A 55,668-nucleotide genomic window follows, 5' to 3' on the forward strand; every position below is an offset into this window, starting at 1 on the left:
TGGACACCGGTTCGCGTGAAGAAAACGCGTCAAAACAAGAATCTAGAGCTTCGGTTCTGATTCAATCAGAACCGAAAATGCTCTAGACTTCGTCGTGAAGTCATCGGGGACGGATCCATGCGGCGACTGGTTTCGGCGGCTCTGGCGCTGTGCGGCGCATTCCTGACCCCTGCCCTCGCCCAGCAGCCTCAGCGCAGCGAATGCCTGGCGATGGCCAACGCGGCCCCGCGGGCCATGCCCGTGGCATTCCGGCAGGCGGCGACCGCATCGGAGGTCGAGATCACCTATGCCGGCCACTCCACTTATTTCATCGACACGCCCGGCGGCTTGCGCATTGCGACCGATTACAGCGGCGCTTATCAGGTGGGACGGCTCCCCGACGTCGTGACCATGAACCGGGCCCATAGCACGCACTACTCGCTGTTTCCCGACAAACGCATTCGTCACGTGCTGCACGGCTGGAGCGATGACGGCAAGCCGGCGATCGTGTCGGAGCGCATCAGTGACACCTTCATCCGCAACGTCACCACCGACATCCGCCGCTATTTCGGCGACGATGCCGGCGCCGACATGATCCGCGACGGCAATTCGATCTTCATCTTCGAGGTCGCGGGCCTCTGCATCGGTCATCTCGGCCACCTCCACCACAAGCTCGACGACAGCCACTTCGCCCAGATCGGGCGGCTCGATATCGTGATGGTGCCGATCGACGGCACCTACACCATGTCGCTGGGCGGCATCTCCGAGATCACCAAGCGCCTGCGCGCCTCGGTGGTGCTGCCGATGCACCGCTTCGCCACCCCGCTCGACGACTTCATGCAGCGGATCGGCCAAGAGTTCGAGATCGACCGCCGCACCGGACGGTCTTTCCGGATATCGCGGGATGCACTGCCGTCGAAGCCGACGGTGATCATCCTCGACGGGGTCTGAGGCGCAATTTTCTCCAAGCCTTCTGCTGCCCGGCGGTGCAGATCTCCTCACGAGAGGAGATCGACATGTCTGATTTTGCGGGATTGTTGCACGCCGATGGTCCGAATGCGGAGCATGCCGCGGCCCTGCAGCTTTACGGCCGCTTCGTCGGCGACTGGGATGCCGAGATCACCGCCCATGGGCCCGACGGAACGAAACACATCGCGCCCGGCGAAATCCATTTCGGCTGGGTGCTGGAGGGCCGTGCCGTCCAGGACGTCTGGATCATTCCACGGCCCGCGGGCGCGCCGGCCTTTCCAATCGCCGGCAATTGGTACGGCACGACATTGCGGGTCTACGATCCCACCATGTCCGCGTGGCGGATCTGCTGGTTCGATCCCGCGCGCTGCGTGTTCCGCCAGCAGATCGGCCGTCCACGTGGGCAGGACATCGTGCAGGAGGGAGCGACCGAGACCGGCGAACTGACGCGCTGGAGTTTTGCGGAGATCACTGAAGATTCCTTCCATTGGCTCGGCGAGGTCAAGCCTGTCGCAGCGGCAGATTGGCGGTTGGTGGTCCATGTGAAGGCGAAGCGGCGGAAGAACTAAGATCGACCGTGCCAGCTCCGGGCTCGTTGCAACCTCTCCCGCTTGCGGGGGAGGGAGTGCACCTCCTTCGCCGCTGCTATGGTGCTCTGAACAACGCGCGCTGCTGTGCGTGAGAACGAGGTGCTAAGCTCCCCTCACAATAACATGAGGGAGCGAACGTCGATGGCTGCAAGCAGTGTGCCCGCCAACACGAGCGGGCTGTTCGTCGAGCCGCGCGAGGACTGGCTCGCGCTGCATCAGGAGGAGGTCATTGATCCCTCGCGGCCGATCGTCGATCCCCATCATCATCTGTGGAATCGCGGGCACCGCTATCTGATCGAGGAGATGGCTGATGACATCGCCTCGGGCCACAACGTCATCGCCACCGTCTATGTCGATTGCCGCTCGATGTATCGCGCACATGGGCCGGAAGCATTCCGGCCCGTCGGCGAGGTCGAGTTCGCCAACGGCGTCGCCGCGATGAGCGCGAGCGGAGGCTACGGCAAGGCCGCGATCTGCGCCGGCATCGTCAGCCACGCCAATCTGTTGCTGGGCGAGGCCGCAAAGGGCGTGCTGGAGGCCGAAATCGCGGCCGGCAACGGCCGCTTCCGCGGCATCAGGCATTCCTCGGCCTGGGACGAGGACCCCGTCGTCGCGGGCATGTATGCGAACCGGCCGAAGGGAGTGTTGCAGGACCCGGCCTTCCGCAGGGGATTTGCCTGCCTCGCGCCGCTGAACCTCAGCTTCGATGCCTGGCTATTCCATCCGCAGATCGGCGAGCTCGCCGCGCTGGCGCGCGCCTTCCCCGACACCAGGATCGTGCTCGACCATTGCGGCGGCCCCGCCGGGATAGGTCGCTTCGCAGGACGGCGCGAGGAGGTGTTTCGACAATGGCGCGCCTCGATCCAGGACATCGCCAAATGCGAGAACGTGGTGGTGAAGCTCGGCGGGCTCGCGATGTGCCTGCTCGGCTACGACTTCCATTTGCGCGAGAGGCCGCCATCGTCGGAGGAGCTCGCCGCAGCGTGGCGCCCCTATGTCGAGACCTGCATCGAGGCGTTCGGGCCCAGGCGCGCGATGTTCGAGAGCAATTTTCCGCCGGACAAGGGCCAGTGCAGCTACCAGGTGATCTTCAACGCTTTCAAGCGGATCGCCGCGCCGCTGAGCGAGGCCGAAAAGACGGCCCTGTTCTCGCAGACCGCAACGGATGTCTACCGGCTCGAGCTGCCGTCATGACGAGAAAAGGGGCCGGGATGTGATCCCGCCCCCTCTTCGTCGTGGCCGCTGGGAAGCGTCCTTCAAACCTTATGAGAGCTCTAGCCGGCGCCCATCAGCGAGGCCGGACGGCGCTCACCGGTAAAGGCGAAGGTCTTCTTGAGCTTGTTCACGACCCGGATCAGGAAGCCGATCATCACGGGATTGGTCTTGCGGCAGAAGGCGATCTTCTTGACGTAGCCTTCGACATGCCATTTGGCATGCGCGCCGTCGCGGAAGAAGATGACGTCGCCGGGGCCGTAGCGCTTCGGCGGCATGCCCTCGCTTTCGAGCACGATCGATCCTTCCATGATCATGATCGTCTCGTCGATATCGTAGTACCAGTTGAAGCGCCCTTCGGTGCAGTGCCAGATGATGGTCGAGGCGGTGCCGTCGGCGCTGGTGGACAGGATGTGCGAGCGCGATACCGGGTTGCCCTCGATGATCCAGGACGGCTCGATCGGCCGCAACTCGAGGTCCACATTGCAACTACCGATTTCAATCAATGAGCGCGACATCTTTTTCCCCAGGGGATATAATAAGTATGGCCGGGTCTCGGCCCGGATTGTTTCGAAGATGGCGGGAACGCTAGTCACCTGTTCTTAATTCTTTCTTACGCGGGCCTCGAAAATCAGCCGGAAGTTGCAGGCCCAACGCGGTTAACGTCGCGATTTCCCTGCAAAATCGCGCACATGAACCCATCCTTTCTGGGGTGCGACAAAGTGCGCGGAAGCACCACAACGGAGCCATGCCGATGCCCCTCACGCCCGAGGTTGTGACAGCCGATCGCGCGGTCCTCGCCCGGCTCGCCAGTCTCGATGTCTCCCTCGTGCCGGACGAGGAGCCCTGGTTCACCATCGACGGCGTCGAGAATCCCCGGCAGATCGGCAGCGACGGCAACGGCGGCGCGTTCGTCCTGCTACCGTCGCAGGATGTGCTCTACGTCTCATCTGAGGGCCGCGCAGGCATCGTCGCGGACAGTTTCGAGGCATTCATCCAGCTGGTCGTTACCCGCCCCTATTGGCTCGACATCCTCAAATTTTCAGGCGGCGGCGACCTCCAGGAGATGCGGCGCGCGGCGGAGGCGCTGGAGGCGACGCTCGAGAACGAGGACGACATCAACGAGGCGCGCGAGGAGATCCGCAAGCGCCTCGACCTGGGCGAGGCGGACGATCCAGTCGCCGCGCTCTACGAGGCGATTGCGGCTTCCGACGCCATCGTACGGGCCACCGACGGCAGCCCGTTCACGACGCTGTTCAACCGCTTCAGCATCGACAGCAATCCAATCCTGCGCAACGCGGCGGCGTGAACGCGCTCGACGATCGCACATGGATTTTATGTGCCTGCACCGTCACGGCCGGGCTTGTCCCGGCCCGGGTACGACGGGCAGCGGCGTTACTTCACCCACTCGCCCTTGCGGAACACGGGGACCTTGCTGCCGTCGGGCAAGATGCCGTCGATATCGGTCTCGGCCGAGCCGATCATCCAGTCGATATGGATCAGGCTCTGGTTGCCGCCTTGTGCGGCGATCTGCTGCGGGGTGAGCTGCGCGCCGTTGACGAAGCATTTCGAATAGCACTGGCCTAGCGCGATGTGAGACGCCGCGTTCTCGTCGAACAGCGTGTTGTAGAACAACAGCCCGCTTTGCGAGATCGGCGAGGAATGCGGCACCAGCGCCACTTCGCCGAGCCGACGCGCGCCCTCGTCGGTGTCGAGCACCTTGTTCAGCACCTCCGCGCCGCGCGAGGCCTTGGCGTCCACGATCTTGCCGTCCTCGAAGCGCACCGCGATGTTGTCGATCAGCGTGCCCTGGTAGGACAGCGGCTTCGAGCTCACGACATGGCCGTAGACGCGGCGGCAATGCGGCGTGGTGAAGACCTCTTCGGTCGGGATGTTGGCGTTGCAGCTGATGCCGTTCTTGGAGAGCGAGGCGCCGCCTTCCCATTCATGGCCATCTGCGAGACCGATGGTGAGGTCGGTGCCCGGACCGCTGTACTGCAGAGCGCGAAAGCGCTGGCCGTTGAGCCAGTTGGTGCGCTCGCGCAGCACCGCATTGTGGCTCGCCCAATTGCCCATTGCGTCCTCGCGGTCGACGCGCGAAGCCGCGAAGATCGCGTCCGCGAGCTTGCCGACCGCAATGTCCTCGGGATCGTTGGGGAACACCTGCTTCGCCCAGGACGGGCTGGGATAGGCAATGATGTTCCAGTTGGTGTCGAAATTGACGATCTTCTCCAGCGCCGGCTGGTAAGCCATCGAGTTGGCCTTGCTGGCGCGCGCCACCTTGGAAGGATCCTCGCCCGACAACAGCATCGGATTGTCGCCGACGATGGCGAGCCGCGCGGTGTTGTCCGAGAACGCCTTGGCCATGCCCTCGTAGAGCCAGTTGGCGGCGCGATCGAAGCTGTTGTCGTGGCCGTGGCGATAGCGCGCCAGCGTCATCTCCTCGTCCGACAGGATCGGCGTCACGATACCGGCACCGGCCTTGTAGGCATGCACGGCGATCCGCCGCACCAGCGGCAGAGCGATCGCAGGCGCCGTCAGAAGCAGATCCTGTCCCGGCCGCAAGCCCAGGCCCACCTTCACCGCCACCTCGGCCAGCCGGTCGAGCTTTACGGGATCGATGGGAGCGGTGGAATTGCGGTGATCGGTCATGCGGGGTCCTCTGCCGAAGTCTCTCGTTCAATCTAAGTCTAGCATCACGAGGCGCAAGTGCGCGAGCACCTTGCGACACCGAGAAGATACGCAGTTTTGCGCATTTTGGTTTTCAACGCGTTGCCGATTTCAGCACCCGGTCGACCATGGCGGGCGCGAGCCCGAGGTAATTTTTCGGTGAGGTCAGCGCCTCGATTGTGGCACGATCGATGCGGCTCGTGATCCGCGCGTCCGCGGACAGCGCATCGGCCAGGCTCGTGCCCTTCTCGTTGGCCTGACGGCAGGCGTCATAGACCACGTCGTGGGCCTCCTGCCGCCCGAGCTGCGGCGCGAGCCCCATCATGACCGCTTCGGCCACGATCAGGCCGCGGCTGATGGCGAGGTTGTCGCTCATCCTCGCCTCGTCCACGATGAGGCCCGCGAGTGCGAACTTCGCCTGGTGCAGCGCGCCGGCAGTCAGCACGAAGCTTTCGGGAATCGCCATCCATTCGGCGTGCCAGGGACCCGTGGCGCGCTCGAAATCCTGCACCATCGCATCCAGCATCAGGCCGGCGTGCTGGCGCACCGCCTTGGACGCCGCCAGCATCAGCTCCGACGAGATCGGGTTGCGCTTCTGCGGCATGGTCGAGGAGGCGCCGCGCCCCTTGACGAACGGCTCGTAGACCTCGGCGAACTCGGTCGAGGCCATGATCATGATGTCGAGCGCGATCTTGCCGAGCGAGCCGGTGACGAGTGCGAGAAAGTTCACGGCTTCGGCGAACCCGTCGCGTGCGACGTGCCAGGTCGATGCGGGAACGCCGAGCTTCAGCTCGGCGCACAGGGCCTCCTGCACCTCGAAACCCTTGTCGCCGAGCGAGGCCAGCGTACCGGCAGCGCCGGCGAACTGGCCGACCAGCACCCGCGGCTTCAACTGCGCCAGCCGCTCGGCGTGACGATCGAACATGGCGAGCCAGATCGCGGTCTTGTAGCCGAAGGTGACCGGCAACGCCTGCTGGAGGTGGGTGCGGCCCGCCATCGGCGTGTCACGATGGCGTTTCGAGAGATCAACGAGGATCCGGCGCAGCTCGGCGATGTCGCGTTCGACGATCTCCAGCGCGGCGCGCAATTGCAGCACCACGGCGGTATCCATGATGTCCTGCGTGGTCGCGCCCCAATGCACGTAGCGGCCGGCCTCGCCGCACTGCTTCACCATCTGATGCACCAAGGGCAGGATGGGGTAGCCGACGATGTCTGTCTCCCGCCTGAGCAGATCGAAATCGAGCGCGGAAACGTCCGTCCGTGCCGCGATCGCCTCGGCCGCCTCCTGCGGGATCACACCACACTTCGCCTCTGCCTTCGCCAGCGCCACCTCGACCTCGGCATAGCGCGCGACCAGCGCGACGTCGGAGAACACCTCCCGCATCCCGGGCGTGCCGAAGGCGTCGCGGAACAGCATGGAATCGAGCACGGTGGTGGAGGCTGGGAAGGCGGGCATGGGGCGTTTCTTTATGGTTGATGTTCTGTGTGGGCGATAGCTTACGCAGGCCGTGCAGCTCGGCAATGGACATTCGCAGTTTCGCCACACATTCGTCCCGCCGACATTGCGGCTTGCGTCTCTTCATGGAGCGTCATCCTGAGGTGCCGGAGCGAAGCGAAGGCCTCGAAGGATGCGCAGCCCGGGCGCATCGTGCGCCGTTCATCCTTCGAGGCTCTCCACGCAGCGCTTTGCGCCGCGTGTCTCGCACCTCAGGATGACGGATGATTGCATCGCAATGACGGAGCGGCGTCTGCGTAGCGGGGCACCCCGTCGCGGATGTCGCTTCGCTCATCCGGGCTACATTCCATCCGCGGGCCTGAAACCGGCGCTCGTCATGGTTGCATTCTCTCCGCAAACAGCATGGCTGCCCTCACGCAATCGCAGTGAACCAAGCATCCCTCTCGGCAGACCCATTGTTTTCGACCCAAATTTCATTTTGTCGCATTGCCTGCCTGTTTCGTCATGAGGCCCGAGTTTTCGACGTGCAGTTTCTGTTCCGGGACCATCTTCTCGATACCGATCGGCGCGAGCTGAGCCGCGAGCAGGTTCCAATTGCCGTGGAGCCGCAGGTTTTCGATCTCGTCGTCCACCTCATGCAGAACCGCGACCGGGTGGTCAGCAAGGACGAGTTGATCGACAAGATCTGGCACGGACGCAGCGTCTCCGAATCCACCCTGACCAGCCGGATCAACGCGGCGCGCAAGGCGGTCGGCGACAGCGGCGCCAGCCAGGCGCTGATCCGAACCATCGCCCGCAAGGGGTTTCGCTTCGTCGGCGATGTCGAGGCCAAGGATGGCGCGACGGGTGAAGCGACCGCGCCGACAGCCGGCCGCACCGCATGGGTGCAGAGCGCGGCGCTCACGCTTCCCGAGCGGCCTGCGATCGCCGTGCTGCCATTCACCAATATGAGCGGCGAGGCCGGGCAGGACTATTTCTCCGACGGCATCAGCGAGGACATCATCACCGCGCTGTCGAAGCTGCGCTGGTTCTTCGTCATCGCGCGCAACTCATCCTTCGTCTACAAGGGCCGCGCCGTGCACATCAGCGAGGTCGCGCGCGAGCTCGGCGTACGCTACGTGGTGGAAGGCAGCGTGCGGCGGAGCGGCGAGCGGGTGCGCATCTCGGCCCAGCTCAACGATGTCTCGACCGGCAGCCATCTCTGGGCCGAGCGCTACGACCGCGAGCTCGCTGACATCTTCGCCGTGCAGGACGAGATCACCGAGGCGATCGTCGCCGCGATCGAGCCGCAGCTCTATGCCGCCGAAAGCTTTCGCGCCCAGCAGAAGCCGCCGGGGAGTCTCGACGCCTGGGACCTCGTGATGCGCGCATTATCGCATCACTGGCGCATCACGCGCGAGGACAACGCCGTCGCGCAAGCGCTGCTGGAAAAGGCCGTCGCGATCGATCCCGCCTACGGCAAGGCGCTGGGCCTGCTCGCAACCAGCCACATCTTCGGCGCGCATATGGGCTGGGCCGACATGGCTGCGACCGTGCCGGTTGCCGAGCGCGCGGCGCTTGCTGCCGTGGAGGCCGATCGCGAGGACGCCTTCGCCCATCACGGCCTCGCCTACGCCTATCTGTTCCGCCGCCGCTTCGACGACGCGCTGGCCGAATTCGAGCTGGTCTTGCGACTCAATCCGAACTTCGCGATGGCGCATGCCTTTTACGGCGTGACACTGTGCTACGCCGGACGGTGGCAGGATGGCGATGCCGCCGCGCGCCGTGCGCTGCGGCTGAGCCCGCGCGACCCGCTCGCGGCGATCTATTGCGGGGTTGCGGCCTATGCCCGCTTCGTCGGCCGCGACTACGAGGGAGCCGTGCAGATGGCGCGGGAGTCGATGCGGCAGCGCGGCGATTTCGTCGGCGCGCACCGCGTGCTGACGGCGGCGGCCGGGATGTCGGGAGATCCGGCGCTCGCAGCGTCCGCCCTGGAAGGTCTGCGCCGCGCCCAGCCCGAGGTCTCGCTCGCCTGGATCACGCGCGAGCTGCCGATGCTGCGCGACGAGGATCGTTCGCATTATCTGGAAGGATTGCGGCGCGCGGGAATGAGGTGACGGCGGCGCCACAATGAGCGCGCGCCTTCCCTCATGACGGCCACGATCGCGGGGCCAAGCGCTAATCGTCGTCGGGCCCGAACAGCCTGATCTGCGGGAAGCCGCCGCGCGGCCGGCTGGCGTAATCGCGCGCCTCGGTATCTTCGCGGATGTTGCGCGCGACGTCGTCCCAGTCGGTGCGGTCACGCATACCGCGCTGCTCGCGGGAATCGTAGTGGCGGCGCTCCGTCCAGCGCTCGCGACGCTCCATCCGTCGCCGCTCCGACGCAGCGCGCTTCACGTCGGAATCTTTCGCCTTGGCATAGGCGTTGTCAGGTGAAGAGACCGGATCGGTCGAAGCCTGCTGCTCGGCAGGTTTTGCGGCTTTTGGTAACGATGCGACTGCCGGCCTGGATTGTTCCTTCGTCTGTTCCTTGGACTGTTCCTTGGACTGTTCCTTGGGCGGCTCGACCGCGGCAGCTTGTGAAGGCGGGGGCGCTGTCGGTTCGGCATTCGCCTGGGCGGGCTGCGTATCAGGCTTTGCTTCGGCCTGCGCCGGCGTCGCAGCGATCGCGCCGAAGATTTGCGTGCCGGTGAGATAATTGACGCGTTCCGAGGGCGCGTTGGTCGCTGCCGGCGCGCCAGCGGATGCGGCGCGCTGCGCCACCTTGCTGGTGTCGGGGCCCTGTTTGGACGCGACCGGATTCATGATGTTGCCGGCGACGATGCCACCGCCGAGACCAATGGCGATGGCTGCGATGATGGTTCCGGCACCGACGAAATAGGCTGTCGAGGCGCGCATTGATCCACTCCCTCTTTGGAGCGAGCAACGCACGTTGATTGCCAGATGTTCCTGATGCAGGAGCGGTTCCCGGAGGAAACCGCCGCGTCAGATCTGCTGCGCGACCTTCTCGAGCCCGATCAGGCGGGCGAGCTTGCGCACTTCTTCCTTCTGATCGTCACGCAGTTGGAACAGCAGCGGCATTGCGGCCGACTTCAACTGCTGGACCTCGTCGCAATTCGGATCGATCTGCGCGCTGGGCGGCGCGTTCGGATTGGAGAGCTTGTTGGCCGAAATCTTGCGGACGACGTTGCGCAGGGCGGTCTCGACCGAAGGCCAGTAATATTCCTGCGACGAGGAGAGCTTCAGGCGATCCCTGATGCCGGAGATCTGTGCGTCGGACAGCAAGGTATAATGTTTCTGCGGCTGCGGCTTGGCCACAACCTTCGGCTTGGCCGGAACTTCGACGGCGGGAACCTCAGCCGCGGCGGGCGCGTCGGACACCGCCGGCGCGGCCTTCAACGGCTCCTTGGGCATCGGGAAATCGGTCGGGGTGGCGGCGGCGAAGGCCTGACGCAGCGGCTCGGCCAGCACGGGCGCCTGCGAAAGCCGGTCGGCCGGCACCTGGACCGGCTCGATCGCGGCCGAAGCCAGGGCAAGGGTCGGGACCAGACGGTCGGCCTTGGCGGCGCGATTGGTTGCAAGGGGCTTCGCCGGAGGCGCCTGCGACATCATCTCTTCGCTGACGCTGGGCACGCTGTCGCGGCCAAGGATGGCAGTGGTGGCAGCGCCGAGGACGAGGAAGCAGGTCAACACAACGATGGTGATGGCTTTGGACAAACGTCTCTCCGGGAACCGCCGCTTCACGAGTTTGTCAACGTTGCCCGTGAAAAAGGAACGAATTAAGGCTTGAGTGTGCCTTCGTTGCGACAATCAGCATGCCTGCAACGACACGCGGCGCAAAAAGCCAACGAAATCAGGCGGCTGCGGCCAGATCGTAGGCGTCCTGGATGTCCGAGACGATCTCCGAGGCCTCCCACACCGCGCGCGGCTCGACCGATTGCAGGGTCACTGTCCAGTTGCCGCCCCGGCGGGTACGGGGAACGCTGACAATGTCAAAGCGCACGTTGCGGCACAGCGGGTGACGGGCCAGCGCATGGGCGACGCGGATGCGGATTTCGTCCAAGGTCGCGGCTGTCTTGCTGTTGAGATAATCGAAGTCCATCGCCTGTCCCTCTCGGTCCTGATTGGCGGCCGTGAGGGGATTCTTGGCGGGCGTTGGTTAATCCACCGTTAAGTGGGGCATTTCGAGCAGGCGCTCGATTAACTGTGATCGGGGCAACCGGTCCCGGCCCTTTCCGCAATCCTACGGAGAGAGGCGCACGCTCGCCTCTCGATATTCGGCCACCGTCCGCGCCACGAGATCGTCGACGGCGAGCACCTCGGTGACCCCGGAGGTGGAGTGTCCGCCGCTCCAGATATCGCGCCAGCGCTTCGGCCGATTCTCGCGCGCGGCGACGTCGATATCTTCAGCAATGTTGATCGCGCCGCGCGCTGGCAAATCGTCGGGGTCGAGCCCGGCGGCCACGATCGAGGGCCTGAGCATGCTGGTCTGCAGGCCGGTGAACGCAGTGGTGAGAAGAATATCGTCGGCAGTGCTCTCGACCAGCATCCGCTTGTAACGCTCATCCGCCGTGCTCTCACGCGTCGCAATGAACTTGGTGCCCATATAGGCGAGATCGCAGCCGAGCACTTCGGCCGCGTTCAGCGCACGGCCGTCGCTGATGCCGCCCGCGAGGACGATGATGCCGTCGTAGAACGCGCGCACCGCACGGACGAAGGCGAACGGGTTGAGCCAGCCGGTCTGCCCGCCCGCACCCGCGGTGAGCAGCACCAGCCCGTCGGCCCCTGCTTCCGCCGCGCGCTCGGCGTGGCGGATCGAAGCGACGTCCGCCAGCACCAGCGCGCCTGCATCGTGCAGCGGCTTCAACACCGGCGCCGGTGAGCCCACCGACGTGATGACGATCTCCGGCTTGTGTCGCAGCAGCATTGCGAGATCCTGCTCGAGCCGTGCGTTCGAGCGGTGCACGATCAGGTTCGGACAGAGCGGCGCGGCCTTGCGGCCGGTCTGGTCCTCGTGCTGACGCAGCCGCGTCTCGATCGCGATGAGCCATTCGTCGAGCTGGTCCGTGCTGCGGCAATTCGCGGTGGGGAAGCTGCCGATCACCCCGCTCCGGCAGGCGGCGACCATGAGCTCGACGCCCGACACCAGGAACATCGGCGCTGCGATCAGCGGCAGAGCGAGACGATCGCCGAAGCGTTGCAGTCGATCGGATGTCATGCAAATCTCCTCGTCACGCATGCCTCCCTCGCGCGGGCTTTGTCGTTTCCTCCCGCAGTCTCTGTGCTAGCGTCGTCGGCAACATTGGCACGTCAGAAGCCGGTGACAAAGCAACGAGGAAACATATGTCCGATCCGCTCCACGCATCGTCCCCGACTTGCGCGCAGACGCTGCGGGCACTGTCGCGCTATCCCGGCCGCACCGCTTTCGCTTGGCCCGAGGGATCGCTGAGCTATCAAGGCACGATCGACCTGATCGGACGCATCCAGGGCGTGTTCATGCGGCTCGGATTGCAGACGGGCGCGCGCGTCGCCTTCCTCACCGCGAACCGCGCCGACACCTGGTGCGCCGGCGTCGCCGCGCAATTGTCGCGGCTCTGCATCACCTGGCTGCATCCGTTGGGATCGCTGGAGGACCAGCTGTTCCAACTCGAGGACTCCGAGGCCGAGATGCTGGTGGTCGATGCGGCCGCCTTCCGCGACCGCGGCGGCGAGCTCTCCGCGAGGGCGAGCCGGCTGAAGGCGGTCTTCACGATGGGGCCGGCCGGCTATGGTGTCGATCTGCTCGCGGCCGTCGACAGCGCAGGACACGCCAGCCCGGTGTGCCTCGCCGGCGCCGACGATCTGTCCACACTGAACTACACCGGCGGCACGACAGGCAAATCCAAGGGTGCGCTGCGCTATCACCGCGAGAATGCCGGAGCCGCCGCCGCGATCCTGGCCGATTTCGAGATCCCCGACGCGGCACGCTATCTCACCGTCGCGCCGATCAGCCACGTTGCCGGCACGAAGGTGCTGCCGACCCTGATGCGCGGCGGCACCGTGCACATGCTGAGGGGTTTCGATCCCGAGGCCGTGCTGGCCACGATCGCGCGCGAGCGCATCAACTTCACGCTGTTCGTGCCGACCATGATCTATGTGCTGCTCGATCATCCGGCGCTTGACAAGACCGACCTGTCCTCGCTCGAGCTGGTGCTCTACGGGGCGTCGGCGATGTCGCCGAGCCGGCTGGTCGAAGGCATCGAGCGCATCGGACCAGTGTTCTCGCAGCTCTACGGCCAGACCGAATGCTATCCGGTCTCGGTGCTGCGCAAGGCGGATCACGATCCCAAGCAGCCGGAGCTGTTCTTGTCCTGCGGCTTCCCGATCGCAGCCTGCGAGGTCAGGATCCTCGACGACAACGACCAGGAAGTGAAGACGGGCGAGGCCGGCGAGATCTGCGTGCGCGCCCCGCATGTGATGGCGGAGTACTGGAAGCGGCCCGACATCACCGCCGAGACGCTGAAGAACGGCTGGGTGCACACCGGCGACATCGCGCGCCAGGACGAGCGCGGCTACATGTTCATCCTCGACCGCAAGAAGGACATGATCGTCTCGGGCGGCTTCAACATCTTCCCGCGCGAGGTCGAGGACGTGCTGTCGCAGCACGCCGATGTCGCGATGGTCGCGGTCGTCGGCATTCCCGACGAGAAATGGGGCGAAGCCGTCACCGCCATCGTCGTGCCGCGCGAGGGCGCAAGGCCCGATCCGGACGAGCTGATCAATCTGGTCAAGACCCGGAAAGGCTCGGCCCATGCGCCCAAGCAGATCCAGTTCGTCAAGCAGCTGCCCATGACCGGCGTCGGCAAGGTCGACAAGAAGGTGCTGCGCGCGGGCTTCTGGAGCGGTCGGGACCGCATGGTGGGGTAGATACCCGGGATTCTACGGGGCCGTTGTGGCCCCGGCACCACAACGCGCGACGGAGTGCACGCCGCCGAGCCCCGCGCGATTGCCGGCGAATCGGGGAATCACCTAGACCGCTGATGGGGCTGGGAAGCGGAGAGTAAGATGAGAGTCGCTTCCCTGGAAAGTGCAGTCGCCGCGGTCACGTTGATCACGGCTATCATCGTGGTGCTGTGGGAGATCAAGATCTTCTACGCAATGTGAACTGGCAGGATGCGTGCGTCGAGCAAGAGCTCGCGACCGGGCATCCCTTCCGCGGCGGCGGAAGCCTGCCGTTCAAGCGCGCGATACGCGACGTCGCTCTTACACGATCGATGTCATCGCCCGGCGGAGACCGGGCGATCCAGTATTCCAGAGGCGGCAGAGATTGAATCGAGAGGCCGCGGCGTACTGGATGCCCCGCTTACGCGGAGCATGACAATGAGAACGACGCACGGACTTTTTGCCCTTCACCGCTTCTCGATCACGAGGCTCTGCACCGCGCGGCCGAAATAGCCCTGCCGGTCCGCCAGCCGCGACATCGCAAGGCCTGCGCCATCGGGACCGATCCAGGAGTCGCCGTCGAGCAAAATCCACTCGCCGACAGGCTGGCGCGCGAAGCTCACGGTGAGATCAGCATTGATGTAGGTCCAGGCGCGGAAATCGAGCGTCGAGGCGGTACCGTTGGAGAAATCGGCCGCGACCACGGCGCGCATGGCCTGCGAGATCGCTTCGCCTTCGATGAGCGGATGATCGACGCGAAACCAGATCGCGCCGGCACCGGCCTGACCGAAGCGGCCGCGCGCGGCGCGCATCGAGACCGAACGCACGAATGGGCTGGTGGCGGCGTGACCGTCCTCGATCAGGGAGTCCTCCGGCGACGGCAACGTGACCGGCAGCTCCTTGACCTCGTCCGGCAGCGCCTGCACCTGGCGCCTCACCTTGAGCACTGTGGCGCCGACGACCTGCACGCCGTCGGCGAGCAGCTTGATCTCGCAGAGCTGGATCTTGCGGCCCTCGCGCAGCACTTCGCTCGCAATCGTGAGCGGCGCCACCGGCACCGGGCGCATCAGATCGATGGTGACGCGCGCGATGTCCATCGGAGCAGGCGTCGGAATGCGCTCGGCCGCCCACGTCACCAGCGATGCCGGCGCCGAGCCGTGCTGCATGCGCCTGTCCCAGGGACCGGCGGCATCCGGGCTGGTGACGACGCTATTGCCCTCGACGCGGTAGATGGGGGGCATAGCGACTGCCCTCACAACGGGGGATCGATCGCCTCGTCATATTCCTTCTTGAAGCGCGCGATCAGTTCTGCGGCGGGGACGACCTTGTCGATGCTGCCGATGCCCTGGCCCGAGCCCCAGATCTCCTTCCAGGCCTTCGGCTTGGCGCGTTCGCCGGAGGCGTCGGTGCCGAAGTTCATCTTGGACGGATCGGAGGTCGGAAGATTCTCCGGATCCATGCCGGCGGCGAGGATCGAGGGCTTCAGATAGTTGCCGTGCACGCCGGTGAAGAGGTTGGAATAGACGATGTCGTCGGCCGTCGAGCCCGCGATCATCTCCTTGTACTTCTCGACCGCGTTGGCCTCCTTGGTCGCGATGAAAGCCGAGCCGATATAGGCGAAGTCGGCCCCTAGGATGCGCGCCGCACGGATCGCCTTGCCGTTGCCGATGGCGCCCGACAGCGCGATCGGGCCGTCGAACCACTTCCGCGTCTCCGCGACGAAGGCGAGCGGGGAGATGGTGCCGGCATGGCCGCCGGCGCCGGCCGCGACCAGGATCAGGCCGTCGGCGCCCTTCTCGATCGCCTTGTGCGCGAATTTCTGGTTGATGACGTCGTGGAAGACGATGCCGCCCCAGCCGTGCACGGCCTGGTTCAGCTCCTCGCGTGCGCCGAGCGAGGAGATCACCATCGGCACCTTGTACTTGGCGCAGAGCTGCATGTCGTGATCGAGCCGGTTGTTCGACTTGTGCACGATCTGGTTGACGGCGAACGGCGCCGACGGCCGCTCGGGATGCGCGCGGTCATAGGCCGCGAGCTCCTCGGTGATGCGTGCCAGCCATTCGTCGAGCAGCTCCGGCGGCCGCGCGTTCAGCGCCGGAAACGAGCCGACCACACCCGCCTTGCACTGCGCGATCACGAGATCGGGCACCGAGATGATGAAGAGCGGCGAGCCGATCACGGGGATCGACAGGCGCCCTTTGAACAAGGCAGGCATGGACATTGCGAAACGATCCTCTGTTGGCGGGTAAATCGGGAGCTGGCAATCATACCAACAAGGCAATCTTTCCACTGTCAAGTATTGCGTTTGCACGCCGTGGGGAGGCGGCTGCCGCAATTCCAAGGAACGGAATTCTTCTGCTGTCATTCCGGGGCGACGCGCAGCGTCGAACCCGGAATCCATCGTGCGTCAGCGCGCGCGGCGAAATGGATTCCGGGCTCGCGCTTCGCGCGCCCCGGAATGACAGCGAACGCCTACCCGATCAAATCCGGATTGATCAGCCGCTCGAACGAGAACATCTCGTCCCACTTCTCCTGCGTCAGCAGCTTGCGCTCGACCACCACGATCTGGTGCAGCGACTTGCCGCTCTTGTAGCCCTCGCGCGCGATCTCGGCGCATTGCTTGTAGCCGAGCAGCGGCTTCAGCACCGTGACGATGCCGAGCGAGTTCAGCACCATGTTGCGGGTGTGCTCCTCGTTGGCGGTGATGCCGACGACGCAATTCTCGCGCAGGCTGTTGACCGCGCGCTCCATGGTGCGGATCGAGAAGAACAGCGCGAACGAGATCACCGGCTCCATCACGTTGAGCTGGAGCTGGCCGGCGCTGGCGGCGAGCGTCACCGTGGTGTCGAGCCCGATGACGAGGAAGCTGGTCTGGTTGACGACCTCGGGGATCACGGGGTTGACCTTGCCCGGCATGATCGAGGAGCCCGGCTGAAGCTGCGGCAGGTTGATCTCGTTGAAGCCGGCGCGCGGGCCGGAGGCGAGCAGGCGGATGTCGTTGCAGATCTTCGTCAGCTTGCTCGCCGTGCGCTTCAGGACACCCGAGAGCTGCACATAGGCCCCGGTGTCCGAGGTCGCCTCGACGAGATCGCCGGCGAGGATGAAATCGACGCCGGTGAGTGCGCTCAAATGCCGGACCGCGAGCTTGGGATAGCCGACCGCCGCGGTCACGGAGGTACCGATCGCGGTGGCGCCGAGATTGATCTCGCGCAGCAGCGCCCGCGCTTCCGAGATGCGGTCCACCTCCTCACCGATCGTGGTGCCCCATCCCCGGAATTCGGCCCCCAGCGACATCGGCACGGCATCCTGGAGATGCGTGCGGCCCATTTTCAGCACGCGGTCGAACTCACGCCCCTTGGTGAAGAAAGCCTCCTGGAGCTGGCGCAGTGCGGTCATGTAGCTCTCGAGCCGCAGGATCAGCGCGAGGCGAAACGCGGTCGGATAGGTGTCGTTGGTCGACTGGCCGTAATTGACGTGATCGTTGGGGCTGACGTGCTGGTACTCGCCCTTGCCGAAGCCGAGCGATTCCAGCGCGAGGTTGGCGATCACCTCGTTGGCGTTCATGTTGGTGGAGGTGCCGGCGCCGCCCTGGATGAAGTCGGTGACGAACTGGTCCATCATGTCGCCGGCGATGACGCGATCGCATCCCAGGATGATCGCGTCGGCGACCTTGGCGTCGATCGCCCCGAGGTCGCGATTGGCCATGGCGGCGGCCTTCTTGACGTAACCGAGCGCCTTCACGAAGTAAGGCTCCTGGTTCATCGGAATGCCGGTGATGTGGAAGTTCTCCTTACCCCGGATGGTCTGGACGCCGTAATAGATGTCGTCGGCGATCTCACGCTGTCCGAGGAAGTCCTGCTCCGTGCGGCTCATGGGCGCTCCTTAGTTGCTCGCGCGCGGCGAGATCGCGTCAGTTCTGGCACAGCGCGCTTGTCACGAAAGTGTCGGTGCGGCAGTCGTCCGGTTTGCGTTGCCGGCCCGGGATCAGGACCTTGGCCGAGCATTTCTCGGCGGAGTCTGCGTTCAGGCTCTTGCCTTCCTTATAGCCCTTGCTCTGGCAGAGCTGGTCGGCGGCGTGCTTGCAGTCGGGGGCGCCGTTCGACGAGGCCGGACAGGCCACCCGCCCCGACACCATGGTCGAGGGCTTGGCCAGCCGCGACAGGTCGTTCATGGTCTCGCTGGGACTTTTGATCGGCGGCAGGATCGAGGGCAGCTTGTCGAACAGCTTGCCCATTTCATTGATCAGCCCGGGATTTTCCTCGCGCGCCGGCGGCGCCGAAGGATCGGGTGTCGACGGCGGCGGAGCGGCCTGCGGCCCCTGATCCTGCAGGCCAAGCGTCGGAGGCGCGGATTGCGGCAAGGCCGTCCCGCCCGCGGCGAGCAGGAGCAGCAGCGCCGCTGACATCAGCGTCCCCAGCCGCGCCGCCGGATTGCCGGATCGAACCATCATGATGGCAACCGTAGCCGAAGCCGGCCCGGCGGCAAAGCCGCCTTGGAGTCTACTGATTAAGCATGATCTTCTCGGAAAACCGCTTCGCACTCTTCCGGATCATGCTCAAGAGCATTTTCGGTTCTGATTGAATCAGAACCGAAGCTCTATATTCTTGTTTTGACGCGTTTTCTTCACGCGAACCGGTGTCCCCTTCGCTCGAAAACGCTCTAGCTAGATCAATTTGATCGCGATGACGAAGCCCAGCACCAGTGCCGCGGCACCGACCGCCACCACGAGACCGAGATGCTTCTCGATCTTGACGCGGATCCAGTCGCCATAGCGGTTAAGCAAGATCGCGACGATGAAGAAGCGCCCGCCGCGCGCAACGACCGAGAACAGGACGAACAAAAGCAGATTGTAGCCGGCAAAGCCCGAGGTGATGGTGACGAGCTTGTATGGGATCGGCGTCAGCCCCTTGAGCAGGATGATCACCGCGCCCCATTCGGCGTATTTGGCACGAAATCCGTCGACCTGATCGCCGAGCCCGTAGAGCTGGATCAGCCAATGACCCAGCGAGTCATAGAGCAGCGCGCCGATGGCGTAGCCGAGAACCCCGCCGAGCACCGAGGTGACGGTACAGACGGCTGCATAGAGCCAGGCACGCTGCGGGCGCGCCAGGGACATCGGGATCAGCATGACATCCGGCGGGACCGGAAAGAAGGAGCTTTCGGCGAAAGACACGATGCCCATGATCCAGAGCGCATAGGGCTTGTGGGCGGCGTCGATGCACCAGTCGTAGATACGTTTCAGCATGGCGCCGCGATGAAGCACCATGGGACGGATTTGTCCATGCCGAGATTGAGGCGAATTATGACACTTCTAGTGGCGCTTGCGCGCGGCACGGCCCTCGAGCGCGACAATTGGCCGCCTGGCGGCCACGCGCGGTGACGCGACCTTGGGCAGCTTCATCGACGATTTCGGCAGCTTCTCGGCGATACCGAGCATGTCTTCCCGCCGGGTCATCTCGCGCCAGACGTCCTCGGGGCGCACGCCGGCAGAGGCCCAGAGTACGGTGAGATTGTACAACAGGTCGGCGCTTTCGCGGATCACGGCGTCGGTGTCGCCATTGACGGCATCGATCACGACCTCGATGGCCTCTTCGGCGAGCTTCTTTGCCATTTTGGAGGGCCCGCGCTGAAACAGCCGGGCCGTACGCGATGTTGCCGGATCAAGATCTCTGGCCGCGAGCACAGCCAGATATAGCCGCTCAAGCGAATCACTCATGATACTCAAAACTACTCTAAACAAATGGCGAGCGTGTTAACGCACGGCAATAAAAGCAGAAAACAGGCCGACGCGGCAAGCGCGACGGCCTGTCCCGGTTAATCCGAGCTGCCGCAGTTAGTAGCAGTTCTGGTAATATCCCTGGCCGCACGCCTCGGACGGAGCGGTGCCGCCATAGCGCTGATACTGGTAGTTCGGGCCCGGGCCGTAATAGGGGCCGTAGGCCGGGCCGCTGTAATAGGCGGGACCGCCGTAATAGCCGTAGCCCGGACCGTAGTCATAGGCGTAGGAATCGCGGGTCGCGGCGATGGCAAGACCAGTGCCGATGGCCGCGAAAGCCGCAGCTGCGGCCGCGCCGCCTCCACCGCCGTGCCAGTGGCGACCGCCCGCATAGGAAGCGGTAGGGGCAACCGCGGTCAACGCCAACACCGCGGCAGTGGCAAGAACGGCCTTGCGGCCGGCAAACTTCGAAAGGCTGTCAAACATCTCCTGGACCCTCCTTGGGACCTCGAATGGCGCCTGCAGACAGGCTCATGTCTTTCAAGCACGCAGCCCCATGTTGGGTTCCCCAACCCCAACACAAGCTGAACAGGGTTGCGTGATCGTGACGCAACCGCCGCTCATGCTCCGTTCATGTTGGCAGGGAGAGACTGATCGCCCGCCGGCGCTGCGAGCGTCACCAAACCACAACAATGCGGGACCGGCGCAACTGATGTCGAAATTCAAGACGACGGCCCTTCGTTGCCTGCTGGCTCTCTCGATTACGCTCGTTGCACGCGGTGTCAGCGCGGCCGAGACCGTTGCGCCGTCCTCCGTTGCGATTCACTTCACCTTCGACCGCCCGCTCGACGCCAGCATGGCGCCGTTCCTTGCGGCGAAGGACGGAAGGTTCAGCGCCGAGCATCTCAACGTGTCCTTCAGCAGCGCGAGCGGATCGCCGGAGGCGCTCGCACGCGTCGCCAAGGGCGACAGCGAGCTTGCACTCGTCGACATCAACGAGCTGATCCGGTTTCGCGACAAGGAGGATGCGGCGCCGGTCAAGGCGGTGTTCGTGCTGTTCAACCGCGCGCCCTACGCAATCGTCGCGCGCAGGAGCCGCGGCATCAATGTCTTGCCGGATCTCGATGGCAAGACCGTGGGCGTTGCCGACGGCGATCTGTCGATGCGGCTATGGCCGGCGCTGGCGCAGCAGAACGGCATCAAGACATCGCACGTCAAATTCCACAAGATGAGCGCAGCCGTCCGCGAGCCGATCCTGTCCGCGGGACAGGTCGATGCCGTCGCGGGCTTCAGCTATCTCTCCCCGGTGAACCTGCGTGATCGCGGCGTGCCCGGAGCGGACCTCGTCGTGCTGCGTTATGCCGACTATGGCTGCGAGGCCTATGGCTTCGCGGTGGTGGCCAATGCCGCCTTCGCCGCAGCAAAGCCGGATGCCGTGAAGGGTTTCGTCCGCGCCTTGGTTGCCGGCGTCGCTGCCACCATCAAGGAACCGGCGCGGGCGGCGGACGAGGCCGCGAGCCGCATCGACGGCGGCGACCGCGACCTCGAGCTGGAACGCCTGCGCACCGTCCTCGCCGACAACATCCTGACCGACGAGGTCAAGCGCAACGGCCTCGGCGGTATCGAGCCACTGCGCCTGGAGCGCTCGATCGACCAGGTCGCGCAGGACTTCAAATTCCGCAAGCGGCCCACGGCGGGCGACATCTTCGACGACCGCTTCCTGCCGCCGGTCGCGGCGCGGCTGATCAATTGAGCAAAACCCGTAGCTTCCACTGTATCTCGCAGGCAATCCCTGCTTAGAATACGGGCCCCGCTATTTGCTGAGTTACCCGTCCGCATGTCCATTTTCAGCCTCTACACCCGCGTTCTCGAGTTGCTTGGCAAGGAGGCGCGGCTGGGCTGGCTTCTGGCGTTTGCCAATCTCCTGCTCGCCGCCTCGCAATTCGCAGAGCCCGTCCTGTTCGGCCGCATCGTCGACGTGCTCTCCGGCAAGTCGGTCGCCGGTTCGACCTCGGCATGGCCGTTCCTGCTTGCCTGGGTCGCGTTCGGGCTGTTCACAATCGTATGCAGCGCGCTCGTTGCCCTGCAGGCGGACCGGCTCTCGCACCGCCAGCGCCAGGCGGTGCTGACCGACTATTTCGAGCACATCCTGCAACTGCCGCTGACCTTCCACTCCGGCACCCATTCCGGCCGGTTGATGAAGGTGATGCTCAACGGCACCGACGCCCTGTGGCGGCTGTGGCTCGGCTTCTTCCGCGAGCACTTTGCCGCGATCCTCTCGGTCGTGGTGCTGCTGCCGCTGTCGCTCTACCTGAACTGGCGGCTGGCGATCCTCCTGTTCGTGCTCTGCATCGTCTTCACCGCGCTGACCACCTTCGTGGTGCGCAAGACCTTCGGCATGCAGATGGAGGTCGAGGAGCACTACAGCGAGCTGTCCGCGCGCGCTTCGGATGCGCTCGGCAACGTGGCACTGGTGCAGAGCTTCGTCCGCGTCGAATCCGAGGTGAAGGGACTGCGCTCCGTCGCCGACGAGCTGCTGGCGGCGCAGATGCCGGTGCTGTCCTGGTGGGCACTCGTCACCGTGATCACGCGCGCCTCCACCACCATCACGGTGCTGGCGATCTTCTCGCTCGGCATCGCCCTGCACGACCAGGGGCTAACTTCCGTCGGCGAGATCGTGATGTTCGTGAGCTTCGCGACGATGCTGATCCAGAAGCTCGAGCAGGTCGTGGGCTTCATCAACAACGTGTTCATGGAGGCGCCGCGGCTGCGCGAGTTCTTCAATGTGCTCGACGCCGTGCCCGCGGTGCACGACCGGCCCGACGCGATCGATGCCGGCAGGCTGTCCGGCCTCGTCGAGTTCAACGACGTCACCTTCTCCTATGACGGCAAGCGGCCGGCGATCGAGGACCTCACCTTCACCGCGCTGCCCGGCCAGACCATCGCGCTGGTCGGCCCGACCGGTGCCGGCAAATCGACCGCGATCGCGCTGCTGCATCGCGCCTTCGATCCGCAATCCGGCTTCATCAAGATCGACGGCATGGACGTGCGCGGCGTGACGCTGACCTCGCTGCGGCGGAACATCGGCGTCGTGTTCCAGGAAGCGCTGCTGTTCAACCGTTCGATCGCGGAGAATTTGCGCGTCGGCAAGCCGGATGCGACCGAGGCAGAGATGCGCAAGGCGGCGGAGCGCGCGCAGGCGCTCGAATTCATCGAGCGCAGCGGCGGATTCGAGACCAATGCCGGCGAGCGCGGCCGCATGCTGTCCGGCGGCGAGCGGCAGCGCCTGTCGATCGCCCGCGCGCTGCTGAAGGACCCGCCGATCCTGATCCTGGACGAGGCCACCAGCGCGCTCGACGCCGTCACCGAGGCCAAGGTGAATGCCGCTCTCGACGAAGTGATGAAGGGCCGCACCACCTTCGTGATCGCCCATCGCCTCTCCACCATCCGCAATGCCACGCGGATCCTGGTGTTCGAGAACGGCCGCGTGATCGAAGGCGGAACCTTCGATGAACTCGTGGCCAAAGGCGGCCATTTTGCCGAGCTCGCGAGGGCTCAGTTCATGGTGCAGGACAGCGCACGGGCCAGCGTGACGGCCTCCGAGGCTGCCGCGACGGCTGCCAAATCCCCCTAGCAAGTCCCCATAGCACCGTCGAAATTCGGCCTATTTCATCGCGGAATACCGCACCGAGCCCCTATTCTCGACGCACCAGCCGGTATAGGTTTGCGGCGCCGCAAGCGGCGGCGCTTAAATTTCAGAACCGACAATCAGATCACGAGAGCCGCCCGTGTCAGGCGGGTCTCCAAGGACCGGAATCGGATAGTGCACGCCCTACGCCCGCTGCTTCGCAAATCCTTGTTCAACCTGTTCGCTGCGACGCTCGCCTGTGCCGCGCTGCTTGCGCCGCGCGCGGCGAGCGCCGAGGCGCTGCTGCTGATCGAGGCCGATAGCGGCAAGGTGTTGCAGGCCGATAATGCGACGGTTCCCTGGTATCCGGCCTCCGTCACCAAGATCATGACGGCCTATGTGACGCTGAAGGCGGTCAAGGACGGCAGGCTCACGCTCGACACGCTGCTCACGGTTTCGCCGACGGCCGCCTCGCAATCGCCCTCGAAGATGGGGTTCCGTCCGGGAACGCAGCTCACCGTCGACAACGCGCTGAAGATGATGATGGTCAAGTCGGCGAACGACATGGCCGTGGTGCTGGCCGAAGGCGTCGGCGGCTCGATCGACGGCTTCTCCGCGATGATGAACGACACCGCGCGGAAGCTCGGCATGACGCAGACCAGCTACGTCAATCCGAACGGCCTGCCCGCCGACGGCCAGATCACCTCGGCGCGCGATCTCGGCATCCTCGCGCGCTCGTTCCTGCGCGACCTGCCGGAATACGAATATTTCGTGCACATCCCGGCAATCCGCTTCGGCAAGCGCGTCACCGGTAATTTCAACAAGCTGATCGGCCGTTATCCCGGCGCCGACGGTTTCAAGACCGGCTTCATCTGCGCCTCCGGCTACAATCTCGTCGCATCGGCGACGCGCAACGGCCGCCGGCTGATCGCGGTGGTGCTGGGCTCCAATTCCGGCACGGCGCGCGCAGTGAAGGCGGCGCAGCTGCTGGAGCGCGGCTTCAGCCAGGACAATCTGACATGGCTGCGCCCCTCGCTCGGCACGGTCGAGAACCTCGTGCCGGTCGACGCCTCGCCGCCGAACCTGCGTGACGAGATGTGCGGGCCCCACCGCAAGCGGCCGGCGAGCGACGACGACGATGCGCTGATCGCGGCCAATGGCAGCCCATCAGGATCGGCCTCCGCGACCGGCGGCGAAGCCCAGATGACGTTCTTCACCGCCGGCCTGCAGCCACCGCTGATGAAGGCCTCCGAGCTGATGGCCTCGGCGCCGGCGGCGGCCGAGCCCGTACTGGTCTATACCGGCCCGACCCGCACCGGCACCGCCCTGATCGCGGCGGTCGCGGCCGATGCCGACCAGCAGGCGGCTTCCAAGCCGCGTGGCAAGAAGTCGCGCGTGGCCAAGAAGCCGGATGCGGCCGACAAGCCGAAGGACGCGGGCAAGGATGCCAGCAAGGACACCAAGACGGCGGCCGTGAAGCCTGCTGCCAAGCCGGCCGAGGCCAAGAACGACGGCAAGAACGACAGCAAGACTGCGACGAAGCCGGCGGCGCCCAAGCATGCTGCCGCCAAGCACGAGACGGCGACAAAACCCGCCGAGAAGCCTGCAGCGAGCGGCGATCAGAAGCCTGCCAAACCCAAGGCCGCGACCAAGCCTGCCGCCAAGCCGGCCAACAACAGTTAACGGCGCCCCGCACGGCGGCGACCGGCGCTTCGCACCTGCGGCAGCGCCGTTTGCGATGATTCCAGTAGCCACTCCCCGACCTTTGCCCTAAGCCTCGACGGCTTGCCACCCGTCCCGGCAGGCTCGATACTGGCGGTAATGAGGCAAGCCCGAGACACAACGGGCTCTGGTAAATTGAGGGGAGTTTCCATGGAGCGCATCTGGCTCAAGCAATATCCGCCCGGCGTGCCTGCCGATATCGAGCCGACCCAATACGCATCGCTGGTCGACCTCTTGGAGGAGAGCTTCGCCAAGTTCGCCGACCGCAAGGCGTTCATCTGCATGGACAAGTCGATCAGCTACCGCGATCTCGACCAGATGTCGGTCGCGCTCGCCGCCTATTTGCAGGGCCGCGGTCTACAGCGCGGTGCCCGCGTCGCCATCATGATGCCGAACGTGCTGCAATATCCGGTCGCGACCGCGGCCGTGCTGCGCGCCGGCTTCGCGGTGGTCAACGTCAATCCGCTCTACACGCCGCGTGAGCTCGAGCACCAGCTGAAGGATTCCGGCGCCGAAGCCATCATCGTGCTGGAGAACTTCGCCCACACCGTCGAGCAGGTGATCGCCAAGACCCCGGTGAAGCACGTCATCGTCGCCAGCATGGGCGACCTGCTCGGCTTCAAGGGCGTGATCGTCAATCTCGTCGTTCGCCGCGTCAAGAAGATGGTACCGGCGTGGTCGCTGCCCGGCTCGGTCGCCTTCAACGACGCGCTGTCCGCCGGCCGCGGCATGGCCTTCAACAAGCCAAAACTGTCGCCGGGCGACGTCGCCTTCCTGCAATATACTGGCGGCACCACCGGCGTCTCCAAGGGCGCCACCCTGCTTCACCGCAACATCGTCGCCAACGTCCTGCAGAACGACGCCTGGCTGCAGCCGGCGCTCGCGGCACCGCCGCATGTCGACCAGCTCATGATCGTCTGCGCGCTGCCGCTCTATCACATCTTCGCGCTGACGGCCTGCTACCTGCTCGCGGTGCGCGCCGGCGGCTGCAATCTCCTGATCCCCAACCCGCGCGACATACCGGGCTTCGTCAAGGAGCTGGCGAAATACCAGGTCAACAGCTTCCCGGCCGTCAACACGCTCTACAACGGCCTGATGCACCACCCCGATTTCAAGAAGCTCGACTTCTCCAAGCTGAAGATCTCGAACGGCGGCGGCATGGCGGTGCAGCGGCCCGTCGCCGATCAATGGAAGGCGATCACCGGCTGCTTCATCGCTGAGGGTTACGGCCTGTCGGAGACGTCGCCGACGTTGACCTGCAATCCGGCAACCGCAACCGAGTTCACGGGGACGATCGGCATCCCCGTGCCGTCGACCTACATCTCGATCCGCGACGATGACGGCAACGAAGTGCCGCTCGGCCAGGCCGGCGAGATCTGCGCCAAGGGCCCGCAAGTGATGTCGGGCTACTGGAACAGGCCCGAGGACACCGCCAAGGTGATGACCGCGGACGGCTACTTCCGCACCGGCGACATCGGCATCATGGACGAGAAGGGCTACACCAAGATCGTCGACCGCAAGAAGGACATGATCCTGGTCTCCGGCTTCAACGTCTATCCCAACGAGGTCGAGGAAGTGATCGCGAGCCATCCAGGCGTGCTCGAATGCGCCGTGATCGGCATCCCCGATTCCAAGTCGGGCGAAGCGGTGAAGGCGTTCGTGGTGAAGAAGGATCAAAACCTCACCGCCGAGGCGGTGATCAAGTTCTGTCACGAGCAGCTCACCGGCTACAAGGTGCCCAAGCACATCGAATTCCGCACCGACCTGCCCAAGACCAATGTCGGCAAGATCCTGCGACGCGAGCTGCGTGACGAGAAGAAGGCTCAGGCGGCGTAAGCGCCGTCGCCGGTCCATGACCGCGGTCGGCGACATCGAGCCCTCAGGCGTTCTCGCCTTCTGGCGCGAGGCCGGCCGCGAGCGCTGGTACGAGCGCAGCGACGCTTTCGACGCCGAGGTCCGGCGCCGCTTTGCCGCGCTCTGGCAGCAGGCGATCGCCGGCGAACTGGCCTCATGGGAAGATAGCGACGATGGCGCGCTCACGCTCGTCATCGTGCTCGACCAATTCCCGCGCAACATGTTCCGCGGCATGCCCCAGGCCTTTGCCAGCGACAGCCTGGCGCGTGACGTCGCCCGCCGCGCCATCGCGAGGGGGGTCGATGCCAGGGTCGATCCAAGCCTGCTCGAATTCCTCTATCTGCCCTTCATGCATTCGGAGCACCTGCCCGACCAGCTGCATTGCATCGCGCTGTTTGCGAACACCGACAATACCGAGAACCAGAAATACGCGCGGGAGCACGCCGACATCATCCAGCGGTTCGGCCGCTTTCCCCACCGCAACCGTCTGCTCGGCCGCGACACCACCGAGGAGGAGCAGGCCTTCCTCGACGGCGGCGGCTTTGCCGGCTGATGACATCACGGTGAAGGGCCGCATCCCTCGCCGCTTTCGCCGCCGGCAATATTGTGCAGGCCCGGCGCACGGTCTAAAAAGCGGGACCGATATTCAGGGAGACTGACGATGGCGATCCAGATTGGCGACAAGCTGCCCGAGGCGAAATTCCGCGTGATGACGGCGGAAGGTCCGCAGGTGAAGACCACCGACGATATCTTCAAGGGCAAGAAGGTGGCGCTGTTCGCCGTGCCCGGCGCCTACACCGGCACCTGCCACAAGATGCATCTGCCCAGCATCTTCCTCAACGCCTATGCCATGAAGGACAAGGGCGTCGACACCATCGCCATCGTCTCGGTCAACGACGCCTTCGTCATGAACGCCTGGAAGCGCGACACCGACCAGCGCGACGAGGCGATCTTCCTCGCCGACGGCAATGCCGACTTCGCCAAGGCGATCGGCATGGAGCTCGATGCCTCCGGCAACGGCCTCGGCATCCGCTCCAAGCGCTATTCGATGCTGGTCGAGGACGGCGTGGTCAAGAAGCTGAACCTCGAGGCGATGCCCGGCAAGGTCGAGGTCTCCGGCGGCGATACGCTGCTGGGGCAGCTGTAATTCTCACCGTCATTCCGGGGCGCCTCGAAGAGGCGACCCCGGAATCTCGAGATTCCGGGTTCGGTGCTTCGCACCGCCCCGGAATGACATTCCAACTACTCCATGACCCGCGCTTGCGTTCTCGCCTTCACGATCCCGTCGCGCGCAAGCTGATCCGCCCGCTCGTTCTCGGGGTGGCCGGCGTGACCCTTGACCCAGTGCCAGCGGACCTCGTGCTGCTTCAGCGCGGCATCGAGGCGCTGCCATAGCTCGACATTCTTCACCGGCTTCTTGTCGGCGGTGCGCCAGCCGTTGCGCTTCCAGCCGTGGATCCAGCCGGTGATGCCTTGCCGGACATACTGGCTGTCGGTGTAGAGATCGACCGTGCACGGCTTCTTCAGCGCTTCCAGCGCGGAAATCGCCGCCATCAATTCCATCTGGTTGTTGGTGGTGTGGCGCTCGCCGCCGTTCAGCTCTTTTTCCTTGTCGCCGAACTTCAGGATCGCGCCCCAGCCGCCCGGCCCGGGATTCCCCGAGCAGGCGCCGTCGGTGTAGATCGTCACATTGGGCTTTTCGCTCACGCGACCAGTCCTGACGGCATCAGCCCGTAATCGCGCACGCTCGTCACGCTCTGGTGGAAGCGCAGCTTGCGAAAATATTCCAGCGGGTCCTTCGGCTTGACGAGGGCGCCGGGCGGCACGTTGAGCCAGTCGACCAGACGCGTCAGCAGGAAGCGGATCGCAGCGCCGCGGGCGAGCAGCGGCAGCGCGGCCTGTTCGGCTTCGGAGAGCTTGCGCACGCGGCCATAGGCGTTGAGGAAGGCGCGGGCCTTGGTGACGTTGAAGGAATGATCGGGCTCGAAGCACCAGGCGTTGAGGCAGATCGCGACGTCATAGGCCAGCATGTCGTTGCAGGCGAAGGTGAAGTCGATGATCCCGGAGAGCCTGTCGCCGAGAAAGAAGACGTTGTCGTTGAAGAGGTCGGCGTGGATCACGCCTTCCGGCAGATCGGTCGGCCAGACGCCACCCGAGAGATAATCGAGCTCGGTGGCGAGGAAGGCGCGCAGGCCCGGCTGCACCTCGTCGGCCCGCGCCGAGGCCGCATCGAACAGCGGCCGCCAGCCTGCGACCGACAGCGCATTGGCGCGCCGAACCGCAAAGTTCGCGCCGGCCAGGTGCATCCTGGCAAGACCCTCGCCGACGCCGGCGCAATGCGCGACGTTCGGCTTGCGCGGCCACATGCCTTCGAGAAAGGTGATGATCGCCGCAGGCCGCCCCGACAGCTCGCGCAGCGCCTCGCCATCCCTCGCCTTGACCGGCAACGGGCAGCTCACCCCGTGCTCGGCCAGATGCGTCATCAGCGCGAGGAAGAACGGCAGATCGTTCTTCGCCACGCGCTTCTCGTAGAGCGTGAGGATGAACGAGCCCTTGCTCGTGTGCAGCAGGAAGTTGGTGTTCTCGACGCCCTCGGCGATGCCCTTGTAGGAGAGCAATTCGCCGAGATCATATTGCTTCAGGAAATCCGCAAGCTCGTCGGCGGCGACGTCGGTGTAGACCGCCATAAAGGTCTACTCGGCGGCGGCTTCGGGACGCACCTGACGCGGCAGCGGGAAGAACTCGTTCTCTTCCGCGGCGGAGACCGTCTCCACATGCAGCGTGTAGCGCTCGGCGAACGCGTCCATGATCTCCTCGACGATCACCTCAGGCGCAGAGGCGCCCGCGGTGATGCCGAGGCTGGTGATGTTGCCGAACTTGGTCCAGTCGATGTCGGTGGCGCGCTGCGCCAGCACCGCGATCTTGCAGCCCTCGCGCTCGGCAACCTCGCGCAAGCGCTGCGAGTTCGACGAGTTCGGCGCACCGACAACGATCAAGGCGTCCACCACCGGCGCCACCTTCTTCACCGCGAGCTGGCGGTTGGTGGTGGCGTAGCAGATGTCTTCCTTGTGCGGGCCGTTGATGTTGGGGAACCGCTCCTTGAGCAGCGCCACGATCTCCGCGGTGTCGTCGATCGACAGCGTGGTCTGGGTCACGAAGGCGAGGTTGTTGGGGTCCTTCGGAGAGATGGTCTTGGCATCCTCGGCGGTCTCGATCAGGGTCACGGCGCCGGTCGGAAGCTGGCCGAGCGTGCCGACCACCTCGGGGTGATGGGAATGGCCGATCAGGAAGATCTCGCGGCCGCGCTTGAAATGGATCGCCGCCTCGCGGTGCACCTTGGTCACCAGCGGGCAGGTCGCGTCCAGCGAGAACAGATTGCGGGACTGGGCATCGGCCGGAACCGATTTCGGCACGCCGTGGGCCGAGAACACCACCGGGGCGCTGGTGTTTTCGGGAATTTCGGCCAGCTCCTCGACGAAGATGGCGCCCTTCTTCTTCAACCCGTCGACGACGTACTTGTTATGCACAATCTCGTGGCGAACATAGACGGGGGCGCCGTACTTATCGAGCGCCCGTTCCACGGTGTCGATCGCCCGGACCACCCCGGCACAGAAGCCGCGGGGAGAACAAAGCACGATCTTGAGGTCTGGTTTGGCTGACATTGAGCGATCTCGGGACCGAATCACCCGTTTCGCCTTCTGGCGGGGGCGGTCGATGGGATGGAATTGGGCTTAAAACGGTCGGCTTGAACTATACCGCGATTTCCTAGGGAATTGGGCCCCCTTTCGGGCGCTGTCAAGGCACTATCTATAGCAGAACCATTGCGTGGCCACCCCCTCCGGGCTTATATAGCGCGAATTCCCTGTCATCGCTGATGACCACCGGTTTCGCCTCCAGAGGGGTGGGCGAAGCACAAAGGAGATTTGCCATGAGCAACGCACCTCTGATGCCCAAGGCGACCGCCGTTTGGCTGCTCGACAACACCGCGCTGACCTTCGACCAGGTCGCCGATTTCACCAAGATGCATCCCCTCGAGGTGCGCGCGATTGCCGACGGCGATGCGGCCCAGGGCATCAAGGGCATGGATCCCCTCTCCAATGGCCAGCTGACCCGCGAAGAGATCGAGAAGGGCGAGAAGAACCCGGATTACCGACTCCGCCTTCAGGAGAGCAAGGTCGTGCTGCCGCCCCAGCCCAAGCGCAAGGGCCCGCGCTACACCCCGGTTTCGCGCCGCCACGAGCGCCCGAGCGCCATCCTGTGGCTGCTGCGCAGCCACCCGGAGCTCAAGGACGCCCAGGTCATGCGCCTGGTCGGCACCACCAAGAGCACGATCGCCAGCGTGCGCGACCGCACGCACTGGAACACGTCCCAGCTGACCCCGATCGACCCCGTTACCCTCGGCCTCTGCTCGCAGATCGAGCTCGATTTCGAAGTGGCGCGCGCGGCCAAGGAAAAGCCGGTCGATGCAGCCTATGGCGGCGCCACGCTGCTGCCGGCCTCCGAGACCACGAAGAAGGACGAGTACGAGCCGGCCGAGCGCTCGAGCGACGACCTCAACGTCGATGCCGTGTTCGCCAAGCTGAAGACGCTCGGCGGCAAGAAACAGGAAGACGAGGAGGAATAGTCCTCGCTCTTCGTTTCACTCCAAACGCAAAAAGCGCGGCAGGAACACCTGCCGCGCTTTTGTTTTGTGTACCCCCTCCTTCGGTGGTCGTCCCCGCGAACGCGGGAACGACAGCAGGATCTGCCGCGAGAGCAACGGTCTCAGAACTTGTACGTCACGCCCGCGCCGACCAGCCACGGATCGATATGCGCGGTGCCGGTGACCGGCAGGCCGGAGACGGTCGCGCTGTAGTCCGGACGCAGCCAGAGCTTCTTGACGTCGACGTTGAGACCCCAGTGCCGGTCGATCATGTAATCGAAGCCGAACTGCACGGCGCCGCCCCAGGCGTTGCTGACATGCAAATTGGTGGTGGTGGCGACGATCGCGGGCGGACCGGCGATTGCGGCCGGCGTATTGGCCGCCGAATTGTTGAAGAACACGGTGTAGTTCACGCCGGCACCGATATACGGCTTGAACGCGCCGAACTGGTCGAAGTGATATTGCAGCGTCAGCGTCGGCGGCAGCAGCGTGGTCTTGCCGATCGGCAAATTCGCGAGCGAGCCGGTGCCGGTGATCGAGTGCCGGGTCACGCCGAGGATCAATTCGGCCGCGATGTTCTTGGTGAAGAAATAGCTGATGTCGAGCTCGGGGACGACCTGGTCGCTGATCGACAGGCCGGAATTCGGCGAGGACAGCGAGGGCACGCCCGCGACATTGACGGTCGAGCCGCCGGCATCCGGCAGCACGCCGAGCACGCGCAGGCGCACCATCCACGGATTGAACGCCTCGACCGGCGGCGGTGCCTTCTTGTAAACCGGCAAATCGGCGGCCTGCGCCGATGCAAACGTGCCCGCGATCATCGCGCCGAGCGTCGCAAGCCGCGCCAGGTTTCTTGTCGTTCTCTGCATTTCAGTCCCCTTCAGCCATCTCTCGCGCGTCGTTGCGCGACATGAGCGTCAGAGCAGAAAGGGGCCGCTGAAGGATTTGACCTCGATCAATTCAGGCAAACGTCGCCACGATTTGGCCATGGCGTTGCAGATGTGTCACGGAAAGGACGCATGCGGCGGCAAGATAATGCCGCACCTCGTGTCACGGCCGGTCGGGATGGTTCAGCATGTATTCGCCGAGATCGCGCTGACGCCGGTCGGCACGTGCGGTGGCGGCGTTGCGCTGGACGTCGCGGTCCTTGCGGCAGGCCACATATTCCGGCGAGCCCTGCGCATAACCCCGGCCCTGGCAGACGGCGTCGTCATCGTCACCGCCCACCGCAACCGGATTCTGGTAGCGCGCGGAGCAGGCGGAGAGAGCGGTGGCGAGAGCTACGGCTGCAAGCAGGCGCGGCACGGCGGCGAGTGGCATACGAGATCCCCTGTTGGCCGGCCCTGTTTAGCGCGGAATGCGGAGATTGTAAGTCGGCAAGACCGTCATTCCGGGGCGGTCCGCAGGACCGAACCCGGAATCTCGAGCTTCCGGGTTCGATGCTTCGCATCGCCCCGGAATGACGGTTCTAAACTTCACACCCGTCCCTTCAGCGCCTCCCCGATCTCGTCGAGCGCCTTGGGATCCTCGATCGTCGCCGGCATGGTCCAGCTGTCGCCATCGGCGATCTTCTTGATGGTGCCGCGCAGGATCTTTCCGGAGCGCGTCTTGGGCAGGCGGCCGACGGTGATGGCGAGCTTGAAGGCCGCGACCGGGCCGAGCTTGTCGCGCACCAGCGCGATGATCTCCTTCTCGATCTCGCTCGGAGCACGCTTGACGCCGGCCTTGAGCACCAGGAAGCCGCAGGGCACCTCGCCCTTGATCGCGTCCTTGACACCGAGCACGGCGCATTCGGCGACGTCGGGATGCGAGGCCAGGATCTCCTCCATGCCGCCGGTGGAGAGTCGATGGCCGGCGACGTTGATGATGTCGTCGGTGCGGCCCATGACGAAGACATAGCCGTCCTCGTCCTTGTAGCCGGCGTCCGAGGTTTTGTAATAGCCGGGGAATTCGCTCAAATAGGCTTCCTTGAAGCGCTCATCCTGATTCCACAACGTCGGCAGGCAGCCCGGCGGCATCGGCAGCTTGATGACGATCGAGCCCATGGTGTTGGGTCCGACCGGCTTGGCTGCCTCGTCGACCACGTCGACCTGGTATCCCGGCATCGGCACCGTCGGCGAGCCGTGCTTCACCGGCAGCATGCCGAGACCGACCGGATTGCCGGCGATGCACCAGCCGGTCTCGGTCTGCCACCAATGGTCGATCACCGGCACCTTCAGCTGCTGCTCCGCCCATTCCACCGTCGGCGGATCGGCCCGCTCGCCGGCAAGGAACAGGGTGCGGAATTTCGAGAGGTCGTATTGCCGGATGAACTTTCCTTCCGGATCGTCTTTCCGGATCGCGCGGAACGCGGTCGGCGCGGTGAAGAACGCCACCGCCTTGTGCTCGGCGATGACGCGCCAGAACGCGCCCGCGTCGGGCGTGCCGACCGGCTTGCCCTCATACATGATCGTCGTCGCGCCGTGCAGCAGCGGGCCATAGACGATGTAGCTGTGGCCGACCACCCAGCCGATGTCGGAGCCGCACCACCACACCTCGCCCGGCTTGACGCCGTAGAGGTTGAACATCGACCATTTCACCGCGACGAGATGGCCGCCATTGTCGCGCACGACGCCCTTGGGGATGCCCGTGGTGCCCGAGGTGTAGAGGATGTAGAGCGGATCGGTGGCGGCAACAGGCACGCAGGGCGCCTTCTTGCCGTCGTTCAGCGCCTTGCGGCGCAGGCTCGCCCAATCATAGTCCCGGCCCGGGGTCATGTCGCAGGTGAGCTGCGGACGTTGCAGCACGATGCAGGCCTTGGGCTTGCTGCCGGCAAGCTTGATCGCCTCGTCGAGCAGCGGCTTGTACTGCACGATGCGGCCGGGCTCGATGCCGCAGCTTGCGGAGAGAATGAGTTTCGGCTGCGCGTCGTCGATGCGGGTGGCGAGCTCCTTTGCGGCAAAGCCGCCGAACACCACCGAGTGCACCGCACCGATCCGCGCACAGGCGAGCATCGCGACCACGGCTTCCGGCACCATCGGCATATAAAGGATGACACGGTCGCCCTTGGCGACGCCGAAATCCTGCATGATGGCGCCAAGCGCCTGCACCTCGCTCAGGAGCTCGGCATAGGTCAGCTTGGTGATCGAGCCTGTCAGCGGCGAATCATGGATCAGCGCAACCTGATCGGCGCGGCCGCGTTCGACATGGCGGTCGAGCGCGTTGTAGCAGGTGTTGACAACACCGCCGGTGAACCAGCGGCCATAGGTTCCTTGGCTGGGATCGAAGATTGTCTTGGGCGGCTGGATCCAGTCGATCTCCTTCGCCGCCTCGGCCCAGAAGCCTTCGGGGTCGGCGAGAGAGCGCGCATGGACCTCATGATAACGACTTTTACCGTCGACGTTCATTCCCGCGCTCCCGTTCCCTTTATTTGCCTGGCCCCGAACCTCGTGGCAGGACAGGCGCCCCGCCATGACCAGGATCAATGCCGGCCTTGTTTGCGGGCTATTTTCCCGGGAACGGGCCGCAGTTCAAGCTGAAAAGGATGGGGCCTTTTGAAGGTGGAGTTCGCGCGGCATCGGCGCTGCGCTCCCTCTCCCGCTTGCGGGGGAGGGCCGGGGTGGGGGTGCTTCCGCGTCGGGATTGCTCGAGGCCCTGGCAGGAAATTTCCAAGAGGAGAGAGCCCCCACCCGCCGCGCTCTTCGAGCGCGTCGACCTCCCCCGCAAGCGGGAGCGGTAACCGAGCCAGCCGCGCGACCTCGACCTCTTCAACTCTCCATCGCGGTCAGCTTCTGCAGGCGCTCCTGCATGACCTTCTTCAGGTCGTAGCCGGGGCGGCCAAAGCTGGCGTTGCGGAGGCTGAGGAAATCGCGCTGGGTCTTGCGCAGATCGCCGGCGGCACGCTTGTTCGCCGCCTTCAGCACGCGCTCATAGGTCTCGGCGATCTGGCGATCGAGCACGCCGAGCTGCGGATCGGCGCAGATTACCTTCTCGACTTCGCGCTTGGCAGTGGCGCAATCGAACGACGGGCCGTTGCCGGAATTCGCCGCGAGCGGACGCTGTGGCTCATCGCCGAATTTCGCGATCTCCGCGATCAAGCTGCGGCGGCCGTTGGCAGCGTTCTCGTTGCCCGGATCGAGCTTGAGTGCCGTCTCGTAATCGGCCAGCGCCTTCTTGCGCTCGCCCATCTTCTTGTAGAGCACCGCGCGGTTGTTGTAGGTCAGCGCGAAATTCGGATCGAGCTTCAGCGCAGCCTCGTAGTCGCCGAGCGCGGCTCCGAACTCACCCTTGAACTGGTAGGAATCGCCGCGATTGGTGAAGAAGTTCGGCCGGGGCGCCAGCCGCAGCGCCTGGTCGTAATCGGCGATCGCCTTGTCGTACTCTTTCATCGCGGCATAGGTGAGCCCGCGATTGTCGAAGTATTCCGGCACCTTCGGATCGAGCCTGATCGCCTCGCCGTCGTCGGCCACCGCGTTGTCGAGCTGGCCGAGCTTCTTGTAGGCGGCGCCGCGGTTGGTGTAGGTGCGCGGACGGTTGGGATCGAGCCGCAGCGCCTCGCTGAGATCCCTGATCGCCTTCTCGTTGTCGCCGCCGAGATAGTAGTTCACGCCGCGGTCGGACCATGCCTGCGCATCGTCCGGCTTCAACTTGATCGCCTGGTCGTAATCGGCGAGCGCACGGTCGAGCCTGCGTTGGGTGGTGTAGACGACACCGCGCAGCTCGTAGGCCTCCGCGTCCCGCGGATCGAGCTCGATCGCCTTGCTCAAATCCGCCGCAGCGCGATTGAGATCGCCGCCGGCCTCGCGCAAGAGGTCGCCGCGCAGGCGCCAGGCCTTTGCATTCCTGCCGTCGAGTGCGATGGCGCGGTCGATGTCCCGCAGGGCTTGCGTGAGGCCGCCCGAGATCCGCGCATTGGCGTCGGCGCGAACCAGCAGCGCCGCGGTGCGATCGGCCGTCGCGTTCGAGGTCTGGTCGATGATGGCGCTGCAGGCCGTGATCAGCTCGGAGGGAGCCGCCTTGCTGCCCATCACGCAATCGGTCTCGGCGAAGGCGGAAGTTGCGAGGGCGAAGCTCATGGCCGCGCTGGCGAGAAAGATCCGCAACGATGTCTTGGCCAGCGACGGGATTTGCGCGGAAAAATGCGTGCCGCACATGACAGGCTGCTCCGTGACGTCAGGTTTTCACCATTGTCGCGGCGGGATTGGGATGGGTTCAAATCGCCTCCCTCCCGGGGCGCCCCCTCAATACCCGTCGACCCCGTTGATCTGTTGCAGCCGCTCCTGCATCGCCTTCTTCAGGTCGTAGCCCGGCCGGCCGTATCCGGCGTTCCTGCGCGCGATAAACTCGTCCTGCTCGCGCTGGATCTTGCGGGCCTCCGCCGGGCTCTGGGCCTCGTGGAGGACGCGCAGATGCGATCCGTAGATATCTCGATCGAGATCGGCGAGCTCGCGATTGGCGCAGATCGCCTTCTCCACCGCACGGCGCGCGCGCGCGCAATTGAAGCTGGGCTTGCCGGCCACCGCCATCTGCGCACCGATCCGTTCGATCTCGCGCGCCATTGCCTTGTGGTTGGCCTTGGCCTTCTCGTGGTTCGGATCGATCTTCAGCGCCGCGCCGAAATCCTGCACGGCCTTGGGCTTGTCGCCCTTCCTCAGCCAGAGCTCGCCGCGCGCATTGAAGATGTCGGCCAACGCGGGATCGAGCGACAGGACGCGGCTGTCGTCGGCGATGGCGCGGTCGATCTGGTCGTGCCGGGCATAGAGCGCCGCGCGCGCGATCAGCGCCTTGACCAGATCTCCCTTCGCCGTCTTCTCATTGTCGATCACGGCCGCACAGGCCGTGGCGGCCTTGTCCAAATCGTCGGCCGCGGTCGCCGCCAGGCACGGTGCGACATCGACCTGGATCACTGCAGCCGGCTCGCCGCCGGTCGCGGCCTGGGCAGCGGCGAGCGAGAGCGCACAAAGCAACGCGGCGGCTGACGGTTGGAAGAGTTTTTGAAAACGCATGTTCGTTGCAGTCGGACGCCTTGCTTTCGGGCTCGCCTTACGTTTTGCCTCGGGACCGTACTATCCATCATACGGCCGGATTGGTGCTAGCTAGTAGCGCCGCTCACATCGGTTTCGGGGATCAACGTGTCGACATTCGAATGGATCATCGTGCTTCTGCTCGGCGCGGTTGGCTTATCGGCGCTGGCGCGGCGGATCAAGGTCCCCTACCCGACCTTTCTCGCCATCGGCGGCGCGCTGATCGCCTTCGTGCCGTCGAGCCCGTCCTGGACGCTAGAGCCCGACCTGGCACTGGCCCTTTTTGTCGCACCGGTCCTGCTCGATGCCGCGTTCGACACCTCGCTGCGCGATCTGCGCAACAATTGGGTTCCAGTCTCGACCCTGGTCGTCGCCGCGGTCGGCCTGACCACGGCCGGCGTCGCCTTCGTCGCGCACCGGTTGATGCCCGACATGCCCTGGGCCGCCGCGGTTGCACTCGGCGCCATCGTGGCGCCGCCGGATGCGGCCGCCGCGGTCGCGATCCTGAGCCAGGTCAAGCTGCCCCACCGCATGGTGAAGGTGCTGGAGGGCGAAAGCCTGCTCAACGATGCCAGCGCGCTGCTGATCTATCGCATCGCGGTCGGCGCGGTCGCGACCGAGCATCTGACATGGAGCCAGGTCGCGCCGACCATGGCGCTCGCCCTGGTCGGCAGCATCGTCGCCGGCCTGGTCGCGGGCCACATCATTCCGCTGATGATGGAGCGGGTGAGGGAAGCTCCGAGCGCGATCATCGTGCAGTTCGCCACCACCTTCATGGTCTGGATCGCCGCCGAGCATCTCGGCCTCTCCGGCATCCTCACCATCGTGGTCTATGCCATGACGATGGCGCGCTCGGCGGGGATGCGCATGCCGGCGCGGCTGCGGGTGCCGTCCTATGCGGTCTGGGAGACCATGGTGTTCGTGCTCAACGTGCTCGCCTTCATGCTGATCGGCATGCAGATGCGGCCGATCTGGACGCGGCTGGACGCGGACGTGCGCTGGGAATATTGCGTGGCCGCGGCCTGGATCCTGCTCACCGTGGTGCTGGTCCGGCTGCTCTGGGTGACGTTCTACCGCGCGACCTTGCGCGTGCTGGTCGCGCAGGGGATCTATCATCCGAAGGACCCCAAGGCCGTCGCCTCGCCCAAGGGCGGCCTCATCATCTCCTGGTGCGGCATGCGCGGCCTCGTCACGCTCGCCACCGCCTTCGCGCTGCCGGAGAATTTTCCCTATCGCGACTTCATCGTCTTCATCGCCTTTGCCGTGGTGCTGGGATCGCTGGTGATCCAGGGCCTGACGCTGCGGCCGCTGATCCTGGCGTTCGGCCTCAGGGACGACGATCCCGTCGGCACCGAGGTCGCGCACGCGCGCGCCGTCGCCTATCGCGCCGCGCTGGACGCGATCGAGAGCGATCCGTCGGAGGAGGCCGAGATCCTGCGGCTCGAATATCGCGCCATCCTGATGCAGGCCGAGAACGATCCCAGGGGCGGCATCGCCAATGGCGAACTGCCCGCCGATCCGCTGCGCCGCCGCGCCATCGAGGCCGCGCGGAAATCGATCATCTCACTGCGCGCCACCGAGGTGATCGGCGACGATGCGTTTCACCGGCTCGAGGAGGAGCTCGATCGCGCAGAATTGAGCGCGGGGGGATGAGGTAACAATTTCTCTGTCGTCCCGGACAAGCGCGCTCTCAGGCGCACGCAGATCCGGGACCCATATGCACGAAATTGTGTTTGACGAAGACTCGGAGTGGGCAGCGGGCGTCACAACCACGTCCTGTGGTTATAGGTCCCGGATCTGCGCTTACGCTTGTCCGGGACGACAGCGGTGGCGGAAGCGGGCGTTGAACCAAACGCCATCTTCCCAGACTCACTCCTGATGACGACCCTGACCGACGACCGTCGTGTACGCGCGCGTGATGCGTCGCCTGCACGATATTTTTATCTCCACATGGCCCTGGCCTGCGCTGCCACGGCCTTTCTCGGTTTCGCACCGACCTATTGGATGCCGCTCGCCCACCGGACGTTGTCCGCAAGTCCCGTGATTCATTTTCACGGATTCTTGTTCTTCACCTGGTCGCTCTATTTCGTGCTCCAGACCTGGCTCGCGGCCTCGGGCCGCATAGTCAATCACCGCTCGCTCGGCATTGCCGGCGTCTCGCTTGCGACTGCGATGACGATCTTCGGCTTTCTCGCCTCGGTACACGTGATGCAGCATTCCGCAGCACTCGGGCAGAAAGAGGCCGGCATCGGTTTCTCGATCGTGCCGATGAGCGGGATCGCATTCTTCGCCATCGTGTTCGTGCTGGCAATCGTGAACACGCGCAAGCCCGAGATCCACAAGCGGCTGATGCTGCTGGCCGCGGTCTCGATCCTCGATGCCGCGATCGCGCGCTGGTTCCTGACCTTCCTCGCCCCTCCCGGACCGCCCGGCCCGCCGCCGGTGCCGGTGACGATCGCGCCGGCCGTCGTCGCGTCCCTTCTGCTCGTCGTCGCCATGGTGCGCGACTGGCGCACCGAGGGCCGCGTGCACCCGGTCTACATCTATGGCACGCTGGCGCTGCTGGCAGTGAAGGTGCTGAACTGGCCGGTCAGCGAGACGGCCGCGTGGCATGCGTTCGCCGGCGGGATATTGGCGCTGGCGCAGTAGCCACCGCTGTCGTCTCGGAAAAGCGAAGCCCCAGACAACGCGCAGCGTTGACTGGGGCGAAGCGCCAATAACCACAGGCAGATGTGGTTACGAGGCCTCGGAGTTACCGTTTAACAAGACAACTGCAGCCTGTGGTTATGGGTCCCGGGTTCGCGCTCTGCGCGCCCCGGGACGACAGCGGAGATTGAAGCTACGCCCCCGCCTTGCACGTGATCCCGCCGTCGACCACCAGCTCGATCCCCGTCACATATTTCGACTCGTCCGACGCCAGAAACAGCGCGGCGTTGGCGACGTCGAAGGCATCGCCCATATGGCCCATCGGCACCTGCGCGTCGCGGGCGCGCCACATCGCTTCCACGTCGCCCTTGGCGTAGCTGGCGGCGAGGCCGGCGGAGTGCTCGACCATCGGCGTCTTCATCAGGCCGGGCAGGATCGCATTCACCCGCACATGATGGCGCGCGAACTCGATCGCCGTGGTGCGCGTCATCTGGTTCATCGCGGCCTTCGAGGTGCCGTAGGTGACGTAGGAGATGCCCATGTGGCGGATCGAGGCGATCGAGGAGATGTTGATGATCGAACCGCCGCCTTGCTTCACCATGACGGGGATGACGTGCTTCATGGCGAAATAGGCGCTCTTGAGGTTGACCGAGAAGACGCGGTCCCAGCTTTCCTCGGTCACCTCGACCACGCTGCCCATCTCGGCGATGCCGACATTGTTGTCGAGCACGTCGATGCGACCATAGGCCTTCAGGCACGCCGCCACCATCGCCTCGATCTCGCTCGCGCGGGACACGTCGGCCGTGAACGCCGTGGCCTTGCCGCCCTCGCCGGTGATGATCTTCGCGGTCTCCTCGGCAGCAGTGCCGTTACGGTCGACACAAAACACCTGCGCGCCCTCACGCGCAAAGGTCACGGCGGTCGCCTTGCCGTTGCCCCAGCCCGGCCCGATCGAGCCGGCGCCCACCACCATTGCAACCTTGCCTTTGAGCCGATCCATCATGATCTCCCTTATTTCTCTTGTTGTTTGCAGATGCTCATTGTTGTGACGTTAGCCCCGATGGGATGCCCGACAATCTCCGACAGCGTCTGGCAGCTTCCCTCATGGCACAGCCGCCATTCCCCGGCCGCACCCGAATTGCCGAGCACGACCTCCTGCATCGGCGCACGCTTCGGCTGCCACTGAAACCAGCCGTCGACGAGCCGTGCCTCGGGCGGCGGCTCCATGCCAGGGCCGGTGCCCTTGACGCGAGCCTGCACCAGTTCGAGGCCATCGGGCGTGACGCGCCAATCCTCCTGCCAGTCGACCTTCGCGATCGAATGCGTCCACACCAGCGTGAACGCGGACAGCGCCAGCGTCTTCACGCCGGCGGCCGTTGCGAAACAGAGGCTCACACCGCCTCGACCGGCGCCGGCGGGCGCTGCCGCCATTGCCACAACACGAGCGCCGCAGCGAGCACGAAGCCCGCGGTGTCGCTGAACTGGAAATCGCCGAGCAGGCAGAACGCGGCGCCGAGCGCGACCAGGCGCTCGATCAGCGTCAGCTTCGTGAACAGGAATCCGATCGCGACCATGCCGAACAATGCGATCGCGACCAGTGCCTTCACGCTCGCCAGCGCCACGGCGCCGTAGAAGCCGAGCCTGGCCGCCATGGGATCGCCGGCTTGCAGCATCAAGGCCGGCGAATAGACGAAGATGAAGGGGATGACGTAGCCGGCAAGCGCGATGCGCATCGCCTCCCAGCCGATCTTGTCCGGATTCTCCTTCGCGATCGGCGCCGCCGCGAGCGCGGCCAGCGCCACCGGCGGCGAGAGATCGGCCATGATGCCGTAATAGAACGCGAACATGTGGCTCGCGATCAGCGGCACCCCGAGCTTGGCCAGCGCCGGCGCGGCGAGCGCGGCGGTGATGATGTAGGTCGGGATGGTCGGAATGCCGGTGCCGAGCAGGATCGACAGCAGCATGGTCATGATCAGCGCCAGGAACAGGCTCTTCTCGCCGAGCCCGATCACCCAGCCGCCGAAGATGGTGCCGACGCCGGTCTGCGACATCATGCCGATGATGACGCCGACGATGGCGCAGGCCATGCCGACGGTGATGGCGGATTTGGCGCTCTCGGCCAACGCGTCGCGGCACTCGCGCAAGGCCTTGAACCCGCCGCGCACGAAAGCCGTGATCAAGATCAGCCCGACGACGACGCTCGCGACCGGCACGATCTTGAGGCCGTCACGCGACAACGCTGCAACGACCAGCGCGAGCCCGACCCAGAAGATGATGCGGATCACGTTCGAGGATGCGCCCGTCGTGATGGCGGTCCCCAGGATCAGCGCCACGGTCAGGGCCAGGCCCATGCTGCCGGCATAGAGCGGCGTAAAGCCTTCGAACAGCATGTAGACCAGCGCAGCGAGCGGCAGCACGAGATACCAGCGCGTCACCAGCGCCTTCCAGGCGCTCGGGATCTCCGAGCGCTTCATGCCGACGAGGCCGTGCTTGCCGGCTTCGAGGTGCACCATCCAGAAGGCCGAGGCGAAATAGAGGATCGCCGGGATCGCCGCCGCCTTGACGATCTCCGAATATTGCACGCCGAGCGTCTCGGCCATGATGAAGGCGACCGCGCCCATCACCGGCGGCATGATCTGCCCGCCCATCGACGCCGTGGCCTCGACGCCGGCAGCAAACGCGCGGCGATAGCCGAACCTGATCATCAGGGGAATCGTGAACTGGCCGACGGTGACGACGTTGGCGACTCCCGAGCCGGAGATCGTGCCCATCATCCCCGAGGCGAACACCGCGACCTTGGCGGGTCCGCCGCGGGTGCGGCCGAACAGGCCCAGCGAGACGTCGGTGAAGAGCTGGATCATGCCGGCGCGCTCCAGGAACGAGCCGAACAGGATGAACAGGAAGATGTAGGTCGCCGAGACGTAGATCGGCACGCCGTAGAAGCCTTCGGTGCCGAACGACAGATGCGTGACGATCTGATCGAAATCATAGCCGCGATGGTTGAGCGGCGACGGCAGATACTGGCCGAAGAACCAGTAGACGAGGCAGGCCCCGCACATCAGCGGCAGCGCCGCGCCCATCAGGCGCCGCGTGCCCTCGAAGATCAGCACCGCCAGCAGCGTGCCGACCACGAGATCGAGCCGCGTCGGGTCGCCGTCGCGCGCGATCAAATCGGCGTAGAAGATCCACTGGTAGAGCCCGCAGAAGAAGCCGGCGCCGCCGATCACCCAGCCGAGTGCGCGGCCGGCGTTGCTCCTTGCGGTGAAGTTGGCGATCAGGCCGAAGGTGAGCAGGACCAGGAAGCCGACATGGACGCCGCGCACCACCTGGCTCGGCAGATAGTTGAAGGCGGCGACATAGAGCTGGAAGGTGGCGAAGGCGATGCCGATCCAATAGGCGAGCGCGCCCCACCGGCCCGGGCCGAAGCCTTCCGGAAAACCGTGCTCGAAATTGTCGAACTCGACCTTGATCTTGTCGGGCGCAGCTTCAATGGCCTCTGCCTGCGACATCGATATATCCCCGCGCCCTGAAATCGTCATGCCCGGGCTTGACCCGGGCATCCATCGAAAGATCAATCATGGAGGATGGATGGCCGGGTCAAGCCCGGCCATGACACCCGTCCTACTTGATCAGCCCTTTTTCCTTGTAATAGCGGATCGCGCCGGGATGCAGCGGAACCGGGCTGCCCGTGGCGGCGGTCTCGAGCTTGATCTCCTTGCCGGCCGCGTGCGCATTCTGCAATTCCGGCAGCGACTCGTAGACCAGCTTGGTCATCTGATAGGCGAGATCGTCCGACACCGCGGAACTGGTGACGAGATAGTTGATCACGGCCGCGGTCGGCACGTCCTTGTCCTGGCCGGTATAGGTGTTGGCCGGAATGATCGCGGAGACGAAGGGCGGGCCGATCTTGTCGACGGTCTCCTTCGGCACCGACACCACCGTGATCGGGCTCGAGGTCGACAGGTCCTTCAGCGATGCGACGCCGAGGCCGGCCGATTGCAGCGTCGCTGCGAGCTGGCGGTTCTTCATGAGGTCGACGGATTCGGCGAACGGCAGATATTCGACCTTGCCGAGGTCCTTGTAGCTCATGCCGGCGGCGGCCAGGATCGCGCGCGAATTCAGCTCCGTGCCCGATTTCGGCGCACCGACCGACAGGCTCTTGCCCTTGAGATCGGCCAGCGTCTTGATGCCGGACTCGGTGGTGGCGACGATCTGGATGTAGTTCGGGTAGATCGCGCCGATGGTGCGGAGCTTGTCGAGCTTGGTCTTGAAGCCGGCTTCCTCCTCGCCGTCCCAGGCCGCTTTCAGCGAGTCGCCCAGCGTGAACGCCAGCTCGCCGCGGCCCTGCTGCAGCAGGATCAAATTCTCGACCGACGCCTTGGTGGCCTGCACCTGCGTCTTCACGTTCGGAATCTTGTCGCCGTAGATCTTCCCGATCGCGACGCCGAGCGGATAATAGACGCCCGAGGTGCCGCCGGTCAGCACGTTGATGAAGGATTGCGCCTGCGCGCAAGGTGCCGACGCCGCCAGGGCAAGGGCCGCGGCCGCGCCGATAATGGTCCGTTTCATGGTTGTTGTTCTCCCCAAACCGGCGGCGAAATTGGCTGGATGAGGGAGGCGGGTCAACCCATCCAATAGACAAAACAGAACTGCGGGAAACGGCCGTTCCGGGCTCGATTATTTCGGGAACCCGGCGGCTGCGGCGACGTGGCGCAGCATGGACTTGGCGTGAGGGGCAATAGCTCGCGCCGCAAGCTCGGTCACCTCTCCGGCGTGCGGGAGAGGTCGCGCCGAAGGCGCGGGTGAGGGTTTTCTCCTCCAGGGATTGTCCCGATGCGGAGACACCCTCTCCCCAACCCTCACCCGCAAGCGGGGGAGGGAGCGCACCGTCTACGCAGTGGCGATCGAGCGCTCCCTCACTGGCAAGCCCTCACTGGCAAGCCCTCACTGGAACGTCATGTCCAGGCACTTGGAGATGTCGGAGCCGAGGCCGGAGGAGATGATGATGCAGCCGCGCACCTTCTGCGCGGTGACGTCGGCCGCCCAGATCGAATAGCCGCCGGGCCCGAAGAACGAGTTGGTGTTCGGCGGCTCGGTCTCGGTGGCGTCGAAATCGTAATGGCCGTCGGCCTCGAAGATGCGCGGCTTCTTGGTGCAGCCGCCGTCGGTCTGGACGTTGATGACTTCCTTGTTGTCGCGGGTCAGCGCCAGCGAAACCTGGCAGCGGAAATATTCCGAGGTCCTGGTGTTGAAGAGATAGGTGTAGGACTTGCAGGTCGCCGTGTTCAGCTTGCCCGGGGCAAGCCCGCGGCTGCACGAAATGCGCTGGTTGTGGCTGAGCTGGTAGTCGTCGGCCCGGGCGGCCGGCGCCAGCGCCGTCAACGACAATGCAGCGGCCCAGCAGAGTTTAATCACACGGCGCATCCGAATCATCCCTACCCATAATTTTGTCGAGTTGCGTTCTAGACGGAAAGCGGAACATAGTCGCGAGGGGACGAGGAGAAAATCACAAACTGCTGGGCAAGACGTGATGCGCTGCGGCGCTTTCGCAAATTGACCCTGATATGCCGTTCGTGATTTGTTCAAGCCTGATGCCCCAGCGAAGGGGAGGATGGGATCATGGCATTTTCAACGAAGGCATTTGCACTTGTTTCGGCTGCACTCGTAGCGCTCGGCGCCTTCGCCGTGCCCGCTTTCGCGCAAGCCCCGGCAACGCCGTGGGAGCTCAAGCCCGACACGGGCTACGCCTATGACAAGGACGGCAAGACCTTTTCCTACAAGATGGGCACCAGCAACGCCGGCGAGCTCTTGAAGGGCGCCAAGAAGGTGCCGCGGGGCACGCTGTTCTTCATCGGCCACAACGGCCAGCTCTACATGCGCAGCGGCCCGTATCTGGAAGGCGACGGCAAGTTCAAATTCGGGCCGGATCAGTAGGGGCGCGATGACGGTGCGCTCCCTCGCCCCGTTCTTACGGGGAGAGGGTTGGGGTGAGGGGCCTCTCTCCGCGTATGAGATGGCAGAGGGACCTGTACCCCCTCACCCGGATTGCATCTTCGATGCAATCCGACCTCTCCCCGCAAGCGGGGAGAGGTGAAAAGATAGCGTGTTTTCAAAACGCCGCCGCCAATTCCCTTGCGCCGGGTTTGGCGCTGTTCGCATCCATCCGGTCGTCCGTCACCGCCAGCAGCTTGGCCACCGTGTTGTGGCGGATCGCGACGGGGTTGCGCTCATAGCCGCCGCGCTGGAAGAAGTTCGAGGTCGGCACCTGCTCGCGCATCGCCTGCGGCATCGTCACCATGTCGAGCCCGGTGCCGTCGCCGGTGAGGTTCATCATCTCGAGCTCCGCCGCGGTGAGCGGACGGGTGTAGCCCTTGGCGCGGGCGAACAGCACCGAGGTCAGCAGCTTGTGGGTCTGCAGCATCGGACCGACGTCGATGTCGAGCACCATCGCGTGCATGGCCCAGCCCTGCGCGGTGTTGCCGATCTTCTCGTGCTCCGACCAGGTGTCGGGCACCGACTTCGCATGCGCCACCATTTTCTTGAGCACGACGAGCTTGTGCTCGAGCGCCTGCCGCGCCGGTCCTGACGTACGCGCCACCTTCTCGGACAGCGCGCGGATGAGCTCGTGGCCCTGCTCGGCCAGCAACTCGACGCTGTTGGTGGTCAGGAGCTGGTTGTAGCCCATCGCGGTCGAGATCGCGCGCTTGCCGCCATGCTCGATGCCCGCCTGCACGTCATGGCTGCCGGTGCCGCCGGTCTCGAACGAATAGACCCGCACGGCCTGCTCGCGCGTCAGCCCGGAGGCGAGCGCGTAGCGCGCATAGGCGCGCTTGAACTCGACCTCGCTGGACGGGCGCTGCGGCGTGAACTGATAGAGCTCCTGCGCCGCGCGCAGGAAGTCGGAGACGACGGGGATCGGTTTGCGGGGCGGCCGGTCCGGCGTTTCCTCCGGCTCCGGATTCACCGGCTTCTTCGGCCCGTTGTAGAGCGGCGGATGCTCCAGCACGTAGTCATCGAGCGTGATCTGCTGCCCGCTGCGCCGCTTGGCGTTGCGGCCTTTCCGCTTCTCGGAGATCTGGCTCCAATAGGCGCCAGCCTCGGCGTCGAAAGCCGCGCGCGCCGCCTGGTACTCCGCCAGCTTGCGGCGATATTCGAGCACGGCCGGCGAAGCCCCACCTTGCGCGAAAAACTGCGACAGCAGCTGGGCGTTGGCATTGCGGACGGCCGGCGGCAGCGCGTCGGCCTCGCCGCCGCGCGCGGACGGCGTGATCAGGACGAGCGCGAGTGGAACCAGCGCCAATTTGTTTCGAATCGATCGATGCATGCCGCTCTCTTAGCAGGCATCCGGTAACCGTCACGTTAACGCGCCGTTTACCATCATTTCCAGGCGAATACAGGCTGTTCCAGCTCGGTGACGCGGGTGTGCCGCCCCGCCAGCACCTCGCGGAACTGGTAGATCAGGGCCGCCGTCGGCGCGTGGATCAGGCTCATCCGGTGATGGAAGCGGATCACGCGGCGGCTGCTTTCGGGGATCGCGGTGAAATCGAAGGCCGCGTCGCGCTCGATCGTGTCGAGCGCAATGCGATGGACGGAGGCGACCTCGTCCGGATTCGGCGTGATCGCGGCGCTGTCGGCCGCCCACACCACGACCGGCGTGATCAGATAGCCCGAGCGGGTCGGATAATCGTCGAGCAGGCCGAGCACCGCGTCGGCCGAAAGTTTCAGCGCGAGCTCTTCGTCCAGCTCGCGCAGCGCCGCTTCGACCGGTGTCTCGCCGGCATCGCAGCGTCCGCCGGGCAATGCCCATTGTCCGCGATGCGAGCGCAAGCTCGATGCGCGCCTTGTGAGCAGGAAGGCCGTGTCGTCGCCGTCACTGGATTCGGTCAGCGCCAGCACCACCGCCGCGCGCTTCAGCGCCGACGGTTCGGCCGCGTCAGGCAGCCGCGCGAAGGAGGCGCAGGCGGCTTCGATATTCCGTCTGGTGGCATCGCCGAAAGGTCTCATGATGCTTGACTACACCAGGACTGCATCTGATGAAACGAGGAGAGAGACGCGTTGCAGGAATGGACGGAAAGATGACGAGCAAGGCCGCCGCAAGGCTCAAATCGGAGGGCTGGAGCATCCTCGAGACCACCGGCTTCATGCACCTCGTCGGTCCCCTGTGGGAGCGCAAGGTCGACGGCCATTACGAATTCGCGCTCGCGACCGAGGACAAGCACCACAACCGCCGCGGCATGGTCCAGGGCGGCGTGATGATGACCTTCGCCGACCGCACCTGCGGCATGACCGCCCGCTACACCTCCGGCAAGGAATACATGGCGACGGTGCAGCTCGACACCCATTTCGTCGAAGCCGGCCAGATCGGCGACATCCTGATCTCCCGCCCCCGCGTCGTGCGCTCGACACGCAGCCTGATCTTCATGAGCACGGAAGTGACGGTGGATGACCGTTGCATCGTGATGGCGAACGGTGTGTTCAAAATTCTGAAGGGGCCGGGGTAGGCACCAGCCAGCACTGTCATTCCCGGCGAAGGCGGGGAATCCAGTACGCCGCAGCCTCTCCGCTCAATCACCAACGCCTCGGCGTACTGGATCGCCCGGTCAAGCCAGGCGATGACACCGAGTGTGCGGCATGAGCGTCCCCAACCACATCATTGCAAGCGCAGCGAAGCAATTCAGAATCCTTCCGCGGACGCAGCTCTGAATTGCTTCGCTGTGCTCGCAATGACGGGCGTTGCTGGCTATGCTGCTCTCCACCAATATCGAGGATCCGCCCATGCAATACCGTCAGCTCGGCCGCAGCGGCCTGAAAGTGTCGCCGATCTGCCTGGGCACCATGATGTTCGGCGGGCCGACCGACGAAGCCGCATCGAAGCGCATCATCGACAAGGCGCGCGGCGCCGGCATCAACTTCATCGACACGGCCGACGCCTATTCCAAAGGTGCCTCCGAAGAGGTGGTCGGCCGCGCCATCGCGAGCCATCGCAATGCCTGGGTGCTCGCGACCAAGCTCGCCAACCCCATGAATACCGGGACCGGCGAGGATCCCAATCGCGTCGGCCTGTCGCGGCGCTGGGTGCTGCAGGCCGCCGACGAGAGCCTGAAGCGGCTCGGCACCGACCACATCGACATCTACTATCTGCACAAGGAAGACCATGCGACGCCGCTGGAGGAGACGGTGCGCGCGATGGGTGACCTGATCCGCGCGGGCAAGGTGCGCTATTTCGGCGTCTCCAACTATCGCGCCTGGCGCGTCGCCGAGATCTGCAACATCTGCGACCGGCTCGGCATCGACCGGCCCGCGGTGAGTCAGCCCTATTACAACGCCATGAACCGCATGCCCGAGGTCGAGCACTTCCCGGCCTGCGCCTATTACGGCCTCGGCATCGTGCCCTACAGCCCGCTGGCGCGCGGCGTGCTCACCGGCAAGTACAAGCCCGATGCCGCCCCCGACAAGGAGACGCGCGCCGGCCGCAACGACACCCGCATGATGCAGACCGAATGGCGGCGGGAATCGCTTCAGCTCGCGCAGGAGATCAAGCTTCACGCCGAGAAGAAGGGCATCACCGCCGGCCAGTTCGCAGTTGCCTGGGTGCTCAACTCCGCCTTCGTCTCCTCGATCGTCGCCGGCCCCCGCACCGAGGAGCAGTGGGACGGTTACATCAGCGCACTCGACTATCGCTTCACCGGAGATGACGAGGCGCTGATCGACCGGCTGGTCGTGCCCGGCCATCCCTCGACGCCGGGCTACAACGACCCGGCGTATCCGATCGAAGGCCGCCGTGCCCGGACGGCCTGAACCTTCGCGAGACGACGATGGCACACGAAGACCGCTACGGCCTGCCGCTCTCCACCGCATCCGACGCCGCTGCATCCGCCTATCGCGAGGGCGTCGATCTCATGCTCGCCGGCTGGACTGGTATGGCGGAGACGTTGGAACGCGCCATCGCAGCCGACCCGGACTTCGCGCTTCCCGTGATCGCCCGCGCCCGCGTGCACGCCTTCTATCAGCAGGGTGATCTCGCAAGAAGCAAGGCAGCGCTCGCGCGCGAGCTGGTCGCCAGGCGCGGCACGGAGCGCGAGCGCTCGCATGTCGAGACGCTGGCGCTCGCGATCGAAGGCCGGCTGCCGGAGGCGATCGCATCGACGCTGAAGCACATCGAGAGCTGGCCGCGCGATGCCATGGTGCTGTCGCTGCCGCTCGGCGCGTTCGGCCTGTTCGCCTTCTCCGGCATGGCCGAGCACGACCGCGCGCGGCACGAGCTGTGCGAGCGCGTCAAACAGCATTACGGCGAGGATTGGTGGTTCCTCACCATGTCCGGCTGGGCCATGACCGAGAACGGCGACGTCGCGCGCGGCCGCGCCGTCACCGAGCGCGGCTTCAATTTGCGCCGTCAGAATGCCCATGCCGCGCATGCGGTGCTGCACGCGATGTTCGAGGACGGCTCGATCGAGGCGGCCGACCGCCTCGTCGATGACTGGATCCCCTCCTATGATCGCGCCGGAATTCTGCACGGCCATATCCGCTGGCACCAGGCGCTTGGCGCGCTCGAGCATGGCGACGCGGCACGCGCGCTGTCGATCTATGCCGACGTGCTCCAACCGTCGGTCACGCAAGCGCCGCCGCTTAACCTCATCACCGACGCCGCCTCGCTGCTGTGGCGCCTGTCGGCTTACGGCCATTCCGTACCGAAGGCGCTGTGGCTGGAAGCCGAAGCCGCCGCGCAGCAATTATTTCCGAAAGCGAGCCTGTCGTTCGCCGACGTTCACATGGCGCTGTTCGCGGCGGCGACGCAAAATCACGCGGCGCTCGCCGCGCGCCTTGCGGTGATCGAGCAGCGGCTCGCCGAGGGCAAGCTGCCGGCCGGCCGCGTCGTGCCGGCGATCATCCGCGCGCTGTCGGCCTTTGCCGACGGGGATTTCGCCTCATGCGCGCAAACGCTGGCGCCGGTTCTCGGCGAGGTGGTGCGGATCGGCGGCAGCCACGCCCAGCGCGAGCTGGTCGAGGACACCTACATCGTTGCGCTGATCCGAAGCAACGCACTCGCCGAGGCCCGCACTGTGCTGGACAGAAGGCTGCATCGCCGCCCCTCGCAGCGTGACACGCAGTGGCAGCTTCTGGCCGCCGGCTGAGCGGGCAAAGCCAACGCGCGACGGCCCGATCCGAGCCATCGCGCCCTGCTCGTCTCGCGCGGTCACAGGCCATTACGCAGCATCCTGCCCGGAAGCGCCGTGATCGACCAGCTCATTGCGGCGTGCCCCGTTGCGCGCTGCCACGGCGGCAACCGGCGTCTTGACGGCCGCCGCCTTGCGCGGCGCCGGCACCTGCTTCGACCTGATCGGCTGCTCGTCATAGCGCCCGTCCAGGTGCCCGTTGATGACATCCCAGATCTGGCGCAGCCGGCGCACGTGCAGATCGTCGCGGATGTAGGCCACGATGGCTTGCAGCGCATCCGCATCGTTCAGCGGGACCTCGCTGCCCGTCGCGACGGCATCTGCCGCGACCGCCTCGAACTTGGGCGCGTATTTGGCCTCGACATGCAACAGGACATGGATGAGCCGCTGCCGCAGCAGCGGATTCTTCAGGCAGCGTTCGAGATCGAAAATCGTGCGGATGTTCATCTCCCGCAGCTTGCGCGTCCGCTCCGGGCCGACGGCGAGGATGAGCTGCGCCTGCGCAACCCAGTCCATGACCTCGTAGAGCCCATAAGGGGTCTCCACGAAGATCTGGATCGGGTTGATGGTCGCAAGATTCTGCACGTCCTCGATCTCGAACTCGCCGAGGCGGAGCTTCATGAACGGGTCGATCCCGAGGATCATGTCGAGCGGAAGCTCCTCCTGAAGCGCCTTGCTTGCCGAGCTCACCCGGCGCAGCCGGATCCATGGGAACTTCGCGATCAGCACGCTGACGAAAAGGTCCGGGAAGAAGCCGATGACGAATGCCAGGGCGACCTGCGCGCTGTCGCCGAGATAGGTCATGAAGCCGGATTGCCAAACCGCCGCGGTCACGAAGATCGCGAGCAGGATGTGGAAGAACGACTGGAAGAACGAAATCGGCGACAGGTCGAAATTGGCGATCCTTCTGATCAGATACTGGATCGACCAGATGTAACTGCTGATGAACGCGTAGGTAATCATCCCGTCCGGGGTACCGCGCGGCGTCCAGAAGTTGGAGACGTAGTTGGCGGGTTTGGCCACGCCATGCGGCGCGATATCCTGCCTGAACGCGAACTCGAAGCAGAGATAGGTCAGCAGGACGTAGATCGCGACCGGAAAGATGTAGAACCGGATTGCGTTGGAGTCGGGATCCGTGGCCTGCCGCTCCGGATTTGCCTCAGGATCGTATTTGTATTTGACCAGCTCGAACGACGGCAGGATGAGCGGCCGTCCGCCCACTTTCGCGAATTGAAAAAGTCTCTCGAGGTCGCGCACGATTTCGCGCCGGCTCGCACGCACGTTCATGCGACCGATATAGACACCGACGGGAACGATGAGGCTGAAGAGAGCAATGGATAATGCACGAAGGAAAGTATCGAATTCGAAATTCATGACGCACTCCTCACGCGGTAGGAGGAAAACAATCAGGAGAGGAAGATCAGAACAGGAAAATAATCAGGAGAGGAAAAATGTAATGCAATCAACCTCTACGAGATTAGCCGCAAAGCCCGGCCTCCTCAAGCCTCGGCGGCGATCCTGCCGTGCCGTCGATCGACGCGATCGGACCGGGGCGGCTCGCGCAATTCTGACGCCGCTTCGCCCGGCGAGCGCGGCTACCAGCCGCCACCCCTGCCACGAAAAAAACACCGGCCTGACGGCAAGTGCCGGCCGGGACGGATGAGGCGATGTGGGCGAATCGCCGTCGGGGTGGCGCGGTGGTATTCCAGGCAAAGCTTGCAGAACAAACGGCATCGCAACCAATTTGCGATCCGATGGTTGTGGGATGGAACCGGTTCCCGGTTCTCGGGCAGGTGAGCCTTCCGATGCGCCTCCGCAGACCGCTTCCGGCCGCCACGCTGGCCCTGACCGCCACCCTTGCCGCTGTGGCAAGTCCTTGTTTTGCCGAAACTTCCAAACCGATCCCGGTCAACAATCCGCCGGCGCAGCAGACCGCCTTCATCGACCTGCTCGCGCTGATGTCCGGCCACTGCAAGACGTTCAAGGTCGCCGGCCGCTCCTTCGCCTGCAAGACGGTGGCCTACGCCCACGGCGACAAGGGCCGGGTCAATTTCGCGGTCGCAGTCGACGACCCCTCCGACGCCAACCACGTCGTGTCGTTCTCCGGCGAGAACGGCAAGCGCGCCGACGATAATTCCTACGAGCTGTCGATCGACCGCATGCTGCTCAACTCCAAGGACCGCCCCAAGGTCGACGGCCTGCCCGTGCCGGCCGAGCAGATCTCCACCGGCCGCTGCCGCCAGACTGGAAACTTCGCTGCCAGGAAGGTGAACGACGTGACCTGCTCGGCGACCGACAACGAAGGCCGTCAATACGAACTGCTGTTCGTCTCCGACGGTACGCCGGTGAGCGTGCGCCGCATCCGGCAATCGTCACCCTCGATCCAGGATCCGTTCAAGTAGCCGTCACGCGAACGCCTTCTCCAGAGTCGCGAAGATCACCGCGAGCGACTTGTCATGCCGCGTGATCGGCGGCACCGGGCGATCGATCTTCATCAGCTGATAGACCGCCATCTGCGCCGCCCGCACCGAATATTCGACGGTGAACACCACGTCGTCGGGGATCTCGACGAACTGGCTGACGAAGGCGAGATTCACCGAGTTCTTCGGCACCGGCAGTGGCCGATCAGTCAAATTGCGCGGCATGAACATGCTGGTGATGTAGGGCATGCGGCAGGGAACGCAGATCGCGTCCGCGAACACCGCGGGATCGAAGTTCAAATGTCCGCACAGCTCCTTCAGGATATCGGCGCCGCCGCAATCGGACATCGGCTTGGCGACGAAATTGCCGACGCGGTCGGGATGCAGCGCATAGCCCCAGAACACCTGCACGTTCTTCGGCTGTCCGGCGAAATGCGGCTGGTGATAGAGCACGACCGACATCAGCCAGTTGGAATCCTTGAACGTGACCAGCCCGCCGGTGCCGGCCCTGTTGCCGGAGAACGCCTCCATCCGGTCGAAGAACAGCGGATCGCGGCAGGTGACGGTGAAGGAGAGCCAATAGGATTCGGGGATCGATGAGTTGAAGGCGGCGGGATTGCCGAATTCTGGACGTCCTTGCGCGATCGTCTCCCACAACGTCCAGCCCTGACTGTCCTTTTTGGTCAGGCGCGGCGGCGGCTCGGTCATCGAGCCCAGGCTCGAGGCGTCGGTCATCGAGCCGTTCTGGAAGAACACGAGGTCGCCGTCCTCGAGCCGGACATTGGCCGTGCGGCCGTCGCGGTCGAGCACGAGCTGGCGCACCCGCACCCGTCCCTCCTCGCTCTCGAGCGCCATGTCGGTGACGCGCGTGCCGCGCACGAACTGTACGCCCTGCCGCTTCAGCCAGTCGGTGAGCGGCTGCACGATCGCGTCATACTGATTGTAGACGGTGCGCTTGACCCCGGCGAGAGTCTCGATGCGCGGAAATTCGCTCATGAAGCGGTGCAGATAACGCTTCAGCTCGACCGCGCTGTGCCAGGGCTGGAAGGCGAAGGTGGTCTGCCACATGTACCAGAAATTGGACTCGAAGAATTTCGGCGACAGCCAGTCGGTGATGCGGCTATTGCCGAGCGTCTCCTCCGAGCCCTCAGTGAGCTTCAGCAGTTCGAGCCGGTCACGCGCGGAAAAACCCATATGCGAGACGTCGACCTTGAAGCGGTTGCGATCGACCAGCCGCGCCTTGGAGTGCGCGGGGTTTTCTGCGTTGAACGCGATGGTTTCGTCGCGGACGCTGAGGCCCGGACGTTCGAGCGAGGGAATGCTGGAGAGCAGATCCCAGGTGCATTCGTAGTGGTCGGTGGTCAACATCCGCCCGCCGCGCAGTGAATAGGCTCCGTTCGCGAGCAGTGCGCCGTCGAGGCTGCCGCCGACCAGCGGCTGCGCCTCGTAGATCACGATGTCACGCCCCGGCAGTTGCGCATCGCGAACCAGGAACGCCGCGCCCGCCAGCGATCCGATGCCACCACCGATGAAATACGCCTTCATGACTTGCCTCGATTGCCGTTCGAATTCACGGGCGACATTGCATCGCGAGGCCGTGACCCAAGTTGCGCTGGATCAAGCGCGACCCAAGGCGAAATCACGTCGGCGTTATCGCCGCAGGCTTCTTCGCATAGACGTGCTCGATCTCGTCCGCGAAGCGGCGTTCGAGCGCGGGCCGCTTGTTCTTCAGCGTCGGCGTGAGCAGGCCCGCGGCAATGGTCCACGGATCCAGCGTCCACCACACCGCGCGCGGTGTCGCGTAGGACGGATAGGCCTTCACGGCCGCCGCAATTCGCGCCAGCAGCGCGGCCCGCTCCGCAGCGCCGCCTTGCTGGCCGCGCGCAGCCAGCCTTTCCTTCTCCTCGACCCAGGCCTTGGCATTGAGCACGACCAGCGCGGAGAGGAACGGCCGCTGCTCGCCGACCACCAGCGCCTGCTCGAACAGGGGATCGGCGAGGATCGCGGTCTCAATATCCACCGGCGCGATCTTCTCGCCGGTCGAGGTGACCAGGATGTCCTTGATGCGGCCGGTGATGGTGATCCGCC

Annotated in this window: 51 protein-coding genes and 1 pseudogene (1 of these 52 only partly in view); 20 read left to right on the plus strand and 32 right to left on the minus strand. The window is 65.0% G+C overall.

Going from position 1 to position 55,668, the window contains the following annotated elements; all coding sequences use genetic code 11:
* Positions 1–117 precede the first annotated feature (117 nt).
* From UNPF46_RS08910 to UNPF46_RS08920, 3 genes are all read left to right on the plus strand, one after another.
* A complete protein-coding gene (locus UNPF46_RS08910) occupies positions 118–930 on the plus strand; it encodes an MBL fold metallo-hydrolase (RefSeq protein ID WP_142249762.1) in 813 nt (270 codons plus the stop codon).
* A 65-nt stretch (positions 931–995) separates the two neighbouring features.
* The gene (locus tag UNPF46_RS08915) at positions 996–1,517 is read left to right on the plus strand and encodes a hypothetical protein (protein WP_181769856.1); all 522 of its coding nucleotides are present in this window, start codon (positions 996–998) and stop codon (positions 1,515–1,517) included.
* Positions 1,518–1,679: 162 nt separating this feature from the next.
* On the plus strand, positions 1,680–2,732 hold the full coding sequence (locus UNPF46_RS08920; protein WP_142249764.1) for an amidohydrolase family protein: 1,053 nt from the start codon (positions 1,680–1,682) through the stop codon (positions 2,730–2,732).
* A gap of 80 nt (positions 2,733–2,812) precedes the next feature.
* On the opposite strand, the gene UNPF46_RS08925 is transcribed toward UNPF46_RS08920, so the two are convergent.
* On the minus strand, positions 2,813–3,268 hold the full coding sequence (locus UNPF46_RS08925) for a cupin domain-containing protein (protein ID WP_100175107.1): 456 nt from the start codon (positions 3,266–3,268) through the stop codon (positions 2,813–2,815).
* Positions 3,269–3,504: 236 nt separating this feature from the next.
* Here UNPF46_RS08925 and UNPF46_RS08930 point away from each other — a divergent pair, with 236 nt between their 5' ends.
* Complete coding sequence (locus tag UNPF46_RS08930) at positions 3,505–4,059, plus strand: hypothetical protein (RefSeq protein ID WP_181769857.1); 555 nt, start codon at positions 3,505–3,507, stop codon at positions 4,057–4,059.
* A gap of 86 nt (positions 4,060–4,145) precedes the next feature.
* On the opposite strand, the gene UNPF46_RS08935 is transcribed toward UNPF46_RS08930, so the two are convergent.
* Positions 4,146–5,402 carry an aminopeptidase gene (locus UNPF46_RS08935; protein WP_100175105.1) on the minus strand — a complete coding sequence of 419 codons (1,257 nt, stop codon included), beginning with the start codon at positions 5,400–5,402 and terminating at the stop codon, positions 4,146–4,148.
* A gap of 112 nt (positions 5,403–5,514) precedes the next feature.
* Positions 5,515–6,876, minus strand: a complete 1,362-nt coding sequence (gene pcaB, locus UNPF46_RS08940) for a 3-carboxy-cis,cis-muconate cycloisomerase (protein WP_142249766.1) — start codon at positions 6,874–6,876, stop codon at positions 5,515–5,517.
* A 524-nt stretch (positions 6,877–7,400) separates the two neighbouring features.
* Here pcaB and UNPF46_RS08945 point away from each other — a divergent pair.
* Positions 7,401–8,972: a winged helix-turn-helix domain-containing tetratricopeptide repeat protein gene (locus UNPF46_RS08945; protein ID WP_100175103.1), complete on the plus strand. Its 1,572-nt coding sequence runs from the start codon at positions 7,401–7,403 to the stop codon at positions 8,970–8,972.
* Positions 8,973–9,033: 61 nt separating this feature from the next.
* Here UNPF46_RS08945 and UNPF46_RS08950 read toward each other — a convergent pair whose 3' ends face one another.
* The 4 genes from UNPF46_RS08950 to UNPF46_RS08965 all read right to left on the minus strand — a co-directional run bounded on the left by UNPF46_RS08950 (position 9,034) and on the right by UNPF46_RS08965 (position 12,073).
* A complete protein-coding gene (locus UNPF46_RS08950; protein WP_142249767.1) occupies positions 9,034–9,753 on the minus strand; it encodes a hypothetical protein in 720 nt (239 codons plus the stop codon).
* An 87-nt stretch (positions 9,754–9,840) separates the two neighbouring features.
* Positions 9,841–10,572, minus strand: coding sequence for a hypothetical protein (locus tag UNPF46_RS08955; protein WP_181769858.1), 732 nt, complete (start codon positions 10,570–10,572; stop codon positions 9,841–9,843).
* Between the two features lie 136 nt (positions 10,573–10,708).
* Positions 10,709–10,957, minus strand: coding sequence for a hypothetical protein (locus tag UNPF46_RS08960; protein ID WP_100175101.1), 249 nt, complete (start codon positions 10,955–10,957; stop codon positions 10,709–10,711).
* Between the two features lie 141 nt (positions 10,958–11,098).
* Positions 11,099–12,073 (minus strand): NAD(P)H-dependent flavin oxidoreductase, encoded by a 975-nt coding sequence (locus UNPF46_RS08965; RefSeq protein WP_181769859.1) that lies wholly within the window; start codon positions 12,071–12,073, stop codon positions 11,099–11,101.
* A 125-nt stretch (positions 12,074–12,198) separates the two neighbouring features.
* On the opposite strand from UNPF46_RS08965, the gene UNPF46_RS08970 reads away from it, so the two are divergent.
* Positions 12,199–13,761 (plus strand): AMP-binding protein, encoded by a 1,563-nt coding sequence (locus UNPF46_RS08970; protein WP_142249768.1) that lies wholly within the window; start codon positions 12,199–12,201, stop codon positions 13,759–13,761.
* Between the two features lie 482 nt (positions 13,762–14,243).
* On the opposite strand, the gene UNPF46_RS08975 is transcribed toward UNPF46_RS08970, so the two are convergent.
* The 7 genes from UNPF46_RS08975 to UNPF46_RS09005 all read right to left on the minus strand — a co-directional run bounded on the left by UNPF46_RS08975 (position 14,244) and on the right by UNPF46_RS09005 (position 19,978).
* Positions 14,244–15,017 (minus strand): thioesterase family protein, encoded by a 774-nt coding sequence (locus UNPF46_RS08975; RefSeq protein WP_100175099.1) that lies wholly within the window; start codon positions 15,015–15,017, stop codon positions 14,244–14,246.
* Between the two features lie 11 nt (positions 15,018–15,028).
* Positions 15,029–15,997, minus strand: coding sequence for an NAD(P)H-dependent flavin oxidoreductase (locus tag UNPF46_RS08980; protein WP_100175098.1), 969 nt, complete (start codon positions 15,995–15,997; stop codon positions 15,029–15,031).
* Positions 15,998–16,248: 251 nt separating this feature from the next.
* Positions 16,249–17,649, minus strand: a complete 1,401-nt coding sequence (locus UNPF46_RS08985) for an aspartate ammonia-lyase (RefSeq protein WP_142249769.1) — start codon at positions 17,647–17,649, stop codon at positions 16,249–16,251.
* A 37-nt stretch (positions 17,650–17,686) separates the two neighbouring features.
* Entirely contained in the window at positions 17,687–18,226 is a 540-nt protein-coding gene (locus tag UNPF46_RS08990) for a hypothetical protein (protein ID WP_142249770.1), read from the minus strand.
* A gap of 213 nt (positions 18,227–18,439) precedes the next feature.
* On the minus strand, positions 18,440–19,042 hold the full coding sequence (locus UNPF46_RS08995) for a YqaA family protein (protein WP_174718732.1): 603 nt from the start codon (positions 19,040–19,042) through the stop codon (positions 18,440–18,442).
* A 45-nt stretch (positions 19,043–19,087) separates the two neighbouring features.
* The gene (gene hisE / locus UNPF46_RS09000; RefSeq protein WP_028140691.1) at positions 19,088–19,492 is read right to left on the minus strand and encodes a phosphoribosyl-ATP diphosphatase; all 405 of its coding nucleotides are present in this window, start codon (positions 19,490–19,492) and stop codon (positions 19,088–19,090) included.
* Between the two features lie 117 nt (positions 19,493–19,609).
* Positions 19,610–19,978, minus strand: a complete 369-nt coding sequence (locus UNPF46_RS09005; protein ID WP_100175094.1) for a hypothetical protein — start codon at positions 19,976–19,978, stop codon at positions 19,610–19,612.
* A 226-nt stretch (positions 19,979–20,204) separates the two neighbouring features.
* Here UNPF46_RS09005 and UNPF46_RS09010 point away from each other — a divergent pair, with 226 nt between their 5' ends.
* The 6 genes from UNPF46_RS09010 (at position 20,205) to UNPF46_RS09035 (ending at position 27,843) form a co-directional block, all read left to right on the plus strand.
* On the plus strand, positions 20,205–21,245 hold the full coding sequence (locus UNPF46_RS09010) for an ABC transporter substrate-binding protein (protein WP_181769860.1): 1,041 nt from the start codon (positions 20,205–20,207) through the stop codon (positions 21,243–21,245).
* An 84-nt stretch (positions 21,246–21,329) separates the two neighbouring features.
* Positions 21,330–23,126 (plus strand): glucan ABC transporter ATP-binding protein/ permease, encoded by a 1,797-nt coding sequence (locus UNPF46_RS09015; protein WP_142249772.1) that lies wholly within the window; start codon positions 21,330–21,332, stop codon positions 23,124–23,126.
* Positions 23,127–23,315: 189 nt separating this feature from the next.
* Positions 23,316–24,803, plus strand: a complete 1,488-nt coding sequence (locus UNPF46_RS09020) for a D-alanyl-D-alanine carboxypeptidase family protein (RefSeq protein WP_142249773.1) — start codon at positions 23,316–23,318, stop codon at positions 24,801–24,803.
* A 189-nt stretch (positions 24,804–24,992) separates the two neighbouring features.
* The gene (locus UNPF46_RS09025) at positions 24,993–26,678 is read left to right on the plus strand and encodes a long-chain fatty acid--CoA ligase (RefSeq protein ID WP_097662140.1); all 1,686 of its coding nucleotides are present in this window, start codon (positions 24,993–24,995) and stop codon (positions 26,676–26,678) included.
* 16 nt (positions 26,679–26,694) lie between these two features.
* Positions 26,695–27,249, plus strand: a complete 555-nt coding sequence (locus UNPF46_RS09030; RefSeq protein ID WP_142249774.1) for a DUF924 family protein — start codon at positions 26,695–26,697, stop codon at positions 27,247–27,249.
* 108 nt (positions 27,250–27,357) lie between these two features.
* Positions 27,358–27,843 carry a peroxiredoxin gene (locus UNPF46_RS09035; protein ID WP_100175089.1) on the plus strand — a complete coding sequence of 162 codons (486 nt, stop codon included), beginning with the start codon at positions 27,358–27,360 and terminating at the stop codon, positions 27,841–27,843.
* A 95-nt stretch (positions 27,844–27,938) separates the two neighbouring features.
* On the opposite strand, the gene rnhA is transcribed toward UNPF46_RS09035, so the two are convergent.
* Genes rnhA through ispH form a run of 3 tightly spaced genes read right to left on the minus strand, consistent with a single transcriptional unit; the run spans position 27,939 to position 30,358 of the window.
* Entirely contained in the window at positions 27,939–28,403 is a 465-nt protein-coding gene (gene rnhA, locus UNPF46_RS09040; protein WP_142249775.1) for a ribonuclease HI, read from the minus strand.
* Complete coding sequence (locus UNPF46_RS09045; RefSeq protein ID WP_142249776.1) at positions 28,400–29,383, minus strand: homoserine kinase; 984 nt, start codon at positions 29,381–29,383, stop codon at positions 28,400–28,402. Before UNPF46_RS09045 ends, rnhA begins: the two co-directional genes overlap by 4 nt.
* Before the next feature lie 6 nt (positions 29,384–29,389).
* Complete coding sequence (ispH, locus tag UNPF46_RS09050) at positions 29,390–30,358, minus strand: 4-hydroxy-3-methylbut-2-enyl diphosphate reductase (RefSeq protein ID WP_100175086.1); 969 nt, start codon at positions 30,356–30,358, stop codon at positions 29,390–29,392.
* Between the two features lie 266 nt (positions 30,359–30,624).
* Between ispH and UNPF46_RS09055 the strand changes: the two genes are divergently transcribed.
* Positions 30,625–31,320 carry a DUF1013 domain-containing protein gene (locus UNPF46_RS09055; RefSeq protein ID WP_174718730.1) on the plus strand — a complete coding sequence of 232 codons (696 nt, stop codon included), beginning with the start codon at positions 30,625–30,627 and terminating at the stop codon, positions 31,318–31,320.
* Positions 31,321–31,460: 140 nt separating this feature from the next.
* On the opposite strand, the gene UNPF46_RS09060 is transcribed toward UNPF46_RS09055, so the two are convergent.
* The 5 genes from UNPF46_RS09060 to UNPF46_RS09085 form a co-directional block, all read right to left on the minus strand.
* Positions 31,461–32,207, minus strand: coding sequence for an OmpW/AlkL family protein (locus tag UNPF46_RS09060; protein ID WP_100175084.1), 747 nt, complete (start codon positions 32,205–32,207; stop codon positions 31,461–31,463).
* A 181-nt stretch (positions 32,208–32,388) separates the two neighbouring features.
* Positions 32,389–32,658 (minus strand): hypothetical protein, encoded by a 270-nt coding sequence (locus UNPF46_RS09065; RefSeq protein ID WP_142249777.1) that lies wholly within the window; start codon positions 32,656–32,658, stop codon positions 32,389–32,391.
* A 155-nt stretch (positions 32,659–32,813) separates the two neighbouring features.
* On the minus strand, positions 32,814–34,724 hold the full coding sequence (locus UNPF46_RS09075) for a propionyl-CoA synthetase (protein ID WP_142249779.1): 1,911 nt from the start codon (positions 34,722–34,724) through the stop codon (positions 32,814–32,816).
* Positions 34,725–35,084: 360 nt separating this feature from the next.
* Entirely contained in the window at positions 35,085–36,470 is a 1,386-nt protein-coding gene (locus tag UNPF46_RS09080; RefSeq protein ID WP_142249780.1) for a tetratricopeptide repeat protein, read from the minus strand.
* Between the two features lie 87 nt (positions 36,471–36,557).
* Positions 36,558–37,322 carry a tetratricopeptide repeat protein gene (locus UNPF46_RS09085; protein ID WP_100175078.1) on the minus strand — a complete coding sequence of 255 codons (765 nt, stop codon included), beginning with the start codon at positions 37,320–37,322 and terminating at the stop codon, positions 36,558–36,560.
* 126 nt (positions 37,323–37,448) lie between these two features.
* Between UNPF46_RS09085 and UNPF46_RS09090 the strand changes: the two genes are divergently transcribed.
* Positions 37,449–38,993 carry a cation:proton antiporter gene (locus UNPF46_RS09090; RefSeq protein WP_100175077.1) on the plus strand — a complete coding sequence of 515 codons (1,545 nt, stop codon included), beginning with the start codon at positions 37,449–37,451 and terminating at the stop codon, positions 38,991–38,993.
* Between the two features lie 225 nt (positions 38,994–39,218).
* Positions 39,219–39,989 (plus strand): hypothetical protein, encoded by a 771-nt coding sequence (locus tag UNPF46_RS09095; RefSeq protein WP_100175076.1) that lies wholly within the window; start codon positions 39,219–39,221, stop codon positions 39,987–39,989.
* Positions 39,990–40,179: 190 nt separating this feature from the next.
* On the opposite strand, the gene UNPF46_RS09100 is transcribed toward UNPF46_RS09095, so the two are convergent.
* The 5 genes from UNPF46_RS09100 to UNPF46_RS09120 form a co-directional block, all read right to left on the minus strand.
* Positions 40,180–40,986: an SDR family NAD(P)-dependent oxidoreductase gene (locus UNPF46_RS09100; protein WP_100175075.1), complete on the minus strand. Its 807-nt coding sequence runs from the start codon at positions 40,984–40,986 to the stop codon at positions 40,180–40,182.
* A gap of 11 nt (positions 40,987–40,997) precedes the next feature.
* Entirely contained in the window at positions 40,998–41,417 is a 420-nt protein-coding gene (locus UNPF46_RS09105; RefSeq protein WP_142249781.1) for a DUF1850 domain-containing protein, read from the minus strand.
* Positions 41,378–43,495, minus strand: coding sequence for a TRAP transporter permease (locus UNPF46_RS09110; protein ID WP_100175073.1), 2,118 nt, complete (start codon positions 43,493–43,495; stop codon positions 41,378–41,380). The genes UNPF46_RS09105 and UNPF46_RS09110 overlap by 40 nt, the downstream gene beginning before the upstream one ends.
* A 112-nt stretch (positions 43,496–43,607) precedes the next feature.
* Positions 43,608–44,555, minus strand: coding sequence for a TAXI family TRAP transporter solute-binding subunit (locus tag UNPF46_RS09115; RefSeq protein ID WP_100175072.1), 948 nt, complete (start codon positions 44,553–44,555; stop codon positions 43,608–43,610).
* A gap of 375 nt (positions 44,556–44,930) precedes the next feature.
* On the minus strand, positions 44,931–45,410 hold the full coding sequence (locus tag UNPF46_RS09120; protein ID WP_174718729.1) for a hypothetical protein: 480 nt from the start codon (positions 45,408–45,410) through the stop codon (positions 44,931–44,933).
* A 195-nt stretch (positions 45,411–45,605) separates the two neighbouring features.
* Between UNPF46_RS09120 and UNPF46_RS09125 the strand changes: the two genes are divergently transcribed.
* Positions 45,606–45,920 carry a hypothetical protein gene (locus UNPF46_RS09125; RefSeq protein WP_100175070.1) on the plus strand — a complete coding sequence of 105 codons (315 nt, stop codon included), beginning with the start codon at positions 45,606–45,608 and terminating at the stop codon, positions 45,918–45,920.
* A gap of 175 nt (positions 45,921–46,095) precedes the next feature.
* Here the strand turns inward: UNPF46_RS09125 and UNPF46_RS09130 are convergent, their stop codons facing one another.
* Positions 46,096–47,310: a hypothetical protein gene (locus UNPF46_RS09130; protein ID WP_142249782.1), complete on the minus strand. Its 1,215-nt coding sequence runs from the start codon at positions 47,308–47,310 to the stop codon at positions 46,096–46,098.
* 53 nt (positions 47,311–47,363) lie between these two features.
* Entirely contained in the window at positions 47,364–47,990 is a 627-nt protein-coding gene (locus tag UNPF46_RS09135; protein WP_181769861.1) for an NUDIX hydrolase, read from the minus strand.
* Between the two features lie 71 nt (positions 47,991–48,061).
* Between UNPF46_RS09135 and UNPF46_RS09140 the strand changes: the two genes are divergently transcribed.
* The 3 genes from UNPF46_RS09140 (at position 48,062) to UNPF46_RS09155 (ending at position 51,118) form a co-directional block, all read left to right on the plus strand.
* On the plus strand, positions 48,062–48,487 hold the full coding sequence (locus UNPF46_RS09140; RefSeq protein WP_174718727.1) for a PaaI family thioesterase: 426 nt from the start codon (positions 48,062–48,064) through the stop codon (positions 48,485–48,487).
* A 274-nt stretch (positions 48,488–48,761) separates the two neighbouring features.
* Complete coding sequence (locus tag UNPF46_RS09150) at positions 48,762–49,784, plus strand: aldo/keto reductase (protein ID WP_142249785.1); 1,023 nt, start codon at positions 48,762–48,764, stop codon at positions 49,782–49,784.
* Positions 49,785–49,801: 17 nt separating this feature from the next.
* The gene (locus UNPF46_RS09155; RefSeq protein ID WP_142249786.1) at positions 49,802–51,118 is read left to right on the plus strand and encodes a tetratricopeptide repeat protein; all 1,317 of its coding nucleotides are present in this window, start codon (positions 49,802–49,804) and stop codon (positions 51,116–51,118) included.
* 72 nt (positions 51,119–51,190) lie between these two features.
* On the opposite strand, the gene UNPF46_RS09160 is transcribed toward UNPF46_RS09155, so the two are convergent.
* Positions 51,191–52,534, minus strand: coding sequence for a hypothetical protein (locus UNPF46_RS09160; protein ID WP_142249787.1), 1,344 nt, complete (start codon positions 52,532–52,534; stop codon positions 51,191–51,193).
* 431 nt (positions 52,535–52,965) lie between these two features.
* Between UNPF46_RS09160 and UNPF46_RS09165 the strand changes: the two genes are divergently transcribed.
* Positions 52,966–53,562 (plus strand): hypothetical protein, encoded by a 597-nt coding sequence (locus tag UNPF46_RS09165; protein ID WP_142249788.1) that lies wholly within the window; start codon positions 52,966–52,968, stop codon positions 53,560–53,562.
* 3 nt (positions 53,563–53,565) lie between these two features.
* Here the strand turns inward: UNPF46_RS09165 and UNPF46_RS09170 are convergent.
* Together UNPF46_RS09170 and UNPF46_RS09175 are read right to left on the minus strand one after the other, a co-directional pair.
* Positions 53,566–55,155, minus strand: a pseudogene (locus UNPF46_RS09170) (oleate hydratase); the annotation flags it as partial.
* 64 nt (positions 55,156–55,219) lie between these two features.
* Positions 55,220–55,668, minus strand: partial view of an AMP-dependent synthetase/ligase gene (locus UNPF46_RS09175; RefSeq protein ID WP_181769870.1) — the end only. The gene runs 1,378 nt beyond the window's last position; 449 of the gene's 1,827 nt are visible here — the last part of the coding sequence; the start codon falls outside the window, past its right edge; its stop codon occupies positions 55,220–55,222.

Source organism: Bradyrhizobium sp. UNPF46, from assembly GCF_006658625.1.
Lineage (GTDB): Bacteria > Pseudomonadota > Alphaproteobacteria > Rhizobiales > Xanthobacteraceae > Bradyrhizobium > Bradyrhizobium nitroreducens.

What these genes read in the sequence shown, in the direction of transcription:
- UNPF46_RS08910 (WP_142249762.1), top strand. Translation starts at nt 118, where the DNA reads ATGCGGCGACTGGTTTCGGCGGCTCTGGCGCTGTGCGGCGCATTCCTG.
- UNPF46_RS09075 (WP_142249779.1), bottom strand. Translation starts at nt 34,724, where the DNA reads ATGAACGTCGACGGTAAAAGTCGTTATCATGAGGTCCATGCGCGCTCT.
- UNPF46_RS09055 (WP_174718730.1), top strand. Translation starts at nt 30,625, where the DNA reads ATGAGCAACGCACCTCTGATGCCCAAGGCGACCGCCGTTTGGCTGCTC.
- UNPF46_RS09135 (WP_181769861.1), bottom strand. Translation starts at nt 47,990, where the DNA reads ATGAGACCTTTCGGCGATGCCACCAGACGGAATATCGAAGCCGCCTGC.
- UNPF46_RS09115 (WP_100175072.1), bottom strand. Translation starts at nt 44,555, where the DNA reads ATGAAACGGACCATTATCGGCGCGGCCGCGGCCCTTGCCCTGGCGGCG.
- UNPF46_RS08985 (WP_142249769.1), bottom strand. Translation starts at nt 17,649, where the DNA reads ATGAGCCGCACGGAGCAGGACTTCCTCGGACAGCGTGAGATCGCCGAC.
- UNPF46_RS09125 (WP_100175070.1), top strand. Translation starts at nt 45,606, where the DNA reads ATGGCATTTTCAACGAAGGCATTTGCACTTGTTTCGGCTGCACTCGTA.
- UNPF46_RS09035 (WP_100175089.1), top strand. Translation starts at nt 27,358, where the DNA reads ATGGCGATCCAGATTGGCGACAAGCTGCCCGAGGCGAAATTCCGCGTG.
- UNPF46_RS08935 (WP_100175105.1), bottom strand. Translation starts at nt 5,402, where the DNA reads ATGACCGATCACCGCAATTCCACCGCTCCCATCGATCCCGTAAAGCTC.
- UNPF46_RS09015 (WP_142249772.1), top strand. Translation starts at nt 21,330, where the DNA reads ATGTCCATTTTCAGCCTCTACACCCGCGTTCTCGAGTTGCTTGGCAAG.
- UNPF46_RS09120 (WP_174718729.1), bottom strand. Translation starts at nt 45,410, where the DNA reads ATGCGCCGTGTGATTAAACTCTGCTGGGCCGCTGCATTGTCGTTGACG.
- UNPF46_RS08960 (WP_100175101.1), bottom strand. Translation starts at nt 10,957, where the DNA reads ATGGACTTCGATTATCTCAACAGCAAGACAGCCGCGACCTTGGACGAA.
- UNPF46_RS08925 (WP_100175107.1), bottom strand. Translation starts at nt 3,268, where the DNA reads ATGTCGCGCTCATTGATTGAAATCGGTAGTTGCAATGTGGACCTCGAG.
- UNPF46_RS09160 (WP_142249787.1), bottom strand. Translation starts at nt 52,534, where the DNA reads ATGAATTTCGAATTCGATACTTTCCTTCGTGCATTATCCATTGCTCTC.
- UNPF46_RS08995 (WP_174718732.1), bottom strand. Translation starts at nt 19,042, where the DNA reads ATGGTGCTTCATCGCGGCGCCATGCTGAAACGTATCTACGACTGGTGC.
- UNPF46_RS09095 (WP_100175076.1), top strand. Translation starts at nt 39,219, where the DNA reads ATGACGACCCTGACCGACGACCGTCGTGTACGCGCGCGTGATGCGTCG.
- UNPF46_RS09060 (WP_100175084.1), bottom strand. Translation starts at nt 32,207, where the DNA reads ATGCAGAGAACGACAAGAAACCTGGCGCGGCTTGCGACGCTCGGCGCG.
- UNPF46_RS09165 (WP_142249788.1), top strand. Translation starts at nt 52,966, where the DNA reads ATGCGCCTCCGCAGACCGCTTCCGGCCGCCACGCTGGCCCTGACCGCC.
- UNPF46_RS09045 (WP_142249776.1), bottom strand. Translation starts at nt 29,383, where the DNA reads ATGGCGGTCTACACCGACGTCGCCGCCGACGAGCTTGCGGATTTCCTG.
- UNPF46_RS08970 (WP_142249768.1), top strand. Translation starts at nt 12,199, where the DNA reads ATGTCCGATCCGCTCCACGCATCGTCCCCGACTTGCGCGCAGACGCTG.
- hisE (WP_028140691.1), bottom strand. Translation starts at nt 19,492, where the DNA reads ATGAGTGATTCGCTTGAGCGGCTATATCTGGCTGTGCTCGCGGCCAGA.
- UNPF46_RS08975 (WP_100175099.1), bottom strand. Translation starts at nt 15,017, where the DNA reads ATGCCCCCCATCTACCGCGTCGAGGGCAATAGCGTCGTCACCAGCCCG.
- UNPF46_RS09130 (WP_142249782.1), bottom strand. Translation starts at nt 47,310, where the DNA reads ATGCATCGATCGATTCGAAACAAATTGGCGCTGGTTCCACTCGCGCTC.
- UNPF46_RS09065 (WP_142249777.1), bottom strand. Translation starts at nt 32,658, where the DNA reads ATGCCACTCGCCGCCGTGCCGCGCCTGCTTGCAGCCGTAGCTCTCGCC.
- UNPF46_RS08920 (WP_142249764.1), top strand. Translation starts at nt 1,680, where the DNA reads ATGGCTGCAAGCAGTGTGCCCGCCAACACGAGCGGGCTGTTCGTCGAG.
- UNPF46_RS08930 (WP_181769857.1), top strand. Translation starts at nt 3,505, where the DNA reads ATGCCCCTCACGCCCGAGGTTGTGACAGCCGATCGCGCGGTCCTCGCC.
- UNPF46_RS08915 (WP_181769856.1), top strand. Translation starts at nt 996, where the DNA reads ATGTCTGATTTTGCGGGATTGTTGCACGCCGATGGTCCGAATGCGGAG.
- UNPF46_RS08965 (WP_181769859.1), bottom strand. Translation starts at nt 12,073, where the DNA reads ATGACATCCGATCGACTGCAACGCTTCGGCGATCGTCTCGCTCTGCCG.
- UNPF46_RS09085 (WP_100175078.1), bottom strand. Translation starts at nt 37,322, where the DNA reads ATGCGTTTTCAAAAACTCTTCCAACCGTCAGCCGCCGCGTTGCTTTGT.
- UNPF46_RS09110 (WP_100175073.1), bottom strand. Translation starts at nt 43,495, where the DNA reads ATGTCGCAGGCAGAGGCCATTGAAGCTGCGCCCGACAAGATCAAGGTC.
- pcaB (WP_142249766.1), bottom strand. Translation starts at nt 6,876, where the DNA reads ATGCCCGCCTTCCCAGCCTCCACCACCGTGCTCGATTCCATGCTGTTC.
- UNPF46_RS09010 (WP_181769860.1), top strand. Translation starts at nt 20,205, where the DNA reads ATGTCGAAATTCAAGACGACGGCCCTTCGTTGCCTGCTGGCTCTCTCG.
- UNPF46_RS08990 (WP_142249770.1), bottom strand. Translation starts at nt 18,226, where the DNA reads ATGATGGTTCGATCCGGCAATCCGGCGGCGCGGCTGGGGACGCTGATG.
- UNPF46_RS09105 (WP_142249781.1), bottom strand. Translation starts at nt 41,417, where the DNA reads ATGGCGGCAGCGCCCGCCGGCGCCGGTCGAGGCGGTGTGAGCCTCTGT.
- ispH (WP_100175086.1), bottom strand. Translation starts at nt 30,358, where the DNA reads ATGTCAGCCAAACCAGACCTCAAGATCGTGCTTTGTTCTCCCCGCGGC.
- UNPF46_RS08950 (WP_142249767.1), bottom strand. Translation starts at nt 9,753, where the DNA reads ATGCGCGCCTCGACAGCCTATTTCGTCGGTGCCGGAACCATCATCGCA.
- UNPF46_RS09150 (WP_142249785.1), top strand. Translation starts at nt 48,762, where the DNA reads ATGCAATACCGTCAGCTCGGCCGCAGCGGCCTGAAAGTGTCGCCGATC.
- UNPF46_RS09030 (WP_142249774.1), top strand. Translation starts at nt 26,695, where the DNA reads ATGACCGCGGTCGGCGACATCGAGCCCTCAGGCGTTCTCGCCTTCTGG.
- UNPF46_RS09005 (WP_100175094.1), bottom strand. Translation starts at nt 19,978, where the DNA reads ATGTTTGACAGCCTTTCGAAGTTTGCCGGCCGCAAGGCCGTTCTTGCC.
- UNPF46_RS09080 (WP_142249780.1), bottom strand. Translation starts at nt 36,470, where the DNA reads ATGTGCGGCACGCATTTTTCCGCGCAAATCCCGTCGCTGGCCAAGACA.
- UNPF46_RS09155 (WP_142249786.1), top strand. Translation starts at nt 49,802, where the DNA reads ATGGCACACGAAGACCGCTACGGCCTGCCGCTCTCCACCGCATCCGAC.
- UNPF46_RS08980 (WP_100175098.1), bottom strand. Translation starts at nt 15,997, where the DNA reads ATGTCCATGCCTGCCTTGTTCAAAGGGCGCCTGTCGATCCCCGTGATC.
- UNPF46_RS09025 (WP_097662140.1), top strand. Translation starts at nt 24,993, where the DNA reads ATGGAGCGCATCTGGCTCAAGCAATATCCGCCCGGCGTGCCTGCCGAT.
- UNPF46_RS09100 (WP_100175075.1), bottom strand. Translation starts at nt 40,986, where the DNA reads ATGGATCGGCTCAAAGGCAAGGTTGCAATGGTGGTGGGCGCCGGCTCG.
- UNPF46_RS09140 (WP_174718727.1), top strand. Translation starts at nt 48,062, where the DNA reads ATGACGAGCAAGGCCGCCGCAAGGCTCAAATCGGAGGGCTGGAGCATC.